The organism is Segatella maculosa OT 289 (assembly GCF_000243015.1).
In the GTDB taxonomy this organism is placed as follows: Bacteria; Bacteroidota; Bacteroidia; order Bacteroidales; family Bacteroidaceae; genus Prevotella; species Prevotella maculosa.
The window spans coordinates 77,294-134,964 of the sequence record NZ_JH594503.1 but is presented as its reverse complement, the minus strand read 5'-3'; the positions used below and the strand labels follow the sequence as shown (position 1 = coordinate 134,964).

General features: G+C 48.8%; 51 protein-coding genes (2 of these 51 running past the window's edge). 15 read left to right on the top strand and 36 right to left on the bottom strand.

Going from position 1 to position 57,671, the window contains the following annotated elements; genetic code table 11:
• A protein-coding gene (locus tag HMPREF9944_RS06580; protein WP_008565328.1) for a RelA/SpoT family protein crosses the window boundary here: on the top strand, nt 1-989 show its end. 1,294 nt of this gene lie to the left of the window's left edge; only the last 989 of its 2,283 coding nucleotides appear in the window; the start codon falls outside the window, past its left edge; it ends in the stop codon at nt 987-989.
• A gap of 502 nt (nt 990-1,491) precedes the next feature.
• Here the strand turns inward: HMPREF9944_RS06580 and dnaA are convergent.
• The 11 genes from dnaA to HMPREF9944_RS06525 form a co-directional block, all read right to left on the bottom strand.
• Nucleotides 1,492-2,898 (bottom strand): chromosomal replication initiator protein DnaA, encoded by a 1,407-nt coding sequence (gene dnaA, locus HMPREF9944_RS06575; protein ID WP_008565327.1) that lies wholly within the window; start codon nt 2,896-2,898, stop codon nt 1,492-1,494.
• A gap of 361 nt (nt 2,899-3,259) precedes the next feature.
• Nucleotides 3,260-4,159 (bottom strand): MlaD family protein, encoded by a 900-nt coding sequence (locus HMPREF9944_RS06570; protein WP_008565326.1) that lies wholly within the window; start codon nt 4,157-4,159, stop codon nt 3,260-3,262.
• Between the two features lie 39 nt (nt 4,160-4,198).
• On the bottom strand, nt 4,199-5,464 hold the full coding sequence (locus HMPREF9944_RS06565) for an N-acetylmuramoyl-L-alanine amidase family protein (protein ID WP_172633984.1): 1,266 nt from the start codon (nt 5,462-5,464) through the stop codon (nt 4,199-4,201).
• Between the two features lie 54 nt (nt 5,465-5,518).
• The gene (gene folB, locus HMPREF9944_RS06560; protein ID WP_008565324.1) at nt 5,519-5,899 is read right to left on the bottom strand and encodes a dihydroneopterin aldolase; all 381 of its coding nucleotides are present in this window, start codon (nt 5,897-5,899) and stop codon (nt 5,519-5,521) included.
• A 24-nt stretch (nt 5,900-5,923) separates the two neighbouring features.
• Nucleotides 5,924-8,509, bottom strand: a complete 2,586-nt coding sequence (locus tag HMPREF9944_RS06555; protein ID WP_008565323.1) for an adenosylcobalamin-dependent ribonucleoside-diphosphate reductase — start codon at nt 8,507-8,509, stop codon at nt 5,924-5,926.
• Nucleotides 8,510-8,847: 338 nt separating this feature from the next.
• Complete coding sequence (locus tag HMPREF9944_RS06550) at nt 8,848-9,501, bottom strand: carbohydrate-binding family 9-like protein (protein WP_008565322.1); 654 nt, start codon at nt 9,499-9,501, stop codon at nt 8,848-8,850.
• 12 nt (nt 9,502-9,513) lie between these two features.
• On the bottom strand, nt 9,514-11,694 hold the full coding sequence (locus HMPREF9944_RS06545; RefSeq protein ID WP_008565321.1) for a GH92 family glycosyl hydrolase: 2,181 nt from the start codon (nt 11,692-11,694) through the stop codon (nt 9,514-9,516).
• A 171-nt stretch (nt 11,695-11,865) separates the two neighbouring features.
• A complete protein-coding gene (locus HMPREF9944_RS06540) occupies nt 11,866-13,548 on the bottom strand; it encodes a sialidase family protein (RefSeq protein WP_044113466.1) in 1,683 nt (560 codons plus the stop codon).
• A gap of 13 nt (nt 13,549-13,561) precedes the next feature.
• A complete protein-coding gene (locus HMPREF9944_RS06535) occupies nt 13,562-14,074 on the bottom strand; it encodes a glycoside hydrolase family 20 zincin-like fold domain-containing protein (RefSeq protein ID WP_008565319.1) in 513 nt (170 codons plus the stop codon).
• A 57-nt stretch (nt 14,075-14,131) separates the two neighbouring features.
• Nucleotides 14,132-16,387, bottom strand: a complete 2,256-nt coding sequence (locus HMPREF9944_RS06530) for a GH92 family glycosyl hydrolase (protein WP_044113465.1) — start codon at nt 16,385-16,387, stop codon at nt 14,132-14,134.
• A 97-nt stretch (nt 16,388-16,484) separates the two neighbouring features.
• Nucleotides 16,485-17,462, bottom strand: coding sequence for a glycoside hydrolase family 130 protein (locus tag HMPREF9944_RS06525; protein ID WP_008565315.1), 978 nt, complete (start codon nt 17,460-17,462; stop codon nt 16,485-16,487).
• 483 nt (nt 17,463-17,945) lie between these two features.
• On the opposite strand from HMPREF9944_RS06525, the gene HMPREF9944_RS06515 reads away from it, so the two are divergent.
• Nucleotides 17,946-19,121 carry a glycosyltransferase family 87 protein gene (locus HMPREF9944_RS06515; protein ID WP_044113499.1) on the top strand — a complete coding sequence of 392 codons (1,176 nt, stop codon included), beginning with the start codon at nt 17,946-17,948 and terminating at the stop codon, nt 19,119-19,121.
• Complete coding sequence (locus HMPREF9944_RS06510) at nt 19,118-20,263, top strand: glycosyltransferase family 4 protein (RefSeq protein WP_008565312.1); 1,146 nt, start codon at nt 19,118-19,120, stop codon at nt 20,261-20,263. Before HMPREF9944_RS06515 ends, HMPREF9944_RS06510 begins: the two co-directional genes overlap by 4 nt.
• A gap of 119 nt (nt 20,264-20,382) precedes the next feature.
• On the opposite strand, the gene HMPREF9944_RS06505 is transcribed toward HMPREF9944_RS06510, so the two are convergent.
• Nucleotides 20,383-20,742, bottom strand: a complete 360-nt coding sequence (locus HMPREF9944_RS06505) for a MarR family transcriptional regulator (protein ID WP_008565311.1) — start codon at nt 20,740-20,742, stop codon at nt 20,383-20,385.
• Nucleotides 20,743-20,755: 13 nt separating this feature from the next.
• On the bottom strand, nt 20,756-21,241 hold the full coding sequence (gene trxA / locus HMPREF9944_RS06500) for a thioredoxin (RefSeq protein WP_008565310.1): 486 nt from the start codon (nt 21,239-21,241) through the stop codon (nt 20,756-20,758).
• 670 nt (nt 21,242-21,911) lie between these two features.
• Here trxA and HMPREF9944_RS06490 point away from each other — a divergent pair.
• Nucleotides 21,912-22,580: an outer membrane beta-barrel protein gene (locus tag HMPREF9944_RS06490; protein WP_008565308.1), complete on the top strand. Its 669-nt coding sequence runs from the start codon at nt 21,912-21,914 to the stop codon at nt 22,578-22,580.
• A 58-nt stretch (nt 22,581-22,638) separates the two neighbouring features.
• Here the strand turns inward: HMPREF9944_RS06490 and HMPREF9944_RS06485 are convergent, their stop codons facing one another.
• From HMPREF9944_RS06485 to HMPREF9944_RS13425, 4 genes are all read right to left on the bottom strand, one after another.
• The gene (locus HMPREF9944_RS06485) at nt 22,639-23,499 is read right to left on the bottom strand and encodes an N-acetylmuramic acid 6-phosphate etherase (RefSeq protein WP_008565307.1); all 861 of its coding nucleotides are present in this window, start codon (nt 23,497-23,499) and stop codon (nt 22,639-22,641) included.
• 80 nt (nt 23,500-23,579) lie between these two features.
• Nucleotides 23,580-24,590: a class II fructose-bisphosphate aldolase gene (locus tag HMPREF9944_RS06480; RefSeq protein ID WP_008565306.1), complete on the bottom strand. Its 1,011-nt coding sequence runs from the start codon at nt 24,588-24,590 to the stop codon at nt 23,580-23,582.
• Between the two features lie 203 nt (nt 24,591-24,793).
• Complete coding sequence (locus tag HMPREF9944_RS06475) at nt 24,794-26,005, bottom strand: MFS transporter (RefSeq protein ID WP_008565305.1); 1,212 nt, start codon at nt 26,003-26,005, stop codon at nt 24,794-24,796.
• 453 nt (nt 26,006-26,458) lie between these two features.
• Nucleotides 26,459-26,593, bottom strand: coding sequence for a hypothetical protein (locus HMPREF9944_RS13425; RefSeq protein WP_280513074.1), 135 nt, complete (start codon nt 26,591-26,593; stop codon nt 26,459-26,461).
• 254 nt (nt 26,594-26,847) lie between these two features.
• Here HMPREF9944_RS13425 and HMPREF9944_RS06470 point away from each other — a divergent pair, with 254 nt between their 5' ends.
• Both HMPREF9944_RS06470 and rpsO read left to right on the top strand, forming a co-directional pair.
• The gene (locus tag HMPREF9944_RS06470) at nt 26,848-29,052 is read left to right on the top strand and encodes an alpha-N-acetylglucosaminidase (RefSeq protein ID WP_320051452.1); all 2,205 of its coding nucleotides are present in this window, start codon (nt 26,848-26,850) and stop codon (nt 29,050-29,052) included.
• A gap of 205 nt (nt 29,053-29,257) precedes the next feature.
• Complete coding sequence (gene rpsO / locus HMPREF9944_RS06465; protein WP_008565298.1) at nt 29,258-29,527, top strand: 30S ribosomal protein S15; 270 nt, start codon at nt 29,258-29,260, stop codon at nt 29,525-29,527.
• Nucleotides 29,528-29,595: 68 nt separating this feature from the next.
• Here the strand turns inward: rpsO and folK are convergent, their stop codons facing one another.
• The 6 genes from folK to HMPREF9944_RS06435 form a co-directional block, all read right to left on the bottom strand.
• On the bottom strand, nt 29,596-30,018 hold the full coding sequence (gene folK / locus HMPREF9944_RS06460) for a 2-amino-4-hydroxy-6-hydroxymethyldihydropteridine diphosphokinase (protein ID WP_172633983.1): 423 nt from the start codon (nt 30,016-30,018) through the stop codon (nt 29,596-29,598).
• A gap of 4 nt (nt 30,019-30,022) precedes the next feature.
• On the bottom strand, nt 30,023-31,189 hold the full coding sequence (locus HMPREF9944_RS06455) for an S-adenosylmethionine:tRNA ribosyltransferase-isomerase (protein ID WP_008565296.1): 1,167 nt from the start codon (nt 31,187-31,189) through the stop codon (nt 30,023-30,025).
• Nucleotides 31,190-31,214: 25 nt separating this feature from the next.
• A complete protein-coding gene (gene truB / locus HMPREF9944_RS06450; protein ID WP_008565295.1) occupies nt 31,215-31,895 on the bottom strand; it encodes a tRNA pseudouridine(55) synthase TruB in 681 nt (226 codons plus the stop codon).
• A complete protein-coding gene (locus tag HMPREF9944_RS06445; protein WP_008565294.1) occupies nt 31,895-32,725 on the bottom strand; it encodes an undecaprenyl-diphosphate phosphatase in 831 nt (276 codons plus the stop codon). Before HMPREF9944_RS06445 ends, truB begins: the two co-directional genes overlap by 1 nt.
• Nucleotides 32,725-32,967: a DUF3098 domain-containing protein gene (locus tag HMPREF9944_RS06440; protein ID WP_008565293.1), complete on the bottom strand. Its 243-nt coding sequence runs from the start codon at nt 32,965-32,967 to the stop codon at nt 32,725-32,727. Before HMPREF9944_RS06440 ends, HMPREF9944_RS06445 begins: the two co-directional genes overlap by 1 nt.
• Before the next feature lie 72 nt (nt 32,968-33,039).
• A complete protein-coding gene (locus tag HMPREF9944_RS06435) occupies nt 33,040-33,918 on the bottom strand; it encodes a cell division protein FtsX (RefSeq protein WP_008565292.1) in 879 nt (292 codons plus the stop codon).
• Nucleotides 33,919-34,068: 150 nt separating this feature from the next.
• Here HMPREF9944_RS06435 and HMPREF9944_RS06430 point away from each other — a divergent pair, with 150 nt between their 5' ends.
• Nucleotides 34,069-34,851 (top strand): radical SAM protein, encoded by a 783-nt coding sequence (locus tag HMPREF9944_RS06430; protein WP_008565291.1) that lies wholly within the window; start codon nt 34,069-34,071, stop codon nt 34,849-34,851.
• Nucleotides 34,852-35,282: 431 nt separating this feature from the next.
• Here the strand turns inward: HMPREF9944_RS06430 and HMPREF9944_RS06425 are convergent, their stop codons facing one another.
• Nucleotides 35,283-35,888, bottom strand: a complete 606-nt coding sequence (locus HMPREF9944_RS06425) for a hypothetical protein (protein ID WP_008565290.1) — start codon at nt 35,886-35,888, stop codon at nt 35,283-35,285.
• Between the two features lie 161 nt (nt 35,889-36,049).
• On the opposite strand from HMPREF9944_RS06425, the gene HMPREF9944_RS06420 reads away from it, so the two are divergent.
• A complete protein-coding gene (locus HMPREF9944_RS06420) occupies nt 36,050-36,823 on the top strand; it encodes a hypothetical protein (protein ID WP_044113461.1) in 774 nt (257 codons plus the stop codon).
• On the opposite strand, the gene HMPREF9944_RS06415 is transcribed toward HMPREF9944_RS06420, so the two are convergent.
• From HMPREF9944_RS06415 to HMPREF9944_RS06405, 3 genes are read right to left on the bottom strand one after another with little or no spacing between them, the layout of a single operon-like run.
• Nucleotides 36,820-38,739, bottom strand: coding sequence for a heavy metal translocating P-type ATPase (locus tag HMPREF9944_RS06415; RefSeq protein WP_008565286.1), 1,920 nt, complete (start codon nt 38,737-38,739; stop codon nt 36,820-36,822). The two genes, HMPREF9944_RS06420 and HMPREF9944_RS06415, sit on opposite strands and share 4 nt — an antisense overlap.
• Before the next feature lie 11 nt (nt 38,740-38,750).
• A complete protein-coding gene (locus HMPREF9944_RS06410) occupies nt 38,751-38,963 on the bottom strand; it encodes a heavy-metal-associated domain-containing protein (protein WP_008565285.1) in 213 nt (70 codons plus the stop codon).
• Nucleotides 38,964-39,013: 50 nt separating this feature from the next.
• A complete protein-coding gene (locus HMPREF9944_RS06405) occupies nt 39,014-39,952 on the bottom strand; it encodes a DUF6261 family protein (protein WP_008565284.1) in 939 nt (312 codons plus the stop codon).
• 365 nt (nt 39,953-40,317) lie between these two features.
• Here HMPREF9944_RS06405 and dacB point away from each other — a divergent pair, with 365 nt between their 5' ends.
• A complete protein-coding gene (gene dacB / locus HMPREF9944_RS06400; RefSeq protein ID WP_044113498.1) occupies nt 40,318-41,580 on the top strand; it encodes a D-alanyl-D-alanine carboxypeptidase/D-alanyl-D-alanine endopeptidase in 1,263 nt (420 codons plus the stop codon).
• A 1-nt stretch (nt 41,581) separates the two neighbouring features.
• Here the strand turns inward: dacB and HMPREF9944_RS06395 are convergent, their stop codons facing one another.
• Both HMPREF9944_RS06395 and HMPREF9944_RS06390 read right to left on the bottom strand, forming a co-directional pair.
• A complete protein-coding gene (locus HMPREF9944_RS06395) occupies nt 41,582-41,977 on the bottom strand; it encodes a hypothetical protein (RefSeq protein ID WP_008565282.1) in 396 nt (131 codons plus the stop codon).
• A gap of 18 nt (nt 41,978-41,995) precedes the next feature.
• Nucleotides 41,996-44,173 (bottom strand): helix-turn-helix domain-containing protein, encoded by a 2,178-nt coding sequence (locus HMPREF9944_RS06390; RefSeq protein WP_008565281.1) that lies wholly within the window; start codon nt 44,171-44,173, stop codon nt 41,996-41,998.
• A gap of 101 nt (nt 44,174-44,274) precedes the next feature.
• Here HMPREF9944_RS06390 and mutY point away from each other — a divergent pair, with 101 nt between their 5' ends.
• On the top strand, nt 44,275-45,303 hold the full coding sequence (mutY, locus tag HMPREF9944_RS06385; protein ID WP_008565280.1) for an A/G-specific adenine glycosylase: 1,029 nt from the start codon (nt 44,275-44,277) through the stop codon (nt 45,301-45,303).
• 195 nt (nt 45,304-45,498) lie between these two features.
• Here mutY and HMPREF9944_RS06380 read toward each other — a convergent pair whose 3' ends face one another.
• From HMPREF9944_RS06380 to HMPREF9944_RS06350, 7 genes are all read right to left on the bottom strand, one after another.
• Nucleotides 45,499-45,891: an HIT family protein gene (locus HMPREF9944_RS06380; protein WP_008565279.1), complete on the bottom strand. Its 393-nt coding sequence runs from the start codon at nt 45,889-45,891 to the stop codon at nt 45,499-45,501.
• A 27-nt stretch (nt 45,892-45,918) separates the two neighbouring features.
• Entirely contained in the window at nt 45,919-46,389 is a 471-nt protein-coding gene (greA, locus tag HMPREF9944_RS06375; protein ID WP_025830321.1) for a transcription elongation factor GreA, read from the bottom strand.
• Between the two features lie 841 nt (nt 46,390-47,230).
• The gene (locus tag HMPREF9944_RS06370; RefSeq protein WP_008565277.1) at nt 47,231-48,199 is read right to left on the bottom strand and encodes a DNA/RNA non-specific endonuclease; all 969 of its coding nucleotides are present in this window, start codon (nt 48,197-48,199) and stop codon (nt 47,231-47,233) included.
• Between the two features lie 93 nt (nt 48,200-48,292).
• Nucleotides 48,293-48,544, bottom strand: coding sequence for a type B 50S ribosomal protein L31 (locus tag HMPREF9944_RS06365; protein ID WP_004374378.1), 252 nt, complete (start codon nt 48,542-48,544; stop codon nt 48,293-48,295).
• Between the two features lie 103 nt (nt 48,545-48,647).
• Nucleotides 48,648-49,961, bottom strand: coding sequence for a DUF6359 domain-containing protein (locus tag HMPREF9944_RS06360; protein WP_008565271.1), 1,314 nt, complete (start codon nt 49,959-49,961; stop codon nt 48,648-48,650).
• Between the two features lie 34 nt (nt 49,962-49,995).
• On the bottom strand, nt 49,996-50,832 hold the full coding sequence (locus HMPREF9944_RS06355) for a DUF5689 domain-containing protein (protein WP_008565270.1): 837 nt from the start codon (nt 50,830-50,832) through the stop codon (nt 49,996-49,998).
• Between the two features lie 19 nt (nt 50,833-50,851).
• A complete protein-coding gene (locus HMPREF9944_RS06350; RefSeq protein WP_008565269.1) occupies nt 50,852-53,383 on the bottom strand; it encodes a TonB-dependent receptor in 2,532 nt (843 codons plus the stop codon).
• Between the two features lie 190 nt (nt 53,384-53,573).
• Between HMPREF9944_RS06350 and HMPREF9944_RS06345 the strand changes: the two genes are divergently transcribed.
• The 5 genes from HMPREF9944_RS06345 to HMPREF9944_RS06320 all read left to right on the top strand — a co-directional run.
• The gene (locus HMPREF9944_RS06345; protein WP_044113497.1) at nt 53,574-54,635 is read left to right on the top strand and encodes an endonuclease/exonuclease/phosphatase family protein; all 1,062 of its coding nucleotides are present in this window, start codon (nt 53,574-53,576) and stop codon (nt 54,633-54,635) included.
• Nucleotides 54,636-54,654: 19 nt separating this feature from the next.
• Nucleotides 54,655-55,239: a uracil-DNA glycosylase family protein gene (locus HMPREF9944_RS06340; protein ID WP_008565266.1), complete on the top strand. Its 585-nt coding sequence runs from the start codon at nt 54,655-54,657 to the stop codon at nt 55,237-55,239.
• A 60-nt stretch (nt 55,240-55,299) separates the two neighbouring features.
• Nucleotides 55,300-55,938: a uridine kinase gene (gene udk, locus HMPREF9944_RS06335; RefSeq protein ID WP_044113459.1), complete on the top strand. Its 639-nt coding sequence runs from the start codon at nt 55,300-55,302 to the stop codon at nt 55,936-55,938.
• A gap of 772 nt (nt 55,939-56,710) precedes the next feature.
• Nucleotides 56,711-57,472 (top strand): polysaccharide biosynthesis/export family protein, encoded by a 762-nt coding sequence (locus HMPREF9944_RS06325; RefSeq protein WP_008565262.1) that lies wholly within the window; start codon nt 56,711-56,713, stop codon nt 57,470-57,472.
• 10 nt (nt 57,473-57,482) lie between these two features.
• Nucleotides 57,483-57,671: the start of a GumC family protein gene (locus HMPREF9944_RS06320; RefSeq protein ID WP_008565261.1), read on the top strand. The gene runs 1,392 nt beyond the window's last position; 189 of the gene's 1,581 nt are visible here — the first part of the coding sequence; it begins with the start codon at nt 57,483-57,485; its stop codon lies beyond the right edge, outside the window.

Here is a 57,671-nt window from a genome sequence, read left to right as displayed (position 1 = left end):
CCCTCGACTTTGCCTTTCAAATCCACACGTTTCTCGGCAGTCATTGTATCGGGGCGAAAGTCAACCACAAGCTCGTTCCGCTGAGCCACAAGCTGAGCAGCGGCGACCAAGTAGAGATATTGACCAGCAAGGCACAGCATGTTCAGCCCTCATGGATTAACTTTGTGTCCACGGCAAAGGCGCGGGCGAAGATCCAAGCCATTCTCCGTCGCGACGATCGTGAGCTGCAAAAGGCCGGAGAAGAGCTGCTCACGGCATGGCTCAAGCACAATATGATGGAGATGTCTTCATCGGTTCTCGACAAACTTTGCGACATTCATCACGTTCAGAAACATGAGAATCTCTTTCAATCCATTGGTGACAGGACCATCATTCTCGGCGACAATGACCTTGATGCACTGCTTGGCAAGCACCAGAAAGAGGCGACATCGTCGGGGTGGCGACGCTATGTTCCTTTCCTCCACGACAAGAAATCCAGCCCTTCTGAAGCGGACAAGACCGCCGGCCAAACGCTCTTCACGGCTGAAAAAAACTTCAACAAGCGGCAACCTGTCGTCATCGGCGAGGAAACCATCGGTGCCTACATCTTCCCCGGCTGCTGTCATCCTATTCCGGGTGACGACATTCTGGGCTACATCGACAATCAGAACCACATCGAAATCCATAAACGTGCCTGTCCGGTTGCAAGTCGTTTGAAGTCGAGCTACGGCAACCGGATTCTCGATGCCAAATGGAACATGCACAAACAGCTATTCTTTGACGCGATAATCGAAATCAAGGGAATCGACAGAAAAGGCATGCTCCACGACCTTGCCGACGTGATTTCCGACAAGATGAACATCAATATCCACCGCATAACCATCACCAGTGACGAAGGAATTTTTTATGGAAACATCGAAGTTCGCGTGCACGACCGCGACGAAGTGCGGGCCATCATGGACAATCTCAAGGTGATTGACGACCTGAAAGAGGTGCAACAGATTATATAAAAGGGGAGGCCTCCCCGGTCCCTTTCAAAGAAGGAGAGCTCGAAATCGTGAGAAAACAGTGGGACGGAAAGCATGTGAGAAAGAAAATATTCTTCATCGTGGGGCGATGGATGGAAAATGAAAAGAAACGTTCTTCGCCCCGGGAGGAAGAAAGGAAGAAGCAACAAATAAACCTTTCTTCCATGGGTGAAGTTAATGAAACTTAAAATAACGATTTTCTTCCACGGAAGACGAAGGAAAAATTAACAGAAAACTCTTTCTTCCATGGAAGAAATTAATAAACTATAAAGAAATAGTTGTCTTCCATGGAAGAAAATACTTTTCTTAACAATTAACTCCTTTCCTCCATGGATGACGAAAGAAAAAATCAGTGAATGGACCTTTCGCGCGTGGGAGAGAAGTTAAAAGGACCGACAGAGCGACCGTCTTCCACGGGTGAAAACATTTCTTTGATAATTCATCAATTGATACCAACTAAGTTTCTTTGACCGGCAATGACACATCAAGCTTTTAACTTGAAGGAAACCTCTATAGAATCTATCTCGTCTTTGAAAGCCGTATCCACTTTCAGCCGATTTTCTATTTGAGAACAACTGTGAATCACTGTCGAGTGATCGCGGTTACCGACAAGTCTTCCTATTCGGGCTGCAGGCATCTTTGTATATTTCTGAGCAAGATACATTGACACTTGACGGGCTATCACAAGGTCACGCTTGCGGCTTTTGCTGTTCACGGCTGTGACAGTGACATTGAAATGATTGCAAACAGTATCGAGGATATCATCAACTGTCAGTGGATGATTATCCATCTTCACAGCACGTTTTACGACCCTTTCGGCCAAATGCATGTCGATATCACTGTTGTAGACAACGCTGTAAGCCAATAATGAGTTGACAACCCCCTCCAAATCACGCACGCTTCCGTTCGCCGTGGAGGAGATGAAGCGAACAACTTCGTCGGGTATGTGCAACCCATCGCGTTGTATTTTGCTCTTAAGGATGTCGGTACATAATTTCACGTCCGGTTTTTCCAACTCGGCTATGAGCCCACAAGCGAAACGCGTTAGCAGGCGTTCGTTCATTCCTTGCAGGTCAACCGGCGGACGGTCGCTAGCAAGGATAATTCGTTTCCCGTTTCGGAAGAGGTGATTGAAAATATGAAAGAATGTGTCTTGTGTCTTCGTCGCATTTATCCATTCTTGGATATCATCGACGATCAGCATGTCAATCGTCTGATAGAATCTGATAAAATCATTGATTGCCCCATGAAAATTAGCATCGACAAACTGTGTTTGGAAGAGACGGGCACTGATATACAGCACTCTTTTCTCCGGATATAGCTGTTTGCACCTGACGCCGATTGCATTGATGAGATGCGTCTTCCCGCAACCTGACGGACCGTAGATAAACATGGGGTTGAATTGCGGCTGCGAGGGATGCTCCGCTACAGAAAGTCCCAAGCTGCGAGCCAGCTTATTGCTCGTTCCCTCAATATAATTTCTGAATGTAAGATGCGAATCCAACTGCGCATCAATTTCAAATGACCGATCAATATCCATCGGTGATGGAGAATGGTTGGCACCATTACGTGCCTTTCGTGGTCCAATGTCGCCGGGGTCGGCCTCGATGTCTTGCGTCAGCTTGTGCTCCTTGTCTGTCACGACGCGGTAAGTGAGTTGAACGCCCTCACCAAAAGTACGATAAAGCACCTGTTTGAGTAAGCCCAAAAAGTTCTCCTCCAAATACTCATACACAAATGGACTGGGTACTTGAACCAAAATCGTCTTCTTTGCTTTGTCAAAATGCTCAAAGGCAATAGGTTTGAACCATGTATTAAATTGCTGTGGCGTCACGTTCTGCTTAATGAGCGCAAGCGCATCGCCCCAACAGTTGTTAGGACTTATTTTCATTTACTTTTCGTATGTATAATTGTTATATGTCTTTCGACTTTCTGCAATTTCGCAACTGCAAATTTAATAAAAGAAAGTCAAACTTACAAATCGTTGTTTCCTGTTTTTTTCAATAGAAAACGTAACTTGTTTATATAACCTTATTTACCTCGAAAGAACCTTATTTATAAACTTCTACACTTGTATAATTGTAATATTCTGACTCAAAGAATATTAAGAGGTTTGTAAAGATAATTTAGGAAAATCTGTGAAACGTAGGTCTTTCAGCTTAAGAATATCTAAGTTAAACGGCTTTTGGATATTACCAAAAGCCGTGAAACATGAGAGATATAATTTAGATGATATTTAATTAGTGCAAAAGCTACTTATCTTTTTTTCCGAAGACCGAGAAATGGACATAGCGTTTAGGATGTTCACGCACATTTATCAGCAAAGAGTCTGCATTACGCATGGTTTTATTCATGTTGTTATATAACGTTGGGTCGTGCAACAGCATGCCCAAAGTTCCTTCTCGGCTATTAAGTTGCCTTGTAAAGTCCTTGAGATGGGCTATTGTTTGGTCCACTTGCGCCATTGTATTTGCCACATCAACCTGTGCAAGATTGCTTGTAAGCTTGTTGGTATTTGTCAGAACACCGTCTGCCTTATGGAGCAGATTGGGGATGTCTTTGTTGAGCCCACCCATCAAAACGTTCAATTGTTGCGATGTTGTATGAAGATTGTCGGTGATGCCCTCTATATGATGTAGCGAGTTCGCCAAGGCGGGGTCCGCCAACAATCCATTCACACTTGCCAATATACTGTCGAGCTTTGGCAACATCTTTTCAATCGTAGGGACAAGTTTCGAGACCTGTCCGAGCATTCCGCCATTCTTCTCTCCTACAATGGTCTCACCGGGATTCACACGCTCGCGTGGATTGTTGGCAAGAAGCAGGTTCAGCTTTACGTTCCCCATCAAGTCGCTTTCAATCTCAGCAGAACTACCTTTCGGAATGCGGAGGTTATTGTCGACATCTATCTGAACAAGAATTTCCTTGCCATGCTTATAGTCGTATTGTATGCTCTTCACCACACCCACCTTATAGCCGTCGGCATAAATCGGATTGGAGGAAGAAAGCCCGCTGATGTCCTTGAACGACACATAATAAATATTGTCGCTGGAGAATAGCGACATTCCCTTGAGAAAATTGAGTCCGAAAAACAGCACGAGAATGCCCACAATGGCAACAAGTGCAATCTTGATTTCCTTTGTAATCTTCATATTCTAATCTTATCTTTCTGTCCGTTTAATTTGAAATACCTATCTGTTGGCTTTAAATTCCTTGATGGCTGCATTAATGTCCATCTTGTTTCCATTCTTGAAAGCAACGATAAAGGCATCCGGGAATTTATCGAGAATCTGCTTGCGTAGCCGATATATCTCGTTATAATTGGTTGATGCACCATAAGTGTATTTGTTGTTTGCCCCCTCACGATAGGAATCTACTCCCATGAGTCCCTTAAATCGCACGTCATCGGCTTTCAAGATACTTGAGCTTACCAATAGCTGTATCTTAAACACGGGCTTTTCTGCCTCTGCCTTGTCAGCCACTTGAGGACTCGCTACCGGTCGGTCCGGTTCTGTTTTTCGAGTCGTGGCATTTGTTTCCGGCGACTTTTGTTCCACCTTTTTACGTGGCTTGCGACTTGCAGGAGCCTCCGGAGCGATATTCTTATAATCAAGTGGCACAACTTGTGGTATCACTGGGGCTTCCTTTATCGGTTTATAAGGAACGTTGATGTCGTTATCGTAGTGCTGACGGTATTTCATAAAGGCCTCGAAAATGCCCTGCACATACAATTGAACAGAGGCATCATCGTTCAGAAAGTCCTCTTCGTCAGGTGTGGAAATAAAGCCTAACTCCAACAAACAGCCCGGCATTGATGTCAAACGAAGAACAGCAAGGTTGTTCTGGTGGGAGCCTGCGTTGATTCGTCCCGTGGAAGCACAGACATATTGTTGCAACAAACGGGAGAGTTCTACGCTTTTCTCTCTGTTCTTGTCAGCAATAAACTCATACATGATGTTGCTCTCTGCCGAATTGGTATCAAAACCCTTGTAAACGGTCTTGTAATCCTTCTCTAAGAACATCACGGAATTTTCGCGCTTTGCAACGTCAAGATTGGCCTTGATACCCTTGTCGCCAGAATGCTCGCCACGTCCTAATGTCCAACTCTGAAAGCCACGGACCGACTTGGAACCCGTGACGGCATTGATATGAAACGACATAAAGAGGTCGGCCCCGGCTTTGTTGGCAATGTCCGCACGCCCAGCCAAGGTTACAAAAACATCGGTCTTGCGTGTATAAATCACGCGGACATCGGGGCAATTAGCCTCAATATAGCGGCCAAATGCAAGCGCATATTTCAAAGTGAGGTCTTTCTCGTGCGAGTAAGCACCGGGAGCTCCATGGTCTCCACCGCCGTGCCCGGCATCGATGACAAGTGTAAAACGACGGTTTGCGGCTACAATGGTAACAGCAAACAGCAACATTGTCATCAGGAAGAATACTCTCTTTCTACTCATACACAAGCATATTGCAGGCAAAATTAGTGAAAAAAGCTCGAAAACCCAACGCTATTATTCTGTTTTATCATTTATTAAATGAAGCTTAACTCCTGCACCTTCGCAGTCGGCACCCATGGGGGGATTGCACTTTTCTACCTTTATTTCAACTTCGTTTATGGCTTTGAACGTCCGAAAAAGGCGGTCGGCGATACGATAGGCAACCCGTTCTATGAGTTGACTCGGCACGTCCATCTCTTCTTTTAAGGCTGTATAGACAGTCGCATAATTCAATGTGTCGTCCACATTGTCAGAACCTACCGCTGTCTCCAAAGGAAAATCGATTTTTAAATCCACCCGATAATCATTACCGGTTAAACGTTCCTGCGGCATCACACCATGGAAGGCATGAAACCGCAGGCCGTTAAGAAAGATGCAACTGTTTTTGATTTTCATTGCATAAGCATTATAAAGATGGTTTTAACCGCACCGACTGGCACCACAGCTGGTACAGATGAGACAGCCTTCTTGATAGATGAGCGTCTCATGTCCGCAGACCGGGCACTTCTGCCCCTTGGCTTTTGTGCCGTCGACAATATATTTTTTCAACGCACGCTCCACGCCGTTCTTCCACGTATTGATGCTTTCGTCTTTCAATTGAAGCGAACTAACGAGCTTCATCACGTGGTCTATCGGCATGCGGTAGCGCAGAACGCCCGATATCAGCTTGGCATAATTCCAATATTCCGGGTTGAATTTCTCGCTCAGTCCTTCGACGGTGGTTTTGTAACCCCGCTTGTTCTCAAACTGGAAGTCATAGCGATGCGAGCCATCTTCAAGGGTCGACTTGATGATTTTGCCTTTCGTGATGTTCTTCGGCAACACTATTCCCTCTTCATCATCCTGCAAACCAGTGAAGATTTCGTAGGGATAACCATTGAGCAGGCCCACGAATGCCACCCATTTCTCCTTGTTGTTCTGGAACCGAACAACGTCGCATTCCAACTCTTTCGGGCGAACTTCCGTCACTTCGGGCTGTTTGCAAAGCGGTTCTTTCGGTTCATCTTCCTGCACTTCTGCCCCTTCTGCATGGCTTCCTTTCTTCTTGTCTTTCTTCGATACGGATATCATCACGCCCGCACGGCTGCCGTCTCGATAAATGGTACAGCCCTTGCAACCACTCTTCCACGCCTCAACATAGAGCCGATTCACCAAGGCTTCGTCCACATCGTTGGGCAGATTGACCGTCACGGAGATGCTATGGTCCACCCATTTCTGAATGGCTCCCTGCATTTTCACCTTCATCAGCCAGTCCACATCATTGGCCGTAGCTTTATAATAAGGTGACTTAGCCACGAGTGCGTCAATCTCTTCCTGCGTATAACGCTTCTCCGTGTCATACCCGTTCGCCTGCATCCACTGCAAGAACCTGCGGTGATAGACGATATACTCCTCGAAACTGTCGCCCACTTCGTCCACAAAGTCCACGTGAACATCGGTATCATTGGGGTTCACCTTGCGGCGACGCTTATACACAGGCATGAAGACCGGCTCGATACCGCTGGTGGTTTGGGTCATCAGAGAGGTTGTTCCGGTCGGCGCAATGGTCAGACAAGCGATGTTGCGACGGCCATATTGCTGCATATCGGCAAAGAGTTCGGGGTCGGCTTCCTTTATCCTTTGAACGAAAGGATTGCCGGCCTCGCGCTTGGCATCATAGATTTCGAACGCTCCACGCTCCTTAGCCATCATCACAGATGAGCGATAGGCATTCAGTGCCAAGGTCTTATGGACAGACACCGAGAAGTCGGTTGCCTCCTGAGTTCCATAACGAAGGCCCAAAGCGGCCAGCATATCACCCTCTGCAGTGATGCCTACTCCGGTGCGACGGCCCATACCACTCTTGCGTTTTATCTTCTCCCAAAGGTGGTATTCGGCTTCTTTCACCTCCTTGTTCTCAGGATCCACTTGGATTTTCTCCATGATCAAGTCAATCTTTTCCATCTCCAAATCAACGATATCGTCCATGATTCGTTGAGCAAAACGAACGTGCTTCTCGAACTTCTCGAAGTTGAAATGGGCCTCTTTCGTGAAGGGTTGCTCCACATAACTAAAAAGATTGATACTCAATAAACGGCAGGAATCATAGGGACACAATGGAATTTCGCCACAAGGATTGGTGCTTACGGTGCGGAAACCAAGGTCGGCATAGCAGTCGGGAATGCTTTCTCTGAGGATTGTATCCCAGAAAAGGACACCCGGTTCAGCACTCTTCCACGCGTTATGCACGATTTTTTCCCACAGTTTCCGGGCTGAAATCTCTTTCGTTACCTTGGGTTCTGCGGCATCAATCGGCCACTGTTGCACGTAATTCTTATCCGAAATGGCAGCCTTCATAAACGCATCATCGAGCTTCACCGACACGTTTGCGCCTGTCACTTTGCCCTCTTCCATCTTGGCATCAATGAAAGCTTCGCTGTCAGGATGCTTGATACTGACCGACAACATCAATGCCCCACGGCGACCATCCTGTGCCACTTCGCGCGTAGAATTACTGTAGCGCTCCATGAAAGGCACCAATCCTGTCGAGGTCAATGCCGAATTATTCACCGGACTTCCCTTGGGACGAATGTGGCTTAAGTCGTGTCCTACACCACCACGACGCTTCATCAGCTGCACTTGTTCCTCGTCAATGCGCATGATGGCACCGTAACTATCGGCCTCACCTTCAAGACCTATCACGAAACAATTGCTCAAACTGGCCACCTGTTGGCTGTTTCCGATACCCGTCATCGGGCTTCCTGCCGGCACGATATAGCGGAAATGGTCCAGCAAATCAAATATTTCTTGCGCCGACATCGGGTTCTTATACTTCTGTTCTATGCGTGCAAGCTCGTTAGCAATACGCCAATGCATAGCTTCGGGAGATTGTTCATAGATGTTACCGAAGCTATCTTTCATTGCATACTTGTTGACCCAGACGCGAGCGGCCAGTTCGTCACCGCCGAAATACTTCAAAGAGGCTTGGAATGCCTCCTCAAAAGAATAGGTTTTATTGTCTTCCATCTGCTTTTAAAACATGATTTTCAAGTTGCAAATTTAAGGTTTTATTTTCATAAAAGGAAATCATTCGAGAGATATTTCATCATATGAATTTCTCTTTTTGGAAACTTTTTGTTTTATTATTGAATGAAAGTTTCTTGAAAACAATAACTTTAAACCTGATAATTAAACTGAAGTTGCTGTTTAATAAAGTTGAGAGAGCGATGTAGGGACGCACGTTTCGTGCGTCCGCTCAAGGTGGATTGAAGGTACATATACCCATTCTCCCGCGCAATAGCGGCTATTTCGGCCCGTAATGCGGGCGAAGTTGCAAGCTCGTCTTCGTTTCCCAATGTCAACGGCTACAAGAAAGCAAGCTGACCAAAGAAGTCGGGACGATGAAAGTCGGGAGATGGCACGTCAATAGGGTTCCATGAGAGGAAGTGGGGACGTGAGGTCTTATCGCCACATTTATAAAAATTGGCACGCATCTGTAGTCCTGACAAGTCAACGATATGATGACGGAAGAACGAAGACACTGGGACTACCAACGAAAGTTCCCATGCCTGCGCCCCATTCTTCGTGTCGAAAGGCGTTCTTCCGAGTGAGGCCCAGCGGTCAATCCGGCCAAGTAGCGCGACAGGTGCGGGCGTTCTGTCCTCCCGGCTCTGTCCATTGCAGAGCAAAACCGTACCGATACAGTTGGCTTCAAGGTTGTAATAGCCCCCTTCAGCATCGGGACTCACAAAGAATTCGCAGCAAGAATCCTCCCACACGGGGCCGAGATCATTGCCCGAAACAGCACGCACGCTATCCTCTTCAACCCGATAATGAATCATGATGGCATCGCCTTTGTGGGCTATGGCAAATTCAACATGCGGACAATAAGGGTAGTCTGCCTCCCAATCCACGGTGTCAATCTTGTGATATTCAACCTTTTCTGTCTTGAAAAGTGCAGGAACTTCAGCAGCTTTCACCTGCTGGCAATCTAAGCGTTTTACTTCTAAATGTTTCATATATTGTTTATTTTAGGGTCTGTCTGCCGGTTTTATACCGAATGTCGAGGGCTTATTGCCCATCATGAACTCCAATTTTCCACCACGAATGATGTCTTTGAAGTCGATATAACAGCGGGTATAGGGTTTTCCATTCAGCTTAACACTTTGGATATACATGTTTTCTTTGCTGTTGTTATGCGCAATAATGCGGAACGTTTTACCATTTCCAACGTTCATGGATACCTCATTAAAGAGCGGCGAACCAAAGACATAACGGCCTCCGGCAGGCTCAACTTGATAGAAACCCAAGGAAGAAAGAATGTACCAAGCAGACATTTGACCGACATCTTCATTGCCGCTTAGGCCGTCAACGCTGTCATGATACATCGTCTTGAGCACCTCGCGAACACGCAAAGCGGTCTTCCAAGGCTGGCCGGCATAGTCATATAGATAGATAATATGGTGGCCGGGCTCGTTGCCATGCGCGTATTGTCCAATCAAACCCGATATATCCGGAGAGGCATCTTTACCCATATCGCCCTGCACAATGAAGAGCGAATCGAGCTTGTTCGTAAAAGGTTTGTCGCCACCGAAAGCGGAAATGAGACCGTGGACATCGTGGGGAACGAGCCAAATATACTGCCATGCTGTTCCTTCTGTGTAGTCGTCGGCACGGTGAATCACTTTGAAAGGGTCGAAAGGTTCGCGGAAACGGCCCTTAGAATCAATGCCGCGCATGAACTTTGTCTGCTTGTCAAAATAGTAATCACGGTAAGATTGGCTGCGTTTCAGGAAGTATTTATAATCTTTCTCGGCCTTTAACGCCTTGGCTAACCGAGCAATACAGCCGTCGGCCAAGGCATATTCCAAGCCTTTGGCCACGGTTTCGTTGGTCGGTTCAAGGTCATAAGGCAGGTAACCATACTTCTTGAGCAAGTCCAAACCACGGTCGCCGAAGAGCTGTGTCTTCTTTGCTGCCTCCAAAACTGCATGCTTATCCACATCAAAACCCTTCAAAGCGATGTCTATAAGCACTGGAATTCCGGGATTACCCACCATGCAATCGGTTTCGTTTCCCTCTAAGAACCACACGGGAAGTCGCCCTTGTTGTTGTGCAATATGGAGCATTGTCTGTGCGATGTCACGCTGTTTTTCGGGGTGAATAAGCGTCATTAGCGGGTGCGCGGCACGGTAAGTATCCCACAAAGAAAACGTGGTATAGGGTGTAAAGTCGCCGTGATAGGTCTTCCCGTCGGCCCCTCTATACTCGCCATTCACGTCATTAAACACCGAAGGAGCAGTCATCGTGTGATACAAACCGGTATAGAATATGCGCTTATCGCTGGCATTATCGGTTTGAATATCAATCTTTCCAAGCTCCTTGTTCCATGCCTTTTGCGCGTCGGCTACAACGGTATTGAAGGCCCAATCGGGCGATTCTTGCTGCAAATTCTTGCGGGCATTGTCGATACTCACACTTGAAATGCCCACCTTGACCATGAGCGGTTGACCTGTTGGTTCAAAGGAAAACACGCTCAAGGTGTCGCCTTCTGTGGTCTGATGTGTGATGGATTGCGAGAATTCGGCCACGAAATATACGCGTTGGTCCTTGGCCCATCCCGTCGAAAAGCGTGAACCTACGACGGTATTCCGCCCCTCTTGCCTCATCGAGCAGGCTGTCATCTTGTCCCAACCGATGCCTTGTGAGAGGTCAATCACCACTTGTTCCTGTTTCACATCGGCCGGAAACGTGTAGCGATGAAAGGCAGTTCGCAGCGTAGCCGTAAGCTCAACGCGCACCCCATTGGCCAAGGTTACGGCATAATATCCCGGTGTTGCGTATTCTGCTTTGTGTGAGAACTTCACCTCACGTTCGTTGTTTTGCGTCACAGGGAGCAGGGCGATGTCGCCCAAGTCGCCGATACCTGTGCCGCTAAGGTGCATCTGTCCGAAGCCAATAATAATGGAATCGCTGTAATGATAGCCCGAACACCAATCCCAACCTTGCTTCTTCTGCGTCGGTCCGGCTTGGATATGACCGAATGGAACGTTGGCTCCGAGGAACACATGTCCGTGTCCTCCCGTGCCCACAAAGGGGTTTACGTATTGCGTATAGTCTTGCTTTGCGGGCTGAGTTGCTGCTTGTAAGCCTACAATGCCGGCGAGTGGGAGCATCAATCCCAATAATTTATGCTTCATACTGAATATCATTTAGTTACTGATTTCAATTTGTTTATTTTTGTTCTCTCCTACAATTGTTTTGCAAAATGAGCCATATTACCGTGCAAAATGGGTGAGATTAGCGTGTAAAATGGGTCATATTACCGCGCAATTTGGGCCATATTGCAAAACCGTTTAAGTCATATGGTTTTACTCAATGATTTATTCCGTCAGACACCCGGACCAATTTCGCTGAACCGCCTTGCGGTCATCATCTTTCATTTTGCCCGTAACAAAATCTTTGAGTGGTATGGCTTGGAACGTCATCTGTGCCACACTGCTCTCATAAAGAATGCCAACGGTTTCGCGATCTATCATCGTAAGGCAGCTATACCCCCAGCCATTGCCATCATCAAGCAGCACTTGATGCGCGCTTTCCCATGTCTTTCCGTCGTCAAGACTCAATTTAATGGTGATGTTTTTGCGCTCTTTCGGGTCGTTGGGATTGGCAAACAGCAGGATATTCCTGCCCAGAACGTTGTCTTTTGCGGCCACGCTGATGAGGCTTCCCATGCAGATGGGCTCTTGCAAGGTCTTGATATTAGAGGAATGTTCCTGCCATGTCTTTCCCCAATCGCGCGTGGTATATACCGCTCTTCCACCGCCACTTTGGTTCCGCATGTTGAGCATCAACTCTCCATTAGGCAGCTCTGCCACCTGTGCTTCAGTGGTATTGGCACACGCCGGCGCTGAAATGGCCCACGTTTTTCCATGGTCTTTGCTGTACATGATACCCGCATGGGGCACGCGTTCCTTGTCAACAAACTGCATGGCAAACACCAATGTGCCGTTTTCGCAGGTGATTCCGCGGCCCGGTCCTTGGAAGAAGAAGTGCCATTCTGGGTGCTTTAGCTGTGCAGTCAGGTTGATCGGGGCCGACCATGTACGCCCATCATCGGTGCTTTTTGCCATCACCAACTGTGCTGTTTGAGCCTTATTGATACCCGATTGTGAGCTGAACCATGCCCTTTGGTTACCCATTCCGTGTGCCCAAATGGCTACAATCCAAATGGTGTTGTTGGCATTATCCACCAGAATAGCAGGGTCACCGACACCGTTTTGAGCTGCAGGAAGACCGCCGTTCTCGCCAAATGCCAACGGCAAACGCATGGGTTCCCATGTCTTTCCCTTGTCAGTGCTGCGGCTAAGTCCCACATCTATGTGCTCTTGAAGGTCCACACTGTTGTTGTAACGCACGTCATAGACACCGAGAAGTGTGCCTTTATTCGTCGTCACGAGGCCCGGAATGCGATATGCAGCAACGCCATCATCGCCCGCATGTCGCACACCTATGCCCATTCTTCGCCCTATATTGGGAGCCGAATGGACAAGCGTTAGCGCTTTTCCATCAGCAATGGCCTTTGAAAGTACAGCTTTCAACCTTGTTGTTATGGGTGCATCGGGTTGCATTTCGACGCTTATCCAGAAGTAATTCACGCCGGGAAACAGTTGCTGTTTGGCTTGTAATGTGACGTGATGTGCCATAGGTTTGCATTCATTTCTTAGCACAACATACGACGGAATGGCCCGTAATGTCTTGCCGGGTGTGAAGTTCGTGAGATAATCCACAGGCGCAAAGCGTTGCTTTTTGACGTCTTGTCGGGCCTCGGTGCCGCCATAATAGAGGCGAAGGGCCTTCACTTGATGGAGCGGAAGGGCCTTGTCAAGGTCGAGTTCCACGTTGTCTAACGTTTTTGTTTCTGTGGCATTGAGTCGCATGAGCAGCAAGATGTTGTCGTGACGCTCTATGAGAATGGGCACTTGTGGCTGCTTAATAAATAAGGTGTCGGCTGCTTTTGCATGAAAACTGCTAATAAAAAGCAACGCCATGATTATCTTTTTCATACGCAATTTGTTTTCAGTTAACGACGATTTCGTCGGTAAAGAGCCAATTATCTGGCCCATGAAGCTGTGCTTTGACGTGCATATAGGGCAGTGTTCCATTCACTTCGAGTTGCTGAAGCGTTTGTAAAGCATGGAAAAGTCCCATGGGTGTGAGCGCTTCTATCCTTATCCCATGGTCGGAAATGCTAAGATCATAACCTTGAAGATGCACACTATCGGCCGCTATTTGGGCTTGTTGGGCTGTTCCGGTGCATATCAACTGCAAGAAACAACCACTATCTTTGTGTACAGAACGTTTCTTTTTAGCATTTAATTCTTGGCTTATTGACTGCGGAATGTGATCTTTCAATAGGGCTATCTCTTTTTTATTGAGATTAGACATGATACCTTCCAGCTGACTTAAAGCCAACGTTCCCTTACCTTTGACTATACTTTGGGGCTCCGGAATGATGTTTTGTGCGCGCGTTCCCATGCTGAAACACGCGGTCAATAAGATGGTTATGCCTGCTTTTACCAATGATTTCATTGCGTCACTTCGCACGATGTGAGACTCCTTTTTGTGGTTATGCCATGACAGTCGCTATTATTTTAAGGTGAATTTCAGCGTACCTGCCTTCACCAAGTCATTGTGGCTGATGCGATATTGATGCCAAGGTTTGCCGCCAACTTCCATCTTTTCGATGCAAACGGCATTCGGGTTGCTGCGCTGCGTCTCAATAACAAGCTTGTCTTTGCCCCATTGTTTTTCATCGAGATGAAGGATAATCTTGTCGAAGACAGGCGAGGTGAGCGTGTAAGCCGGCTCACCCGGACAATCAGGATAGAAGCCCATCATACTGAATATGGCCCAAGCTGACATCGTACCTGTGTCATCATTGCCGGGAAGTCCCTCGGGACTGTTCTTGAAATAGGTTTGAAGCAACTGGTGAGTGAGCTCTTGTGTGCGCCATTCCTCGCCCTTAAAGTAGGAGAAAAGGAATGGATAAGCGATATTGGGTTCGTTGGTTGGGTCGTAATTCCCTTTGTCAAATACCGACTGAAGCTGCTCGATGAAGCGCTTTTTTCCGCCCATCAACTTGGCTAAACCATAGATATCGTGGGGCACATAGAATGTATAATTCCACGCATTGCCCTCATGAAAGCCCGGAGAAGGCTCCCAGTTGGCGCCCTGAAGCGGGTTGAACGGGCTATAAAACTTGCCGTTTGGCAGAATGGGACGCAGCATATTGAACTCCTTACTGAAGTAATGACGGTAGCCCATTGACCGGTTATAGAACAGCTTTGCATCGGCTTTGTGTCCCAAAGCATTGGCCAAGCGCGACAAAGCATTGTCGGCAATGTAATATTCCAACGCATGCGACACCGAATTATCAAACGAATCGCGCAGCGAAATATAGCCTTTTTCCACATATTCATTGTTATCGGGGCGCAGTGGGTTGCTCTTTTCGTCTGTCATCGCACCCTTTTTCATGGCTGTGTAGGCCTTGTTGATGTCGTAACCACGCAGTCCTTTCAACCAACAATCAACGATAACGGGGATCGAAGGGTCTCCTTCCATCGTGTAAGTCTCACGTCCAAAGAGCTCCCATTTGGGCAACCAACCGCACTCATCATACATACTTAGCATGCTTTTTACCATGTCTCGCTGGCGATTGGGATAGACAAGGGTCATGAATTGATGCAGGTTACGATAGGTATCCCACAGCGAGAACACCGTATAGCGGTTGCCCTCGCGTTGCTTTAGCACCCTGTTGCTCTCCATAGCCGGGTAATCTCCGTTCACATCTTGCAGGATATTGGGGTGTATCAACGTGTGGTATAGTGCGGTATAAAAGATAGTTTGCTGATCTTTTGTGCCTCCTTCAATCTCTATACGCTTGAGGTCGGCGTTCCATTTCTCGCGTGCTTCCTGTGCAATAGCATCGAAATCCTTGCCCTGTTGTTCAGCATTTAGGTTCTCACGTGCATTGGCTATGCTGACAAACGACACGCCCATCTGCACTTCTATCACCTCATTTTCGGCGGTATTGAAGTTCATATACACGCCGATATCATCGCCTGCCATCTCCTTTTGATAGGCCGTATAGAGCTTATATTGCCCTCTATCGGGGAACCACTCTGCTTGTTTGCCCCATCGTTCGCGCTGTTTTTTCCAGTAACCTGCACTTTCTGGCACTTTATTTACACGCATAACGAAATAGATAGGGAACACAGCTTGCGCATAATAACAAAAGGCTCCTTGCAGTTTCATGCCCTCGTATTCGGTCGGACTCACCTGTTTTACCATGGCACCTGACTCTTTTGTGAGGCCTTCTCCAAGGTTTAACAACAGATGGCTTTCCCCTTTTGGGAACGTAAAACGCTCACATGCCGTGCGAAGCGTAGCCGTTACCTCGGTCTTTATACCGTGTTTTACGAGGAAATTGCTGTAATATCCCGGACGAGCCACCTCGTTTTTGTAGTGGCTACCGTATGCTTTATAGTCCACATTTAGCTGTCCTGTGGTGGGCATCAACAGCAAAGAGCCGACGTCGGGACAGCCAACACCACTGAGATTCACATGAGAATAGCCCGTAAAAAACACGTTATGAAATTCGTAGGGCGTTGACCACCAGCGCGTGTCTTTGTCACATTTGTTTTCATCGGAGCCCATGACGTTGAACGGAACGACCGACATGAGGCCGTTAGGACAGATGGCTCCGGGGTTAGTTGTACCCAAATTGGAAGTACCAATGAAGGTATTTACCAAGTCTACAGGCTCTATTTTAGGTGCACAAACGGCTTGTAGCGTTCCTAAATGGCCCGCCATGCACAAGAAAATCATGAAATACTTCTTCATCATGAAAAAGATTAAAAGCAGAAAAGGTTTATTGTTTAGTCAAATAGCATACATATTGCGCGATAATACAGGATAGATTGCCCCGCAAAACAAGGGCTTACGCCAAGATGTTGTTCTGTTTAATGAAGTCAACAATCTCGCGAATGTAACCAAAGGACAATCCAACCACGGTGTCGGCTGCCCCATAATACACGGCAACTCGGTCGCCATCATGAAGCGCTGCACATGGGAACACCACGTTAGGCACGTCACCTTGCAACTCATAAGGGGCATTCGGAGCCAAGAGATAGGGCTGTGTACGATAGAGAACTCGGTCAGGTTGCGCCCTATCTAAGATGGCTGCACCCATCGAATAACGGTAACCATTGCACGTTGTTATCACACCATGATAGAACAAAAGCCAGCCTTCGTCGACCAAGAAAGGCACAGGTCCGGCTCCAATCTTGGTGCATTGCCATGCACTTTCAGGGAAAGGGGTTGGCGACATCACGCATCTATGCTCGCCCCAATACTTCATATCGGGACTAAAACTAAGGTAAATGTCACCGAACGGCGTGTGACCATTGTCGCTGGGGCGGCTCAAAAGGGCATACTTGCCATTGATTTTTTCGGGAAAAAGCACCCCGTTTCGGTTGAAAGGAAGGAAGGCATTCTCGCACTGATAAAAGGTTTTGAAGTCGAAAGTGTAGCCAATACCGATCGTAGGTCCGTGATATCCGTTGCACCAAGTAATCCAATAGCGGTCTTCAATCCATGTAACGCGTGGGTCATATTTATATTCCGACGCTATCATCTGCGTGTTCCCAGCCTCGAAGACAATAGGCTTTTCATTGATTTCCCAATGAATACCGTCATCGCTGAAGCCTGCGAAGATGTTCATTTGCACGGCTTTGTTGTCGCAACGGAACACACCTGCGAAGCCGTTTTCATAGGGAACGACGGCACTATTGAAGATACTATTCGACGTAGGAATGTCATATCGATTGATAATAGGGTTATGGCTGTAACGCCACATCACGTCTTTACAACCCTGAGGGCGGTCTTCCCAAGGCAGAACATCCTTTAAGTTTTTCATTATAAAAATGTTTTTACGTTTTTAGTCCTGTAAATTTCTGCATGTAATATGTAAAACAAAGATAGTTCTTTTCTTGGATAAAACACTAAATTTATTAAACATTAAGCCGAAAAGACACTTCTTAACTCTTGCAAATAAGCGCCGGAAAGCAGCCCATTGCAATGAAACCAAACCATTGTTCAGGCTTACTTATAGCACATGAAAAGCAAAGTTACGGGCTTTTCCCCCTACCAAATAGTTGCAGGGCTATAAAATAATCGGGCAAAGCGATGGATTTTATCGAACTTTATTACTACTTTTGTCACGTAGTTCTCAGGGATTTTATGGCCGATTCCGTTGCCTTGGCCGAAGTGTTGCGGCTTTTTTGTGGAACGTTCCCGTTTCGAAAGGCCGCACACGGTAAGCCATTTGCATTTAAAATCATTGGGAAAATATCTATGAAACGGTTTGACAAATAAAGCATTCAAAGTATCCTATTCTATAATGAAAGAAAAAATCAAAGCATTTTTGGGCCATCCGATGCTCTCCAACCGCTACGTGTTGTTGGGACTGTGGCTGTTGTTGGCCCTCGCGGGCTTGTTGAAATACCATCGATCCGACAACAACTTCCTTATATTTCGGGGCGTTTTCTGGCACACGGTGAACGGAACTTCACTCTATGAAGCCTATCCTTCCGAGTATTGGGACGTGAACCATTACGGTCCGGTCTTCTCTTTGGTCATCGCACCCTTTGCACTTTTGCCCGAATGGGCAGGTATGTTGCTGTGGTTGATGGGCTTGACAGTGTGGCTGTATGCCGCTGTTTACCGATCGGGATTACCGAGACAGCGTCAGGTTTTCATCTATTGGTTCTGCAGTATGGCCCTTCTCACGGCCTTGTTCATGCAACAATTCAACATCGCCATAGCCGCAATCATTCTCTCTTCGTTCTATCTTATCGAGAAAGAACACGACGGTTGGGCCGCTTTTTTCATTGTATTAGGCACTTTTGTCAAGCTCTATGGTATCGTCGGACTGGCTTTTTTCTTCTTTTCAAAGCACAAAGTACGACTGATAATGTGGCTCGCTGTGTGGTCGGTCGTGCTCTTTTGCGCCCCGATGGTCATCAGTTCGCCTGATTATATCATCGGTCAATACCGGGAATGGATAGACTGTTTGATCGGAAAAAACACCGAGAATATCAATTCCTTTGCCCAAAACATCTCGTTGCTTGGGCTTGTTCGGCGCACAACGGGCTGCATGACCTACTCCGACCTTTGGCTCATCGTGCCCGGAATGTTACTCTTTGCGTTGCCTTATCTGCGCCGTTCGCAGTATAAGAACCTTGCTTTCCGAGAGACCATCCTTGCTTCTGTGTTGCTGTTCGTGATACTTTTCAGCACAGGAAGCGAGTCGAGCGGTTACATCATAGCCTTGTTGGGGGCCTGCATCTGGTACATGGCCGTGCCATGGCAGCGAGGTCGTTGGGCAATAGCACTGATGGTGTTCGTGTTTATCCTGTCGGGAATGGGCAACAGTGACCTTATTCCGAAGGCCATACGCCATGATTATATCCAGACATACGCCCTCCGTGCACTGCCCGTGAGCCTGCTTTGGTTCTGGCTTTGCTATGAAATGTGCACGAAGGACTATGCTCCAACAATAAAGAAACAGCCATGAAGCAGAAGATGATCGGCTATGATGCCAAGCGCATCGTGAGAAATGCAACGGGATTGGGCAGCTATGGACGCACGCTCATCAACGATTTGGCCCCGCTGATGCCCGACACGGAGCTGCGACTCTATGCACCCGACGCCGGGCGTGACGAACTTCGCGAGCAGATTCTGCTGAGAGAGAACGTCAGTTTCAGCCACCCACGGCTGCATTGCCGCCTTCAACGCGACCTGTGGCGCATGCATGGCGTGGTGAACAACCTGAAACGCGATGGCGTCCGCATCTATCATGGTTTGTCGGGTGAGCTTCCTTGCGGACTTTCCAAGGCCGGAATACCGGGCGTGGTGACCGTGCACGACCTCATATTCCTGCGACATCCCGAGTTTTATCCGCCCATCGACGTGTTCTTCTACAAGTGGAAATTCCGCCAAATGCTGCGTGAAGCCACGCGAATCATCGCTATCAGTGCGTGCACACGACGCGACATTTTAGCTTATAGTGACTTTCCTGAAGACCGTATAGACGTTGTTTATCAGAGTTGCGGCACGCGTTTCTGTCGGTCGGTCAGCCCAGAGAGCCTCGAAGAAGCCCGTCGGAAGTATCGCCTTCCCGCGCATTATATCCTCAATGTGGGGACGGTTGAAGCACGGAAAAACATTCTTTTGGGCATTCGTGCGCTGTCACAGCTTCCCGAGGAACTTCATCTTGTCGTCGTGGGAAGGCAGACGAGCTATCAGAAACAGCTCGATGCGGCTATCAAAGAACTTGGTTTGGCACAGCGTATCCACTTCCTACAGGGTGTTCCCAACGCCCTTTTGCCAGCCATTTACCGTCAGGCAGAGGCCTTTGTTTACCCATCTCGTTACGAAGGTTTCGGCATTCCAATCATCGAAGCCATACAAAGTGGCCTGCCGGTTGTGGCTGCCAAGGGCAGTTGCTTGGAGGAAGCGGGCGGTCCGGACTGCCTTTATGTGAAACCGGATGACGTGCGTGGCATGGCAGGAGCACTCCTTGTGGCCATGAATACGCAAAAAACAGAACGAGTAAGACGCAGCCAAGACTACGTCAAACGCTTTGAAAATCACGACGTGGCCGCCCAGGTTATTTCCGTTTATGGGTGGGTTGATCCGGTATTTCGGGTTAGGTGAAGCCGATAGAAGTAGAAACAGGTTGCATGCAGCCAACAAGTTGCATCTCGGTTCCGTTGTTTACCTTTGTCTTATGCGCCGGTTGCGTTGTTGGAGCCAATAATTCAGCCTTCTGATTTCTACTTTGCTGTCAGGCTTTGCAGTGTTTCGGGCAACTGAAGTGAGTCGCATGTGAAGTGAGAAAGCAGTTCCTTGCCAGCTTTAGTGATGGAAAAACGCATGCAACGTTTGTCGTCCTTGCACGTCTTTCGCTTGATGAGGCTTTTCTTTTCCAATGAGGCAATCACCTTGGAAGCGTTGGATGGCGTGAGATTCATCTCTTCTGCAATCTCTCCGGAGCTGATGTTCTCGCGCTCAGAAACGACACATAGCAGCATTGCCTCATTGATATTGAGTTGCAGCTGCCTTTGAAGCAGAGCCTCAAAGGCAGCGATGTTACGGTAAATGTCTCTGATTTTACAAATACATTCCCTGTTCATTGCGGTCGTTTTTTTATTTCAACAATGCCTTTTTGATGGCATCTTCCAGCTGTTGATGGTTCATTGCACCCGTCTGCATGGTTGGTTTTCCCTCCTTGGGAACAAAGAGTAACGACGGAATACTACGTATGCCGAACAGTGCGGCCAGCTCTTGTTGCTGGTCAACATCGACCTTATAGAAATCAATCTTACCGCTATATGTGCCTGCAAGCTCCTCCAAAACGGGGGCAGTTGCCTTACATGGACCGCACCAAGTGGCGTAAAAATCAATTACTGCGGGCCGTTCTCCGGCAAAAACCCAGTCATTTGGATGCTTCTCATAATCCATTACTTTGTGCTTAAAAGCCTCGGCTGTCAATTCTTCTACTTTCATTTTCTTCTCCTTTTGATGGTTTGTATACTGTTGTTTCACTTCTGCGGGCTTGCCGCTTTTGTTTTGTGAGCAGGCACTTAGGCCGATGATGGCAATTGATGCCGCTAAAACGAGTTTTCTTTTCATGCTTTCTTATTTGGGAATAGTGTTCATTTTATTTTTATTTCCATTGGAAAACATTGCAAAGATATACGTTATTTTCCAAACAAACAAATTTCCATTGGAAAATAAACACAGTTTAACTAAATCGCTTAATGGCTGTAGTTGTCACCTTATTATATAGGGATTGTGCGCTTGAATGGGTGAACATGTTGATTGTTGCACGGCATGTAGGGACGCACGGTTCGTGCGTCCGCCCAAACAATCGTGTATGTGCGCGTTCAATTCCACTTGAGTGGACGCACGAGCCGTGCGTCCCTACATTTTCAGTTCGGCCATATCGGTTTTTAAAATGAGCCATATTGTGCGGTAATATGGGCCATATTACGCGGTGAAATGGGTGAGATTACCGCGCAATATGGCTGTAATTGGAACACAAGGTGTAAGTCGTTGATAATCAATGTGGCTGATGCTCGAAAGTGTTTGAGTGCATGTAGGGACGCACGGTTCGTGCGTCCGCTCAAACAATCATGCATGGGCGCGTTCAATTCCACTTGGGTGGACGCACGAAGTGTGCGTCTCTACATCTCCAAGCAAGGGAACGATGGGCAAAAAAAAGAGGGAAGTGTGGAGGAATATCCGACTTTTTTCGTATTTTTGTGGCTGTATCTGTGCAACAACCTCAAAAAATAAGAACATGAAAAAGATTATTTTTGTTTTAGCTACGTTATGTTTTGCCTTGCAAATGCAGGCGCAATCGTTCAAGCATGAGCTGAAATTGAGTTTCGGATTTGGCGACGAACGGCATTTAAACAGCGTGAAAAACGACTACGTAAAGCAGTTCAAACTCGAGGAAGATGCGTCTGCTTTCGGGCTGTTCTTAGGCATAAACTATGCTTTTAACATGGAATATCTCTATCATTTCAGTCCGAAATGGGCCGTAGGAGCAGACGTCAGCTACACCGAAGCCGCTGCAAAGGGGGCGCATCTTCCATGGGATGAGCAGTTGGGAAACAATCCCTATCTACTCCTTTACGGCGGGGTTTTCTTTTCAATCTTCCCGAATGACGAACTGAATCTGTCGAGCAAGGCTTGGACATTCATGCCCGAAGCAAAATATACTTGGCTCGACAACGGCCATTTCGCACTCTATTCAAAGGGTGGTCTCGGTCTTCGTTACTACCGATTGCAGTCTGAAAGCAGCCACTTCCCTAACATAAAGGAAGAGAAAATCAAGGTCGCTTATCAGCTTTCTCCTGTGGGAATAGAGATTGGAGGCAATCATGTGCGCTTCACTTCAGAGCTGGGTTACGGGCAACAAGGCATTCTTAACATGGGAATTGTCGTGTATTTCGGGAGGAAGTGAAGCCTCCCCCGGCCCCTCCAAAGGAGGGGAGACTCAGCAACATGGGGCAAATGGGCTTCTATAACAACGCTTTCAGTTCGTTCTCCCCTCCTTTGGAGGGGCCGAGGGAGGCTCTCCCTTCCTCTGCGGCCTTGATACTGCCGCTTTTCTTCAGCTTTTCTACCACACTTTGATAGTCATTCTCATCGGGATGACGCTCCATATAGATGCGTGCAGCGCGGTCTATGAGCTTGGCATTCATCAGTTTCACGTTCACCATCTTGTTGCCTTCGACCCTTCCAAGGCGTATCATGAGCGTCGTACTGACCATGTCGAGAATCAGTTTCTGCGAGGTTCCGCCCTTCATACGGGTGCTTCCGGTGACGAATTCTGGTCCCGTTACGACCTCGACCACATGGTCTGACACCGCAGCAATGGGACTATCGGGGTTGTTGACCACGCAGGCTGTAGCGATATTCCGCGCACGACAGGCCTTGAGCGTGGCCAGAACGAAAGGCGTTGTGCCGCTGGCCGAGAAGCCGAGTACGATGTCTTGCTCCGTGATGTGGCAGGAAACGAGTTGCTGCCAACCGTCGGTGAGGTCGTCTTCGCGCGACTCCCGCGTCTGTGTAAGCGCACCGATACCGCCCGGAAAGACTGCTCTTATCTGGCTTCCGTCTGTTCCATAGGTGTTTTGCACCTCTATTGTGTCGAGCGTTGCCAGCCGTCCTCCCGTGCCGCAACCGCAATAAAACAACCGACCACCGGCCTGCAAGCGTTGCAGTATGGCTGCAATGAGTACGTTGATTTGCGGCAATGCGCGGTCGATTGCTGTGGGCACACTCTTGTTTTCCTGATTGATAGCAGCCGTAAGTTGTTCTATTGACATCGTTTCCAGATGGTCATAGTGAGATGGTTGTTCTGTGATTCGCTTCTCCATAAGGCATAGTTATGAAAAAAGGTGGGAACATTGCTGCTCCCACCTTTATTATATTAGTCGGCCCGGAAGCCGTTTCTTGCTTACAACTGAGCCAATTTGTTGTCGGAACCGAGCACGTCGGTGATCTTCTCCTTGTACATTTCGGTCATGTAATCGCGTGCAACTTTGCCGTATTGACGCGGATCGAAGTAGTCAGGATGGTTGGCCAAGGTCTCGCGAACGCCTGCCGTATAGGCCAAACGAGAGTCAGAATCGATGTTAATCTTACATACGGCACTCTTCGAAGCCTTGCGCAATTGCTCTTCAGGAATGCCCACTGCGTCGGGCAATTTGCCTCCATATCGGTTGATAATGTCCACATATTTCTGCGGAACGGAGGAAGAACCGTGGAGCACAATGGGGAATCCGGGGAGCTTCTTCTCAATCTCTGCCAACACATCGAAAGCCAAAGGAGGAGGTACTAAGCGTCCTGTCTTCGGGTCGCGTGTGCACTGTTCGGGCTTGAACTTGTAGGCACCGTGAGACGTACCGATGGAGATAGCGAGACTGTCGCAGCCGGAACGCTTTGAAAAGTCAATCACTTCTTCGGGCTTGGTGTAGTGAGATTCCTCCGAAGCAACCTCATCTTCCACGCCGGCAAGCACGCCAAGCTCGGCCTCAACGGTCACATCAAACTTGTGTGCATACTCAACACACTTCTTTGTTAGCGCGATATTCTCTTCGTAAGGCTTGGAAGAAGCATCGATCATCACTGAAGAAAAGCCCATGTCTACGCAGTCTTTGACGAGCTCAAAGGTGTCTCCGTGGTCCAAATGGAGCACGATTTCGGGGTGTTTGCAGCCCAATTCCTTAGCATATGCAACCGCTCCTTCTGCCATATAACGCAGCAATGTGGGGTTTGCATAGTTGCGGGCACCTTTCGAAACCTGCAGGATAACAGGAGATTTCAACTGAGCCGAGGCCGTGATAATAGCCTGAAGCTGTTCCAAATTGTTGAAGTTGAACGCGGGAATTGCATAACCTCCGTTCACTGCTCTCTTGAACATCTCGCGCGTATTGACGAGACCTAGTTCTTTATAACTAACTGCCATAATTAAAATATTATGTTTATAAATAAGTTACCTGAATAGGATTGGCAACCAATCTTATACGTTTGCAAATTTAACATTTTCTTTTGATGGAACCAAATGTTGGCTCCTTTTTTTCTTACAAGCCGAGGTTAAAAACTTTAACACTACATGAAATCAAGACGAATGGCTGCTGTTGCCACACGGAAATGGCAAAGTCGGAAGGCTCAGACCTTCACTTCGCGGTGCTTCCGCGTCAGTTCCGAGGCGAAAAGCAGCACGATGAAGTAGCCGAAGAAAGGGATAAGGAAGGGGATAACAAGGTTGGAACCGTCGGCAATCAGCCCCATCAGCAAGAAACCGCAGCCGCCGATGGGCGTCATCATCAGCAGGGAAGCAGCGCTTTTCTTGAGGTTTCCGAGGCCGTCTAAGGCCAAAGAGAAAATCGTCGGGAACATGATAGCCTCGAAAAGATAGTTGCAACAGATGGCAATCATGGAGACCCTGCCGATGTCGAGCAGCACGCAAACCATGCAACCCACACTCCCCATGGCGCAAACCAGCAGCGTTTTCTCGGCCCGGACACGCCGCATAACCCAGCTGCCCACGAAGCGTCCCACCATGAAAAAGGCCAGGGCGACCGTCAGAACGATGCTGGCCATGTTGTCATTCAGCCAACCTTGGCCCGTAACGAAGTTGATAAAATAGCTGTTGATGGATATCTCTGCGACCTCGTAAGCCAGCAAAGCCAAGAGTCCGAAGACGAACATCGGGTGCCTGCGGAACAGCTTCATGATGCGTGTTCCCTTGATTTTGTCTTCCTCGGTCTCCTCATGTCGAATCTCGGGCAGGCTGACCCGCGAGAAAACCAAGGCGATGATGAGCACCAAGATGCCCAAGACCGTGTAGGGAATCACCGCATGGTTGTCTGCCACATGCCCGCCGAAGAAAAACTGTCCCATGACGAATGTGGCGAAAAGACTGCCCAGACCGTTGAACGACTGCGAGAAGTTGAGCCGGCTGGTTGCCGTTGCTCGCTCGCCCAGCTCGGTCACATAGGGATTGGCGGCGGTCTCTAAGAACACCAGACCGCAGCCGATAACGAACAAGGCGCCCAAGAAAGCGTAGAACGTATTCATGGCCGCACAAGGGATAAACAGCAGCGAGCCGAGCCCGAAAAGCATCAGACCGACCACCACGCCCAGCCGATATCCGTGCCGATTGATGAACCACCCGGCCGGAATCGCCGTCAGAAAGTAACCCAAATACGTGGTCACTTGAATCAACGACGACTCGGTGATGCTGATATCGAGCGTGTTTTGGAAATGCTTGTTCAGCACGTCAAGAATCGCTCTTGCAAAGCCCCAAAGGAAGAAGAGCGACGTGATGAGCACGAAAGGGACGACGTATTGCTTGTTCGTAAGGCCGGGTTTGTTCATCGTTCAATGTAAATCAAATTGCGTTCATGCCTGTCTGCGAGATGGTTTATGGCGCGCTCTGCCAGATGCAGCTCCATAACCTCTCATTTGATGAATCAGGTGCAAATATAAGCCAAATATTGCAGAAAAACGACGATTATGCCGAAAATATTGCGCCGTCCATTGCGTCTCAATCCGTCCGCCGGCGCGTCTGAGCGGCCCCGATGCTGCCCCCGAAAGAGTGCCGGCGCCCGTCTCCCCCGCGTTTCATGGGCTGGAACGGAGCGCCTCAGCGATAAGGAATCGTATTTACTGATGTGGAGTACCAAAGTTACTGCCGCGTGTCACAAGCGTTCCACATACGTGAGACCGTGCGTTCCACATACGTGGAATTGTGTGTTCCATCTACGTGGAACTGTGTGTTCCATCTACGTGGGACTGCGTGTTCCATCTACGTGGGACTGCGTGTTCCATCTACGTGGGACTGCGTGTTCCATCTACGTGGGACTGCGTGTTCCATCTACGTGGAATTGCATGTTCCATCTGCGTGGGACGATGTTTCATATACGTGGAGCCGAGCGTTCCACCTATTGGAACTGTGAGTTCCATATACTGGAACTGTGCGTTCCATGTACTGGAACTGTGTGTTCCAAAGCATGGAACTCTGTTGGAACACTGCGAGTGCTGCGGACGAGGTCGGCATCGGGCGTGTTTCGCTGCGCGTGGTGCCTCGTTTGTGAACGAAGATTAAAAGCGGAGCGACGGAGTTATAAACGGGTCATGCACATGTCTAACCCCTACGCAGAGGCACATGGCGGGCGAGGCCCGTGCGCGTGCCGCGAACCAACGTAATACATGTCGTTATGAAAAGAATGAAGTTCTATTTGCTCGTGTTCGTGCTGTCGTGCCTTGCCGGTCGCGGTTGGGCGAACGGCGGTGAGGCGTGCCATGTGATGCGCGGGCTGGTGAGCCGCATCGCACCCGCATATGCCGACCGCTTCAGGTTCGAGTTGACGGCCGACACGGTCGAGCGTTTCACCGTCCGGAGCGAGGGTCGGCGCATCGTCATCACGGGCCGCAGTGCCATTGCCATGGCCGTTGGGCTGAACCACTACCTGCGTCGGTATTGCCTGACGGAGGTGTCGTGGCGGCGTATAAACCCCATCGTGCTGCCTCGGGAGTTGCCCCGTGTGAGCCGCACGATGACGGGCAGGGCGCGCGTGGCCGAGCGTTTCTTCCTCAACTATTGTACGTTCGGCTACACCATGCCGTGGTGGCGGTGGGCCGACTGGGAGCGGCTGATTGATTGGATGGCACTGAACGGCGTGACGATGCCGTTGGCTATCACGGGCACCGAGGCCGTGTGGCAGCGCGTTTGGCGACGCGAAGGGCTGACCGCCCACCATCTGGCTCGCTTCTTCACGGGGCCGGCCCATCTTCCGTGGCACCGTATGCTCAACATCAACGGTTGGCAAGGCCCGCTGCCGCAGTCGTGGATTGACGGACAGGCCGACCTGCAGCGGCGCATACTGCAGCGTGAGCGGGAGTTTGGCATGCGGCCCGTGCTGCCGGCCTTCAACGGCAGCGTGCCCCTCGACTACAAGCGGCTGCACCCCGAGGCGCGGATAACCGAAGTCGGGCAGTGGGGTGGTTTCGGGCAGGCATATCGCACGTACTTCCTGTCGCCGACCGACCCGCGCTTCGGCAAGCTGCAGAAGTCTTTTCTCGATGAACAGCGCCGCATGTTCGGCACGGACCATCTGTATTGTCTCGACAGCTTCAACGAGGTGCAACCACCTAGTTGGTCGCCCGACACGCTGTGCATGCTGGCCCGTCATATCCACGCGTCGCTCGATAAGGCCGACCCGCAGAGCGTCTGGGTGCAGATGGGGTGGCTCTTCTACAACGACCGGAAGCATTGGACGCCCGACGTAATCCGCGCCTATCTGAGTGGCATTCCGAAAGACCGGGCACTGCTGCTTGACTATTATATCGACCACACGGAGCTGTGGCGACTTACTGAGAGCTTCTACGGCAGGCCGTATATCGCCTGCGTGCTGGGCAACTTCGGCGGCAACACGATGCTGCAGGGCGACGTCGGAAAGGTGTCGTCGCGGCTCGACGCCGCCATCGCGCAGGACGGTAACATGGCCGGGGTGGGGGCGACGATGGAGGGCTTCGGCGTCAATCCCGACTTCTATGCTTTCGTGTTCGACAAAGCGTGGGACTGCGGGACGACCGACCGCGACTGGCTGTGCCGTATGGCCGACCGCCATGTGGGTTTTGCCTCGGCGGCCGGCCGCACGGCGTGGCAGGTGCTCTTCGACCGCATCATGCCGAGCTATGTCAACGAGTCGGGCACCGTGGTGTGCGCCCGTCCGTCGTTCGAGGCCCGCTATCTCAACACCACCTATCCTGCTGAACTGCTCGGCGTGTGGAAGATGTTGCTGGATATCGACTCCGATAAGCGCGAGCACCTATATGATGTCGTGAACGTGGGGCGGCAGGTGCTGGGCGATTTCTTCGCCTTCGAGCGCGACGGACTCCATCGGGCTTATCTCTCGCAGCGCTCGGACTCCGTCGATTACTATGCCCGTCGCATGGACAAGATGCTCGACGATCTCGACCGATTGCTGGCCTGTAGCGAGGAATTCTCTCTGCGGAAATGGATTGAAGATGCACGTGGCTTCGGCGCGACGGCGGCCGAAAAGGACTATTACGAGCGCAATGCCCGCACGCTGATTACTGTGTGGGGCGATAGCAGACAGCTCACCGACTACGCCAACCGCACTTGGGCAGGCCTCGTTTCCTCGTATTACAAGCAGCGTTGGCATATCTTTACGGCCCACGTCAGGCGTGCCGTCAGACTGAAACAGCCGCTTGATGCCAAAGCCTGCGACAAGGAAATCGAAGCTTTCGAACGCCGTTGGATAGAGCCGGAGATAACAAAGATAGTTTTTCCGAAGGCCTGTAAGGCCGTCAGGCAAACGGCCCGTGAGATTTACGACAGCTGGTTCGGCACCGCAAGACAGGCTCCGCTGCCGCGCATGTCACCCCCGTTGGAATGACCCGACGCAGGCTCTTCTTCGTTAAAGAACGTTACAAAGCGGTAAACTTATCGTGCCATGCTTCGGGTTTCAGACTTTTATTGCTACCTTTGCAGCGCATCTTCGGAAACTCCGATGCATTCGATTGTGCAGCTGTTGTGATTAAGGCAGCCCGGCTCTTGAAGGATGTAATGATGCAACTTCATTTAATCAATTCATTTAAGCTATGTATTTAGACAAAGCAAAAAAGCAGGAAATCTTCGGCCAGTACGGTAAGTCGACTACCGACACGGGCTCTGCAGAGAGTCAGATTGCGCTGTTCACGCTCCGCATCAAGCACTTGACAGAGCACGTGAAGACCCATCACAAGGACAACGTCACCACACGTTCGCTGACAAAGCTCGTTGGTAAGCGTCGCGCTTTGCTTGATTATCTCTACGACCGCGACATCAATCGCTATCGTGCCATCATCAAGGCGCTCGGCCTGCGCAAGTAAACCGGTTGGAAGAACAAATAAGAAATCCCGAAACTCGCAAGCGTTTCGGGATTTCTTTTGTCTTGTTCTCACTCCAAAATCTCGCGGAGCGGAATCATTACAAAGTCGCGTTCGTGCATCAGCGGGTGGGGAATGTGCAAATCAGCCTCGTCGATTCGCAGGTCATCATAAAGCAGAATGTCGATGTCGATGATGCGGTCGGCATACCCGTTGACGTCGGATTTCACTGTTCGCCCCATCTTCTTCTCAATCGTTCGCGTGGCTTCAAGCAGTTGGCGAGGCGTCAACCGTGTCTCAATGCACACGCACATGTTGATGAACCGATTGGGCGAGCAGAAGCCCCACGGCTCCGTTTCAATCATTTCCGACTGCCGCTTCACCGTTCCTACAGCCGTTTCAAGCAGTTGGATAGCGTCGCGCATGTTGCGTTTCCGGTTTCCGATGTTCGAGCCCAGCCCCAAATAAACCGTATGTAAAGCCACCGTCAGCAAGCCATCAATCGTCTAAAATCAGCAAGGCGTCGCCATAACAGCCGAACATGTAGCCGTTCTCGGAGGCCAACCGATAGCATTCCATCACGGCATCGTAGCCACCAAAGGCCGCCGTTGCCATGAGAAGAGTCGATAAGGGGTGGTAGAAGTTGGCCACCATTGAGTCGGCCAAGCCGAAATCATAAGGTGGGAAGATGAACTTGTTGGTCCATCCGTCATACTCTTTCAGCATACCATCGGTGCCAACGGCAGTCTCCGTGGCCTTCACCACGCTGACGCCTACGGCCAAGACGTGGTGTCTTTCGCGCTTGGTTTGGTTCACCCGAGCACATGCTTTGGCTGAGATAACCATCTTTTCCGAGTCAATCTTGTGCTTTGTAAGGTCTTCCACTTCGATGGGATTGAAGTTCCCAAGCCCGCAATGCAGCGTGATATAGGCATCGTGAATGCCCCGTATCTCCATGCGTTTCAGCAGTTCTCGGCTGAAATGAAGGCCTGTTGCAGGAGCCGTTACCGCCCCTTCATGCTTGGCAAAAACGGTCTGGAAGTCGGCCAAATCGGTTGCGGTTGCATGCGGTTCCTTGCGATTATCAATCACATAACGAGGCAAAGGAGCCTCTCCCAATGCGAAGAGTTCGCGTTTGAACTCATCGTGGTCGCAGTCGTAAAGGAACCGAAGTGTGCGGCCGCGGCTGGTGGTATTGTCGATAACTTCGGCCACCATCGTTCCCGTTTCGTCGAAGAACAGCTTGTTGCCGATGCGGATTTTGCGGGCAGGCTCCACGAGAACATCCCACAGACGCATCTCCGGGTTCAGCTCTCTGAGCAGGAACACCTCGATTTTTGCATCGGTCTTCTCCTTTGTTCCATAGAGACGAGCCGGGAAAACCTTTGTGTCGTTGAATATGAAGGTGTCACCCTCGTCGAAATAATCAAGGATATTGCGGAAGTCAAGGAACGCTCCTTCAATGGGATTTCCCTCGGCGTCTTTCTTGAACATGTCGATTTTGCCCGACCGTTTGTGCAAGACCATCAACCGACATTCGTCTTGTCGCGTCACCTGAAAGCTGTCCGTGGTGCCGTCTTCGTTCTTGAATGTGCGGGTGAAGCTGTGGGGATAGAGCGCTACTTGTTCCTGTTCCAGATTAAATTTGAACTGTGATAACTTCATATATCTTTATTATTAAGTTTAATTCTTATTCTATCCATTCTCTGATATGTTCGTAGTCGAGACACTTGTCAACGGTGAACTCGCCCACACGCGTGCGACGTAGGGCCGTCAGATAGGCTCCACTATCCAACGCACGGCCCAAATCTCGGGCCAAAGCACGGATATATGTGCCCTTTCCACACACCACCCTGAGGCTCAATAGCATTTTTTCTGCATCGAAATCTGTTACTTCTATCTCATCAATATGGACTTGCTTAGGCTTCAGTTTCACCTCTTCTCCGGCCCGACGCAGCTCATATGCCCGGTCGCCGTTCACTTTCACGGCACTGTAAGTGGGTGGTATCTGCTCGATGTCGCCGATGAATTGTGGCAGCGTTTCGGCTATCAACGCTCGCGAAATGTGTGCTGTCGGGAAGGTTGCATTGACTTCATGCTCCCTGTCATAGCTGGCCGTAGTGGCCCCGAGCTGCAAGGTTGCGGCGTATTCCTTGCTGTTTCCTTGGAATTCCTCAATGCGTTTGGTAGCCTTTCCCGTGCAAAGAACGAGCACTCCCGTGGCCAATGGGTCGAGCGTTCCGGCGTGACCAATCTTCACTTTGCAGCCTAATGTGCGCGAAAGCACATAGCGCACGTGGGCCAATGCACCGAAACTTGATATGCGATAAGGCTTGTCTATCGCGAAAACCTCTCCTGTTTTGAAGTCCATCAGTCTACCATTACAAGCGAATGACCTGTTGCCAAAAGTATCAAAATGACTGTTCCGACAATGATGCGGTACCAACCAAAGGCCCTAAAACCATACTTTGCAAGGAACCCGACGAACCATTTCATGGCCAAGATGGCCACGATAAAGGCGACAATACAGCCCAAAACGAGGGTCTCGATGTGCTGTGTCGTGGCCCAATCTGTGCCTTCTTTGAACATATCCAGCAGGTCGAGAAGTGTCGCACCGGCCATAGTTGGCACCGCAAGAAAGAAGGAAAACTCGGCCGCCCGCTGCCGTGTTAGCTGTTGTTGCATGCCACCCACGATGGTAGCCATGCTGCGACTCATACCCGGAATGACCGAAAGACATTGGAAACAACCTATCTTCAGCGCACGAATCCAATCGACTTTGTTCTCTTCGGTGCCCTTGTTAAAGAGGCGATCGCAGAACAACATGAACACGCCGCCAATGACCAAGGTCGCCGCAACGACCTCAACGCTGTCGAGCAACCGGTCGAGCAATCCGCTTTTCTTGGCTATCAAACCGACGATGACCGCCGGAACAACACCCACTATCAGCAGTCCATAGAACTTCATCTTGTCGAAGAACTCTTGCTTGGTACGCATCTGAAAGAAGCGTTTCCAATAGAGACACACCACCGAAAGAATGGCCCCGAACTGGATAATGAACGTGAAAGCGTGCACGAATGGGTCGCCTTGGGGCACTCCCAACAGGTTTTGGGCAATGATCATGTGGCCCGTTGACGACACAGGGAGGAACTCTGTCAGCCCCTCCACAATCGAAATAATCAGCGTTTGCAGGAAATCCATCAGTCTGTCTCGGTGTAATTGTCCTTCGGTTTACGGATAATGGCATAGACGATTGACACGAATCCGACGAAGCAAATCACCGGAGCGACCTTTATTTTCATCGTGCTGAAGATGCCGGGGTCGAAGTTTTGTTCCGAAGAACCGCCTCCGCTCATGAGGATAAAGCCCAAGATGACGACCGCCATTCCAATGGCCAACAGCATGAAGTTGGTCTTATCGAATGCAAAATTCTTTTTATTCATAACTTGTTTTCGTTTATCTATCGCCCCGTCGTGCGTGGTTTTCGCGACAATTCCACGCATCTTGGGGTCCAATCATATCTTATATAGTTCGCCGGCTTTCATCTTCAGGAACTTATTCACCGAAAGACCGGCACATATCGCCGTGATAATAATGCCGAAGAGAAACACAGACAAGGCCGTAAAAACCATCACTTCGGGTGTCACAACGGTCAATATATCGGGCTCATAGGTGTAGAGTGCGTAGACACAACAGCCCAAAATAACCACTGCAAGCAGTGCGGCTATGATGCCAACACCCACGGCTCGCAACACGAACGGACGCCGAATGAAACCCCAAGATGCGCCGACCAGTTTCATAATGTGAATGGAGAAGCGTCGCGCATAGATGCTCAAACGGACGGTGTTGCTGATGAGTGAGAACGAGACAAAGGTCAGCAAGCCGGCCAAAAACAGCAGGACAAGGCTGATTTTCTGCAGCAACGTATTGACACTATCCATCAAACCCTTTTGATAAGTGATGCTTCCTACCTTGGGATATCGCTGTAATTCCTTTGTAATCCACTGTAAAGAGTCGGTGTTGGCATAGTCACTTTTGAGTCTAATCTCAATGGAAGCCTGAAACGGATTGGCTCCGATAAACTCCGAAGGATCTGTGCCCAAGGCCTGCGTTTGCTCCTTTAATGCCTGCTCTTTGCTGATGAATTCCACATTATTTATATAGGGATAGCGATGCAATCTGCCGCAAAGTTGCCGGGCTTCGGGGTTCGTCATGTCGTCTTGAAGCATCATCGTTACGATGAGATTCTCCCTTACATAGGTCGACATATTCCTTGCCGTGAGCACGGAAAAGACCACCATTCCCAACAAAATCAGCACCAACGACGTGCTGATACACAGCGTAACGCTTTGCAATCCTTGCCGATTGCGCGTATTTTTGCGTTTATTTCCCATTCCGAACAGCGTATATCACAACAAATATCCCACAAAGGTAATGCTTAATTCGCCGTCACACAATAGTTTAACCTCCGTTAACTATTAATTTATTCTAATCATCTTGTAAATGAAAGCATACCGAATTAATTCGCTAACTTTGCCCACTGTATGAGCACTATCATTTATCCTTCGCCCATTTTTGGCCCGGTTCACAGCCGCCGATTGGGCATTTCGCTGGGCATCAACCTCATGCCGGCCGACGGAAAGATGTGTAATTTCGACTGCATCTACTGTGAATGCGGGTTCAACAAAGACCATGTGCCGACCCTGCGACGCCCTTCGCGCGAGGCCGTTGCCACTGCTCTGGAGGCCAAACTGCGTGAGATGCGCACGCGAAATGAGCGACCCGACGTGCTGACCTTTGCCGGAAATGGAGAGCCGACGGCCCATCCTGACTTCCAAAATATCATAGATGACACCGTAAGACTGCGCAACCAATACTGTCCGGAAGCTAAAATCAGTGTGCTAAGCAACAGCACATTCATCTTCAAGGACAGCGTTTTCGAGGCCTTGATGCGCGTGGATAACAACATATTGAAGGTGGATACGGTCGATTCGGACTATATAAATAAGGTAGACAGACCGCAGCAACCGTCGTACGATATCCACAAAATCATCGACCAACTCTGCCGTTTCAACGGCCACGTCATCATTCAATCGATGTTCTTGAAGGGTAGGGCAGAAGACGGAACCGACGTTGATAACACGCACGAACGCTTTGTCGGGCCGTGGTTGGAGGCCATGAAGCGCGTCCAACCGCAGGAGGTGATGATTTATACCATCGACCGTGAGACGCCAGATAAGGCACTTCTCAAGGCCACACCAGCCGAGTTGAACGCCATTCGCGACCGTGTCATCGCCGTAGGAATAGCATGTACGGCGTCGTATTGAGAAGAATAAAAAGCCGCTCTCAGCCCTTTCGGAGGGCGGAAGGCCGGACTTATGTCCCTATATGCGTGTAGACATTCAACTTGTCCACCACGTTCGCCGTATAATCTGCCGCCATTTCACTCCTGTATCCGTATAGACATTCAACTTGTCCACCTGTTTACTTGGCAACGGCCAACTGAAACTTGAGCGGACACACGAATCGTGCGTCCCTACACACACTCAAACACTCTCGAGCTTCAGCCGAATTGATTACCAACGACTTACACCTTGCATTTCAATCTCAGCCATTTTGCGCGGTGAAATGGGTGAGATTGTGGGGTAAAGTCAGCTATATTGCACGGTGAAATGGCTGAAATGAGAAAACGATTGAACGTATGTAGTGATGCACGGCTCGTGCGTCTGCTCACATTTGACAATTCTTTCAGCCCTTTTTATCTTATCAATTGGGGATATACTTGGCTTGGAACGGCGTCCGTGCACGCTCTGCGCGGCCAACTTTTGCTTTTTACATAGTCGTTTCCGGCTTCGCGGTCGGCCATAAACAGGAAACATGCATTGAGATATCCCTCGGTTCCGTCCTTAGCCACCACGTAACAGTAGGCCCGACGCCTGTAACCTGTCACCTTGGAGCCGTCGCGCAAGACGGTATTCAGCCAATCCTTCTGTGGCACGACGGCGTGGATAATCTCCGCTTGTGGGTATTTTTGCATGAAAGCTTCACGCGAGAGGCGCACGAGTTCGGCGTCTTCTTTGGGGTGAAGTTTGGCAAAATGGTCGGTAGTGTACACGGGCATATACTTGATCCCGTCTACTTCTATCAGGTCGGCTTCATGCTTTTTCGATGCAAGTTCATCGAAACCGATTTTCTCTCCGATGTCTTTTCCTGTCTTATCAATCTGCTTTTTGGCGTCTTTCCATAGCTTTGAGACCTTCCCGACCAGCGTTTCCTGTTGGTTGTTCTTGTTGTTCTGTGCGCCGACAGGCAAGGTCATCGCCGGCAAAAACGCTGCCATGAGCACTAAATACTGCTTTTTCATAAACGCTCCTTTTGTTGATATGTGAGCAAATTTAGGCCAAATTGCGAGAACGACAAAATTATTTTATGTTATTTAATGTTCGTCGTTGTTTTTGATTTTGTTATCATAAAAAACACTAACCGGCTGCAAACGTTATGCTTTCCTTTCGTATCTTTGTCGCAATGAAAAGGACAAAGACAATCATTCTCGCACTGGTTTGCACGCTTTTTGCGCAGGCACAGACGCGAATACACGAGGGACCGCTCCACAGTTTCGACGCTCCACGCAAGGGATGGTTGCTTCCCGGCGACACGATTTGCACCGATACGACGAGCTATGTCTATAGCGGCGAGTCCCGGCGCATTGATTATGCAGACCCGGACAGGGAAGTTGCCGTGCCAACCGTGCTTACACCTTATTTATATGACTATGGTTGGGGACTCCATCGTGGCCTGAACGTGTCGATGAATTTGTTGGCCTTTGCCACTTTCGGCCACGATTTGCCGCATCATGGAGGCTTCGGTCAGCGCATCAACGCCACGTATTTGGCCCCGATATCAAAGGATAAGCGGCTTTGGTTGGCAGCCGGTGGCTACGTGCAGAACATCAATTGGGGCAGTGATTCCTATCGTGACGGTGCCATTTACGCCGCTCTTGGCTACCGGTTTAACGACCGTTGGGAGGCTTGGGTGTACGGACAAAAGAGCGTTGTCAATAATTATGGCAACTATTATAACCGCTATGGGCTTTTCGGATATGGCAGTCCGGGTCTTTACGGCATGTATTATCCGATGGCATCCGGCATCGGTATGCCCGGTGCCGACGTCATCGGAGCAGCTATAAAGTACACGGTAAGCCCGTCGTTCAGCCTGCAAATCAACGTAGAAAGCGCATGGTACCGCCGTCAGGGCTTGCGTTATTTCGACCAATACAACTATCCCGTGCCCAAAAATTAGGCTACATACCGCAGCCGAAGACTGTTCAAAACGACGCTGACGCTTGAGAATGCCATGAGCATTCCGGCCCACATGGGTGTGATTTGAAAGTCTATTGCGAAGAGATGCAGCGCACCCGCGGCCAAAGGAATGCAGACAATGTTGTATATAAAAGCCCAAAATAGGTTCTGACCAATCATCTTTACGGTGCGCTGACTCAGCCGGATTGCCTTGGGAATGCACCTTAAATCGTCGCTCATTAAAGTCACTTGGGCCACGTCCATGGCCACATCTGTACCCCTTCCTATCGCGATACTGACGTCTGCCAAAGCCAAGGCTTGCGTGTCATTGATGCCATCTCCGACCATCGCCACAGTCTTTCCGCGTTGCTGAAGCGTGCGAACAAGGTCCTCTTTGTCCTGCGGAAGCACTTTACTCTTATAATGTTCGATACCCGCTTTCTGGGCCCAATAACGGGCAGCTTCTTCCTTATCGCCACTCATCATGTAGACTTCTACGCCGGAATTTTGCAAGGATTGCATTGCTTCGGCAGCGTTCGGCTTGAGCGATTCGCGCGCTTCAAGTGGTAAGTCATCGGCTTTTGTGAAATCGATGTCCTGATTGGGAATGGTTAACGTTCCGGTCTTGTCGATTACCATGGCATCGACTTTGCGCAACCGTTCCAAGGCGGTTGCGTCCTTAATGAGCACTTTTTCCTGCGCGGCTTTACCAATTCCGACCATCAGCGCCGTGGGGGTGGCGAGCCCCATCGCGCAAGGACAGGCAATCACAAGCACTGCGACGGCCGACAGAATAGCCTGAGGCAAAGCGGTATTCCCACCGATTATCCACCACAAAAGAAATGTAGCGAGCGAAATCAATGCGACAATCGGCACAAAAATCAAAGCAGCCTGATCGACAATTCTCTGCACCGGGGCCTTACTCCCTTGGGCCTCTTGCACCATCTGAATAATATGGGCGAGCGCCGTGTCCTCGCCAATCTGTCGCGCCCGCATGCGCAGCTTTCCTTGGCTGGGAATGGTTCCGGCCAGCACGTCGTCGCCTATTTTTTTCTCCGCAGGCGTCGGTTCGCCCGTAATCATGCTCTCGTCTACGTAGGCCGCATCTGCTTTCATAAAACTTTCGGCCGCTACGACCTCGCCGTCAACCGGAATTTTATCGCCAGCCCGAACTTCCAATACGTCGCCACGTTCTATCGTTGAAATAGGCACTTCGACGATCGCCCCGTCCTGTAGGATGCGCGCCGTTTTGGGTTGAAGACCCATCAACTGACGGATAGAGGCTGCCGTCGCATCTTTCGCCTTATCTTCCAACAGTCGGCCGGTCAGCACAAATGTGATAATCATCACACTAGCATCGTAATACGTGTGCCATTCGATGCCGCGACTGCCCCACACGCTATCGCCCCAAAATGTGTTGAAGACGCTGAACAGAAAACTGATGCCCGTAGACAGCGCCACCAGCGTATCCATGCTCGCCATACGATGAATTAGCTGCCGAAAGGCTGTCTGATAGAACACTCGTCCACAGTAAAGAAGCGTGAAGAGCGACAGCAGCAACGACACCTGATTGCCCATGTCGCGGCTGCCGACGACGAGCCATCGCATTGAGATTGCCATTATCAAAGCCGATGACAACCACGAAAGAATCGTTTTTCGACGCAAAAGTATGAATTCTCGTCGCGAAACCTCGTCGGCGCTTCTTCCGCTCTCTATGACGAGGTCGTAGCCGGCGTTGTTAACCTCTTGCTTCATTTTCTCGAGGGAAATCACGGCTGGGTCATAATCAATCTGCGCCGAACGACCCGGCAACGATACGGCTACTGATTGTATGCCTTTTAAACCCTTAAGTCGCTTTTCGACATTGGCTGCACATGCCGCGCACGCCATACCAACGATTGGAACTGTTTTTTTCATCTCGGAAATATTTAGATGATAAGCTCATACCGACCGGAGTTTTCGACGGCTTGCTTGATATCAGTCGTTTTCTGACGATTTTCGTCAAATTCTACCGTCACGCTCTTTGCTTCGAGGTTAGCCTCTGCGCGCGACACACCGTCTAATGCCAAAATGGCCTGTTCGACATTGGCTTTGCAATGCCCACACTTCATTCCGTTAACGCTGAAAGTTTTTGTTGTCATATTTTTATCATTTTTTTATTTAACGTTCATCTGAAATTAGGGATAACACTTTATTTTACTTCTGAAAGTTTCCCGTTTTTATCCACGATTACCCAGACCATGCGCGGTTTGCCGTCGAGACCCGTCTGACCTTTTATGGCGAGCTGATAGTTGCGTTTTGCGCCAGTTCCTTTTGTCTTGCCCGTAAACGATAAGGTTTTTGATGGCAAGTCGAGTGATTCTTCAAGTTGCGCGAAACCGGGCTGCAGCAGCGCAGCGTATCCGGCCGTACGTTTCTTGCGAGCTGTCTGCGACGTTCCTGCGCGATGAGAAAGTGTGAAATGTTTCTTCTCGACAAGTGCGTTATAGTGTTTAATGAGTTCTGCAAGGTTAGGCGTTTCGGGTTCGAGGTCGTCGAGCGAGTCTATTCGGCGCAAAACGTCATTGAGCGCAGCGTCGGTTTCAGCGCGTAGTGCTTTTACATCGAATGTCCCTGTCGGAATAGACGATTTCAGTCGCGAACAATAAAGTTCATCAAACGTTTTATTGGCATTACTAAGTCTGTCGATATATGGTTTTATTTTGAGAAGTTTTACATGCTCAAGTGTTTCAGTTTCAGAAAAATCAGTAACGAGATTTTTAATCATTCCGCTTTTCTTGTCATAGTTGGCTTTTAATAACTTCGGATAGCGCGATATTACTTCTGATAATTTTTCTGCTGCATCTCTATTCGTTTTTACTTCTGAATTTTGGTTCAGTTTTACCGCGAATATTAACGCACGATAAGCATTGCTACGTTCTTTATCAAGTTCTCGGAGTTCTTTAGTTCCCTCTTCTTTACGTGGTAAATTCAATGATAAATCTTCCTTTTCAAATGCTTTTTGAAGAGCCACAAGAACAGCGTCAAGCTTTTCGATTTTTGCTTCTTTACAAATTGTCAATACATGATTAACAAATTGATAATGCTCCATATGTTGGAGTCGATAAGTGTTTTGATTTCTAATTTTCATAGATTTTTTGATTTAGAGATTATTAATTTATTATGATTTTATATTTTCTATAATATTTCATATTTATAAATAATGTTTTTTATCATTTTCCCAAGGATTTTGTTCAGAAACAAATGTTTTTTGCCATTTTCCCAAGGATTTTATTCAAAAATAAATATTTTCTCATATCAATAAATATTTTTATAAAAGACAATAAATCTTTTTTTATTATCAATAGATTTTTTGCAAATATACCTTTTTTTCTTGGAAACGCAAGGAAATCATAGAGAAAATTTAAAAAAAGGAGTAAAAAAAGTGATATAATATGAAAGGATTTGGTATTTTTTTATTATTTTTGTAAGCAAATAGATGTAAGTTATATGGGAATGGGGAAAATCAGATGGTTATTTCTGCTGATGACATTATTTTCATTGCCAACATTCGCGCAAGTAGAAAATGAAGTCATTGATGATGGCGACAACGAAAGCGTTTCGGATTCGGCTATGGTTGATACACTGTTTAACGACAGTATTTCGCTTCCTTGGCCGGAAAATGTGCAATATCGGTTGAGAAACTTACTCAAGAGTGATATGTTCGAGACCTCGCAAGTGGGATTAATGGTGTATGACCTCGATGCAGACAGCGCGCTGTTTGCTTATAATGAGCGGCAACTGATGCGCCCGGCAAGTACGATGAAACTTATTACGGCTGTAACGGCGATTGACAAACTCGGTGGTGATTATCAATTCAAGACAGAACTATGCTATACCGGAAAAATAGAAAACAGGAAACTGACGGGCGACATTTATTGCGTCGGTGGATTTGACCCGCGTTTCAACAGCGATGACCTGAATGCGTTTGTCGAGGGTATTCGAAAGATGGGCGTAGACACGATAGAGGGTCATTTATATGCGGACCGCAGCATGAAAGATGAGAAAGCATATGGCGAGGGGTGGTGCTGGGACGACAAGAACAAGGTTTTGACGCCGTTGCTCATCGGCGGCAAGGATATTTTTATGGGACGCTTTCTGAATGCCTTGGTCGAGCATGGTATTTTTGTGGACGCTTCTATTGACGACAAAAAAAAGCCGAACGGCGCTTACTGTATCGTGGCGCGCTTTCATACTATCGACCAAATTTTGATGCGTATGCTTAAGGAGAGTGATAATCTTTATGCAGAGGCGACGTTCTATCAGATTGCCGCGAGCACGGGGAGCCGACCGGCGACGGCAAGGAATGCGCGCACGGTGATAAGAGGACTTGTTGAGAAAATAGGTCTCGACCCATCAAAATATAAGTTCGCTGATGGCTCTGGGCTGTCGCTCTACAATTATTTGAGCGCGGAATTGGAGGTGAGATTGTTGCGCTATGCGTATAGGAATAAAAATATCCGGAACCATTTGTTGCCTGCGCTTCCGATTGCCGGTGTAGACGGAACGCTGAAGAAGCGCATGCGTGGAAGCTTCACGAATGGCAACGTGACGGCAAAGACTGGAACGCTGACGGGAATTACGAGCCTCGCGGGGTTTTGTCGTGCGGCGAATGGGCACGCGCTTTGCTTCGCTATCATCAATCAGGGCGTCATGCACGGGCGAAATGGGCGCGCTTTTCAAGACCGCGTTTGCACCGTGCTTTGCGCGCCGAACTGAGTCAATTTCTGACTTCCGTGACCGTATTCACGAGGGAATCACCCGACGGTAGGCAAAAAAACGTCACGCGAACGACGCGCCCGTAGTCTGCGCTTCCGCTGACTCTGATGTGTTGGGCCTTGCGGAAGATGGCCGTGTCGCGTTTGCTCGGATAGGACAGAAGCTGCAGTGTGCGCCTCGTGCTACCGTCGCCGATGATGAAGATGTCGATGCTGTCGGTTGTCGGCTGTGTTTTCGAAGTGTCTGACGCTGTTGGCTGCTTGGGTTTCGGAGCCAAAGAGGGGTCGAAGTTGATGGCTGCAACGGTGTCGCCGGGTTTGTCCTCGTGCGCATAGCGGCAGGCGGTAGACGCGAACATCGCTGCAATGCAACAGATGAATATAAAGATTTTTTTCATATTTTTTTTAGAATTGTTTCAAGATGCGGCGGGAGAGTTGCCTTTCTCGGCGAGCACGACTTTGATGTCGCCATAAGTTATAAAATCGGGGCATTTTTCCTTGATGTTCTTCATGTCGGTTGTGTTTTCGAGGCAGTTCAGGGCGTCGGTGACGGTTTCGTAGCGCATTTTTCCGATGACGTCGATGGCTTTCAGCTCGCCTTTTCCGACGAAATGGGCCAGATGGTTTTCGACGGTCGAGATGGTGAGGTTGCGGGCCACGGCGATGTCTCCGGCGGTCTTCCCTTCATCGAACATGCGGCGCGACACCAGTTTCGTGTCTTCGCACTTGGTTTTTGGGGGCGTGGATTCCTTGTGCCTCCGTCGCGCGATGTTGATTTGCGGAAACACTTCGTCGAGGGCATCGAGGAAGGCGATTTGCCGCAGTTTCAGGTAGTGGCCGACCTCGAACCCGCGCTTGAAGACCGCGTCGAGCAGATAGTGCTTGGTGAGGTAGGCCACGCGGAGGTCGTCGAAGGTGGTTTGCAATCGTTCGGCCCCGTTTTTGTTCGCAATCTTGGCTTCGCGCGTCCGGTCGATCAGCGGGCGCAGGTGATTGTTAAGCGTGGCGTTGAAATAACCGGCGCTGCGCTTCACCCTCTCGAGGAATGCGTCGTTCGTCAGTAGATTTTCGTCAGTTTGATTGATGATTGTGAGCCATTTCATGGCTACGCGGTCCACCTGCTCGCAGAGGGCCTTCTGCGTGGCTTTGTGAAGCGCAGTCAGCTTGGGGTAGGGGTGCAGCCACTCGACGGCCGCGCGGCAGAGGCTCTCTTGTGCCCGTAGCACGTCGTTGAACGTGAAGAGCTCCATGAGTTGCTGCTTATGATACGCTTGTTTGTGGTGCTCCAGCATGCTGATGCTTCGTTCGGCTTCGTTTTCTTGTCGCGCGATGTAGTCGGCCACTCGTCGGTCGTTGATGATGGCCTTGTCGTCGATGCGTGACGCAAGTACGAGGCCTTCGAGCGTCTTGCAACGGCTCAGTGCCACGTAAACCTGCCCCGGAGCAAACGACATTTCGGCGTCGATGATGGCGTGTTCAAAAGTCAAGCCTTGGCTCTTATGGATGGTGATGGCCCATGCCAAGCGCAGCGGATATTGCCTGAACATGCCCTGAACCTCGGGCTCGATTTCTTTGGTTTCCTTGTTGATGACGTAGCGCGTGTTCTCCCATTCCTGCGGCGTCACGGTGATATCGAAGTTATCTCCGGGACAATGGACGATGATTTGTTCCTTGTCTATGCGCTTCACCCGACCGATTCTGCCGTTGTAATACTGTCGGAGTGGAGAACTGTCGTTCTTGACAAACATCACTTGCGCGCCCGCTTTGAGCGTCAATATCTCACTCGTGGGATAGCTGTACTCGGGAAATGTGCCTCGGATTTCGGCTTTGAAGTTATATGATGGCGTTGCTAATTGGGCTAACTGGCTGTCGTTGTAGTTGTCGGCCATGGCATTATGCGTGGTCAACCGAATATAATCTTCTTCAGGGCGGAAGTTTGGGTCGTAACGTGCGTTCAATCGTTGCATGTCTTCAGCCGTCGGACGGCCTTCGCGCACGTGGTTCAAGATGTTAAGAAAGGCGTCGTCTTGCTGCCGATACACGTGTTTGAGAGCTATTGTCACGTAAGGTATCTGCGCAAGTGCATGACTTCCGAAGAAATAAGGGGTTGAATAGTGAGGCTTCAGCATGTGTGCATCCTCGTCAGTTACGACGGGAGTGAGTTGCTGAAGGTCGCCTATCATGAGCAATTGTACGCCACCAAAGGGCTTTGTCGGGTTCTTAAAGCGACGCAATACCGAGTCGATTGCATCCAAAAGGTCGCTGCGCACCATACTGATTTCATCGATGATGAGCAGGTCGAGCGTCTTGATGATATTCCGTTTCTCCTTGGATACACCGTATTCTCTCTTGACAATGGTATTTGGAATGTAAGGAGAAAAGGGCAACTGAAAGAAAGAATGAATGGTCACACCATGTGCATTGATGGCCGCAACGCCCGTGGGTGCAACGACAACAAGCCGCTTTTGGCTCTTTTCCACAACGCTTTTGAGGAACGTGGTCTTGCCTGTTCCGGCCTTTCCCGTAAGGAAAATGCTCGTTCCCGTGTGTTCCACAAACTCCCAAGCTTGCTCTAATTCGACATTGGTTTGCATGCGTTTCGCGATTGAATGAATGGAATTCCTTATTCTAAACCAGCAGGTTCTCCTACAAAGGTAAGGATTTTATCTGAGAAAAATCGTAACTTTGCACGAATATGAAGCAAAACAACTCGCTTTTCGCACAGACTTTGTTGGCATGGTTTCGCATGAACGGACGCGATTTGCCGTGGCGACACACGCAAGATCCCTATGCCATTTGGCTTAGTGAAATCATTCTGCAACAAACGCGCATTGCCCAAGGCATGGAATATTGGCTACGTTTCATGCAGAAATGGCCGTGCGTGGACGACCTTGCGGCCGCAACCGAGGACGAAGTGATGCGCATGTGGCAGGGATTGGGCTACTATTCGCGGGCTCGGAACCTGCATACGGCGGCGCAACAAATCGTAGCTTTGGGTCGTTTTCCCGATACTTTAGATGCCATCAGACAGTTGAAAGGAGTCGGAGACTATACGGCTGCGGCCATAGGTAGCTTCGCTTTCGGTATTCCTGCAGCCGCTGTCGACGGCAATTTCTATCGGGTGTTGGCGCGATATTTCGGCATTGACACGCCCATTAACACCACTGAGGGGCGCAAACTCTTTGCTTCATTGGCCGAGGACCACTTGCCTGAGCATGAAGCGGCCGACTATAACCAAGCCATGATGGACTTCGGAGCAACGCAATGTGTGCCGAAAAGTCCGGCGTGCGAGCTGTGTCCGTTGGAAGAAACGTGCGTGGCAAGACGCGAAGACAGCGTAGATCGGCTACCCGTGAAGCTGAAAACGGTGAAGGTGGTGACGCGTCGTCTGTCCCTATATTATATAAGGTGTAACGGAAGGATTGCCATTCACAAGCGCGGGAGCGGTGACATCTGGCAGGGGTTATGGACGGTTCCCGAGGCCGAACACCTTTCTTCCGACCTGAAGGCAACTGCCCTTTTGCTGCAAAAAGACGTGAAACACGTGCTTACTCACCGCATCCTTCTTGCCGATTTCTATCTGATTGAACGGCCAAATCGCCCGTCTTTGCCTCCCGATTTCATCTGGATTAAAGAAGAAGAGATTGAAAATTACGCGATACCGAGGTTGATGGAGAAACTACTACCCACCCCGACCCTCCCAAAGGGAGGGAGTTTGGGATAGCGAAAGCCCTGATGGAACATAATAATAAAAGGTATATAGAAACCTAAAAACGGTGCCTTGCATTGCAAAGCACCGTTTTTAATTTCACAATTCAAGCTGATATTTACCCTTTATCTCTTTCTCTTTTGCAAAATAAAATCGAGAGAGCTCGCCGCAAGCATACACTCCCTCCCTTTGGGAGGGTCGGGGTGGGTATTATTTGAACTCCTTTCTTATCTTCTCCGCAATCTCCTTGAACTCCTCTTCGGTGAGTTTCACATGGTGTTTGAAGTCAACATCGGCCTCACTATTCATCGGAAGCAGATGGATATGCGCATGGTTTACCTCGAGACCCAGCACAATTTGTGCCACTTTCTTGCAGGGAAAGGCCGCCTTAATGGCCCGGGCTACGCGCTTAGCAAACACTTCGAACTCGGCCAAATCAGCGTCTTCCATGTCGAAGATATAGTCTACTTCCTTGCGAGGAACGACCAACGTGTGACCCTTTGTCACAGGATCGATGTCGAGAAACGCATAGAACTTGTCGCTTTCGGCGCATTTATAGCTTGGGATTTCGCCTGCGGCAATCTTTGAAAACAGTGTACTCATATCTCTGATATTAAGGATTTGACGTGATTAAGCCTCGATACTGATTTTGTCAATGCGCAGTTTGATGATGCCACGTGGTATCTCCACCTCGACAATATCGCCTTCCTTATGGTTCAACAATCCCTGTGCAATCGGCGTTTTGATGCTGATTTTGCCCTGTTTCAGATTGGCTTCGTTCTCGCTGACGATGGTATATACCATCTTAGCTTTGGTACTCATGTTGGTCATTTCAACCTTCGACATAATCTGAACAGCGTCGGTACTGAGGCGAGACAGGTCAACTATCTTCGCCTCGGCAATGGAAACCTTCATCTTGTTGATTTTATCTTCAAGATGAGCCTGCGCTTCTTTGGCGGCATCATACTCCGAGTTCTCACTCAAATCGCCCTTGTCACGGGCCTCAGCAATAGCAGCTGACGCCTTTGGACGCTCCACAGACTCGAGTCGTTGCAACTCTGCTACGAGCTTGTCGTAGCCTTCTTGTGACATGTAAGCCATAATGTTATTCGTTTTTCTTGTTAATATTGAATGCTGCAAGAGTATCAAAAAAAATAAGAATCCCGACACCTTAACCCTGTCGGAATTCATATCCTTGCCCTACTCTCTATGTTTTATCTGCTGCAAAGATAGCCATTAATTTTGAATAAAGCAAGTTTTTAAGTATCTTTAGCGTTGAATGTTGGCTTAACCAGCGCTCGTTGGCATGCATACCAGCCTATATTATAATAATTAAAACATTATTTACTTATTTTTCATGGGTGCAATCTCTTGACAAGTATTGAAATCTTGAATAACTTTACACTGTATTTCATAGTATTAGATTTAAGGTTAAAAAAACAAATTGGGACGTAGCAGAGTCTCTTTTTGGGCCTCTTTCAAAAGCAAAATACCGAACGTAGCCCTCCAGAATACCCATTTCGGCGCTCCAGAAAGGGAGGCTCAAACATACAAAAATGGTATCAACAATCAACTTGTTCGCCCGTTTACTCGTTTACTTTCAACTGAAATGTGGGCGGACGCACGGGCCGTGCGTCCCTACATGCCGCGTAACAATCAACTTGTCTACCTATTTACTTGTCCATTGTCAACTGAAACATGAATGGCCGTACGGGCCGTACGTCCCTACATGCATTCAAATTGATAATCAACCACTTACACCTTACGTTTCAATCTCAGCCATTTTACCGCGCAATCTTAGCTATATTGTGCGGTAATCTCAGCCATATTGCGCGGTAAAATGGCTGAGATTACAAAGCGGTTTGAACGAAATTGTTTTCTATGCTGTTAGTTCTCGCTTTCAATCTTGCTAAAAAGGCGATGCTAAAACGGCAGAAATGGCCTAATTAACGGTGGAGGCAGTCTGATTGATGCCCCATGAACGGAAGTAAGACTTGACAGATTGTACGCTTTCGCCCTCCATTTGGTTTTCAACGTCATCGGGAAGGTTGCAAAAGAAGTCGATGCCAGTCTTCTGTTCCAGTTCATCAATGTTGACAACATAGTTGGAAAGGATATATTTACTGCGTTTTTCATTGCGGTGTTCCACCCAAAATCCGAAAGCATGATAGCCGTCATTATTCTTCAACATCACTGCCATGAAGAAGTAACGGGGCACAATGAAGCCGCTCTTTGTGCGCATAAGGATTTGCTTTTCGTCGTCGATTGTGCCGCCTTTGCACACATAAACGGTGCTGCCCTTGCTGAAATGATCGCGCACACACGCCTCCATTTTCAGCCAAATGCCTGCATTGAACGCGTGAACTTGGGGTTGCATGTTCGTCATATAGAACGTTTGTTCGTTGGCATCCTTCGAATATACGCGGTCTTCTGAGGCCACAATATGCCCTCGGTCGAACCATTTCCCGGAATGATCAGGGAAGTAACTACCGCTGAACTCGCCATTTACAGGAGGCTGTTCCTTAGCAGGTATCTTCGGATCGTGCTGAAACGGGTCGCCAAGCCAGTCTCTTTTCTTCCACCCACTGCGCTCCCAAACCTTCTGATGATTGCCGTCTTTGATTTCATAACAGCACCAACGGGACGACCGTTTCTCGTGATCCCACTCCAAAGCATAGGTCATTCCGAAGGCAGAAGTGCTGTGAACAACGACCTCACTCGCCCCTCCTTTCACCTTTGGAAAGCCCAAACGGGTGATTTCTATAGACTGTCCGATGACCGGAACATTGCAGTTGGCGTTGCCGACTACGCTGTTTCCGCCGCCGTCTTCGCCGTCATTGTCGTTTCCGCCACACGAGATGAAAGAGAAAGTGGCCAATGCAAGGCTGAGAAAAACAGAATAATATTTCATAATGCTATGGATTTTAAACCACAAATGCGCTCAAACGCATATGCAACTACGTTTGAACGCATTCCGAAAAGAATATATTCTAAAAAGATATATTTACTTCTTTAGCTTGCCGTAACGGTTCATGAAGCGGTCAACGCGGCCTGCAGTATCAACAAGCTTGCTCTTACCGGTGTAGAACGGGTGTGAGGTACTTGATATTTCAATCTTAACCACGGGGTAAGTCTCGCCTTCAAACTCCACGGTATCGTTGGTTTTAGCCGTAGACTTCGTAAGGAACATATCGCCGTTGGACATATCTTTGAATACGACGGGGCGATAGTTTTCAGGGTGAATACCTTTTTTCATTTCGTTAAATATTATAGTTTATAATTCATTATCTGCGTAACAGGCTGCAAAGTTAATGAAAACTTCGCAGCCTGCCAAATTATTTTAGATGTTTTTATAAGGCTTATTTGGTCTTTCCGTTCAAAGAATAAATATAGTTTTTCTTTGAAGCTGTCTCATAAGTTCCCTTATAATTGGTCAGTTTGCCGCAGATAATGACCTCGTCGCCCACTTTAATTTGCTCGTTACCTTCGACCCATGGCTTGTTTTCCAAATAATAAGTACCGAAGATAATGAAGCTGTTTGGCACCTGACCATCGTCGGAAATCTTGAAAGCTGCAGTTCCGTATTTCTTGGAAAAGACATATTGCACCTCTGAAATCTTGCCTTTGATGTAGACATCTTCCGTGGAAGTCTTTCCAGTTCCCAACTTTTTAGCGGCCTCTGTCGCTGCAGTTGCGTTGTAAGGATCGGTAAGTGTGCCCGTTCCCTTAGCCACAGCAGGAGGAACGGTGCCCGGTTTAATGCCGAGTTCTGTGCTACCAATCTTCGCATATGAAAGATTCTTCAATCCTTTTTGCCCGTAATAGTCTGCAATATCGCCATAAAGAACGACTTCCTGCTTGAGGTTTCCCTTGTGAGCCTTTAGGTTCAGTCCGTCTCTTACCTTTCCTTTTGGCAGCTGAATGGTTAGACAATTTGAAGGATTTGTCTCATCTGCCTTTGCTGCCACGAGGAGATTGGTCTCAACTGTGCAGGTATCAGCATTGAATATGGCCCCGGTCTTTATAGACTTTCCATAAATATAGCCGACAATGTAGCCTTTGACATATCCGGTTGTACCCGTTTTCTGGTCTTGTGCGGCTGAAACATTGTAGGGAGAAGCCTCGGTTCCGTCGCCTTCAGCCTTTGGTTTATCGGGCGTTTCGCCTCCCGCTTTCTTGCCATTGAGCGAATAAAGGTAGCTTGCGCCCTTGCCTTCGGTCTCGGGAGTATTGCCTCTGAAGTTCACAAACGGGCCACAAACGACGACTTCGTCGCCCACTTTGATTTGGTCTTTGGCGTTGAATTTCTCCTTACCTAAGTAACGACTCTGATAAATATAGAGCTTTTCGGTGCCGTCTTTGCTGTCGGCAATGTAGTAAGAAGCGTTGCCATACGTTTTGAGTTCAACATCTTTAACCTCGACAATGATGCCTTTTACGTACATCTCCGGCGTCTTTCCATCGGCTTTCAGCGCTTTGATTTGTTGCAAGGCAGCCGCAACATTGTAAGGTTCTTCAACAGTTCCCTTGCCAGAAGGGTCGCCTTTGATTTCCGGTTTCGGCGTTTCTTTTCCGCCATTCGGGTTCTCGTAGGGTTCTGGAACGTTCGAGCAAGCAGTGAATGTCATGGCTGCAACAGCCATAAGGAATAAGGAATAAATCAGTTTTTTCATTATGTTATTCTTTTTGGATTATGGTTTTGATGGATTATTGTACGAATTCTATATCCTTGTCCGACCGTATGATGACCTGCCACTTGTCGTTATAGCGCGTAAAGATGCCCGTGATGTTCACCTCACTCACAGGTAATTTGTCGGCAGCAAAGTCGGCATAGGTGCTCGTTCGGACGACAATGTTGCTGCTGTTGAGGCCTTTTAGCGCGCGTTCACAGCAGTTGTTGTTGACAACGTCTTTCTTGTTGGCATAGTCTTTCACCCCTCCATCGCTGAAATATACGTTTTTCAGCGTCATCAACTTGCCGCAGTTGGCCGCCAAATAGTCGGCATCAGTCATTTTGTTTTGGTCAAATTCCACAGGAGCCACGGTCTTCATGCGACCGGTATAGGTGAAATGACGGTCCCAACGCATGCGGGCCATGCGGCCTACTGACGTCTGTCCCTTTGCACTTTCATAGAGCGTGCCTATCTGTGGCTGGTATCCATAGTTGCCAATGTAGAGGTCTTTGAGGCTAACGAGTATCTCTGTGCCTACCGGAAGATAGCCATTAATGCCGCCTTCTCCTATACCTATGATGATAGCTCCAGTGCCGTCATCGAGTGATATTTGGCTGAAAAGGTTGCCTTCGATGTCGTTTCCGGTCACAACGGCCTTGATTTGGAGGTCTTCGGTCACTTGTGCATAGCCATAAGCCGCCGAAAGTTGACTTTTATATTTGTCTTTCAGCTGTGCAATCGTGATGACATGGGTCTCCTTGATGGCAGCGTTTCCGCGCGAATGTCCACCGTTCGGTGCGTCCCAATCGCCGTCCATGCAACCTACAAAGAGTGTGCACAGCGCCAATATGATGTATTTGATAGTCTTCATCTTGTTTCTTTGTTTTGGATTAAAATCTATATGCCACCTGTAACATGCCGTTCATGCCATACACATGATACTTTTTCGGGTTCTTAGAGAAGCGATAAGTGCGGTCACTTGTGGTGCCGTCTTCCTTAATTGAATAGTCGCTGCGGCTCTGTTCATAGCCTCCTGTGACGATTTTCTGGTTGTTCAGCAAGTTCGTCACCATGAGATTAATGGCCAAAGCGCCTTTCCTTAGGCGGATACTCTTGCCGATGCTCGCGTCAAGCATAAAGCCCCCTTTACCCTTATCCTGCGGACTGACGATGTAATTGCCGTTGCTGTCGGTCGCACCGATGTTCTTTAAAGAGGTCGCATAGCGGTAGTAAGGCGAGTAACTCAAGTAAATTCGGTCGTAATAATTACCGTTCAAATCGATGAACCAACCCTGCTGATGGAAGCTAAGTCCTATACTTGCCGCGGTAAGAGGGGTGCCGTTCTCTCGCATTCCCTTTACGATGGCCTCATCATCCTTATAGTTTCCTTGTGTTGAATTCAGGTAACGAACGTGCGCATTGCTTGTGTTTTTGGCTTCACTAACGGTGCCCAAGGCCTTTAAATCAAGGTAAGAAGTGAGCTTAAACTTCATACCTAACTCCACACCATAGTAGGCTTTCTTCAGCTTAGTGAGTGCATTATAGGAGAAAGAGTTGATATCATCGAAGTAGAAACAGGTCCATTCGGTGGCATTGGTCACCCGATTATAGTAGCCACTCAGGTTGGCATGCAGCCAAGGAGTGCTGAGTTGATAACTCAATTCGCTGCTGAAAACAAGTTCATTCTTCAGGTTTTGCACGAAATCATTGTTCATTTCGGGAGCCTGAAAAGCCACATTTGCATTGGGACTTTTGGCCTCATAGCCCAGTCCTAAAGACAAAACATTGCCGTGTCCCACGTCAATTGAGCCTGCAAACTTACCGCCACCGGAGAGGAATCTGGCTGTTTTACTCTTGCCATATGAGTTGTTTATGAACAGACCATTACGCATTTTGCCGTCCCTATTCATGGCATCATAGCCTACCTTTGCAGCGATATTGTAGTGGAAAATGCCTCTTGTTTCGGCATAATTACTCCACACATTGGCACGAACAACATTGATATTGTAGTCGTAACCGAACTTATCTCCGTTGCCGACAAGGGCATTCGGGCGGTTAAGGTCGTACTGCACAGCATCTGAATACCTTGAGAACGTGCCTATTGCGTAGTTGTTAACATTGTGAAACGACGTTGCTCCGAGCATATCCTCCATCGTTTGGTAATGGAATCCCTTGTTGCCTGCAATCGTAAAGCCAAGGTTCCATGTGCTTTTGTCCGTCAGGTTCTTGGTCAAGGTAGAGGCCAATGTCAGGTAAAGATTGTTGTTGTGGCGGGCTTGCACGTAGTACATGGCATCTGCACCCTGCTGGTTTGCGCCGCGGTTGGCCTCATACAGGCGGTCCCAATCAACCTGTCGATGCGCCTTACTGCTTGAAAGCCAGTCGTAAGCCATGTTCCAATCGGCCAAAGCTTGGGCCGTTTTGAAACGCGAAATGCCCCCCCATACGTCGTAAAAGTTGCTGGGTAGCACCTTATAATAGTCCGGTTGAGGGTTGTCTGCGTTGTTATAATTGAGTTTAGTACTCTTGTAATTGCTGTACTTTCCCAGCAAGGTTGTCGTCAATTTTGACTGATTATCGATGTCCCAATCCCATGTTAAGAGTGCCGAAGGAGCGTAGTCTGTGACGATACGAGAGTTGCGTTTCTTCCCATTTTGATAGCCCCAATAAGGGTTATATTGGTAATCTTGAGCTATCCAAAAGCTCTCATCGGTCGCCGCTCCCTGCGTTGCTCGCTCCGTAGGGTTGCCCCATGTGGCGAAAGAAAAGCTGTGATTGCCGAGCAGTTTCTGCACACCAAAGAAATAAGACAGGGCATTGTAGAACGTTCCCTCCACGTAACCGCGGTCTGCCCAACGGTAAGTTAGGTTGCCGGTAACAGCCCATCCCTTAGCATTGAAGCCGCTATTGTAAGTGTACATGCCCCGAACTGTATAGTTACGGTTGGCACCTGCGAGGCTAAAACGATGGCCGGTGGCCATGCTTCCACTGCGGAAATTGTAGTTGTTGCTGCCTGCCATGCCCGTCATTCCATAGCTGTTGCCCTCGAACGGAAGCGAGAAATCGACGTTACGTGTCATCTGATTGAGGCCACCGACAGCCGAATAGCTGAACTGTCCACGCTCTATATCGTTCACAGGTGCCCCATTAATGTAGATTTCATTATACTTTTGATTGAGTGCCCGATACCGAAATCGAACGGGAGAGAACAGGAATCCCACCTCACTTGCATAGGCATTGGTGGCCGAATTGAGGATAGTCACGTTCTGAGACATGTTATCATCTTCGCCCAACTGGGCCTCGGTGAAGGTGAAAGCGTTCTCTTCGAGCGACTTACCCTGCTGCTGTGGGTTCACATTCTGGGCAATGGTGGCCGTCGAACAACAGAGAGCTATCACTGTTAATTGGAGATGTTTTTGCATAGATTACCACTTAATAAACATTAATTCTACCTGCAAAGTAACGAAATTTATTCTAAACTGACGACTGTTTTGTGTTGTTTTTTTCATCAAAAGCATACAACTTGAATTATTTTGTTTACTTTTGCAAAGAACAACCCCAGCCCCTTTGAGGGCCATTCAAGGTCAAAGCATCGCCTTACCTATTATATATATGAAGAAAAACTTATTCTTATTGGCAGCACTATCCATTTGTGTTGTGGTCTCGGCTCAGCATGTTAAAACTGCAGAGCAGGGAAAGTTCTCGGTTTATGCAGTGGGTTTCTACAATCAGGAGAACCTATTTGATACCTGTCACGACGCAGGAAAGCGCGATCAGGACTTCCTTCCTGCGGGACAATATCGCTGGGATGGGCTCAAATACAGCCATAAATTGCACAACATGGCACGTGCTCTTGCCGACATGGGTACCGACATTTTGCCCCACACGGGCTGTGCCGTTATCGGCTTGAGTGAGGTAGAAAACCGCACGGTTCTTGAGGCTTTGACGGCCCAACCCGAGCTGAAAGCCCGCAATTATCGGTTCTGTCACATCGAAGGACCCGACAAACGAGGTATCGATTGCGCCTTGCTTTACAATCCAAAGCTGTTTGATTTGGAGAGCGAAAAGCTCGTTCCTTACCGCAACAGTGCCGAACAAGACTCGTCATTTGCCACACGTGGCTTCCTGACTGTCACCGGAAAGATGGCCAAAGAGTCTGTGGCTTTCATCGTTTGTCACCTGCCGAGCCGCTTCAACGGGTCGTCTTATCGCGAATGGGGAGCCCTTCAAGCGAAGGCTGTCAAGGACTCTTTGCTTGCCATCGACCCGAAATTCAAAGTCTTTATCATGGGAGACATGAACGATGACCCCACAGACAAGAGCATGTATGAGGCCCTTTCGGCTAAGGAAACCATTGAAAAAGTGGGGCCAAATGACATGTATAATCCGTGGTATAACGTGTTGAAGCAGGGAACGGGGACGCTGATGTATCGCGGAACATGGAACCTTTTCGACCAAATCCTGCTTTCTCCCAACCTGTTGAACAGGAAAGACGGCAACGATTTCAAGACGTTGAGGTATTGGAAGAGCCGTATTCAACGCATGCCTTACCTTTTTCAGACCGAAGGACAGTATAAAGGAAGTCCCAAACGCACCACGGCCGGCGGCGTATGGCTTGACGGTTTCTCCGATCATCTGCCCGTTTGCGTTTATTTGGCAAAGAAACAAGAGTAACAAATCGCCTTGGAAAGTAATGGAAACAACAGCAAACAACGAGATAGAAACCCACCCCTTCGAACCTTGGTTGCCTAAGAATGCCCGCCTGTTGATGCTGGGTACGTTCCCACCTGCACCCAAACGGTGGTGCATGGAGTGGTATTATCCGAACTTTCAGAACGATATGTGGCGCATTTTCGGACATATCTTCTTCGGCGATAAGATGCACTTTGTGGATCAAGAACATAAGACTTTCAGGCTTGATGCGCTCAAATCGTTCCTCAAAGAGGAAGGCGTTGCCATTTTTGACACGGCACTTCGCATTCGTCGCACCAAGAACACGGCCTCCGATAAAGACCTCGAAATCGTCGAACAAAGCGACATTGACGCTATATTACGGCAGCTTCCGGCATGCAAAAGCGTGTTGGCTGCGGGCCAACTGGCCACAGATGTGTTTACAAAACACTTTGATATCACGCCTCCAAAAATGGGTCAGCACACGGAATTCACCTTTGAAGGTCGCACGCTCCGCCTTTATCGCATGCCAAGCAGCAGCCGTGCCTACCCAATGAGCGTGGAAAAGAAAGCCGAATTCTATCGAAAGATGTTCGAGGAACTGTGATTGGAGCCTCCCCCGGCCCCTCCAAAGGAGGGGAGAACTAACCATAACGCTAAATAATACATGATGAATAGTGACTTAAAGAAGATTACCATCATCGGCATTGCCGGTGGAACTGGGAGTGGAAAGACCACGGTTGTGCGGAAAATCGTAGAGGCCTTGCCCCCGCATTACGTTGCCGTCGTACCGCTCGACTCCTATTATAACGACACATCTCATATGACCGAGGAAGAGCGTCACGCCATTAATTTCGACCATCCCGACGCATTTGACTGGAAACTTCTGCACAAACAGGTCAACGAACTGCGTGAGGGAAGGGCCATAGAGCAGCCCACTTACAGTTATATTCAGTGCAACCGGCTGCCCGAAACCATTCATGTGGAACCCAAACCTGTCATCATTATCGAGGGCATCATGACGCTTTTGAATAAGAAACTGCGTGACTTGATGGACCTAAAGATATTCGTTGACGCCGATCCCGACGAGCGATTGATTCGCAATATCCAGCGCGACACCATCGACAGAGGCCGTACGGTGTCGATGGTTGTGGAGCGTTATCTCGAAGTTCTAAAGCCGATGCACGAGCAATTCATTGAACCCACGAAGCGTTATGCTGATTTGATTATTCCACAAGGCGGAGAGAACATCAAAGGCATCAACATTCTCTGCAACTACATCGAGGGTCTCATGCCAAGCAAATAGGGAAGTGGAAGGATTGTCTTTGTCAAATTAATTCACAATCGATTTGCATTTGCTTGCAAGATTTTGTATATTTGCATAGGGAAAGTAGCGTTGCTGCTTTCCCTTTTTCATGCCATTGAGATTAAAATAGCCCGAACGGCATCGCAATCTGGGTCCTATTGCACGGTAAAATGGGCCATCTTAGCGTGTAATATGAGCCATATTGCGCACCAAAAGCATGGAGATAAGCCGACAATCTCGCTGATTTTACAGTCTGAAATAGCTCGAATGCCTCTGCTATATGGTAAAGACAAAGTTGTCAACACCCAAAAATTGTAAAACTTTCTAACTTTTTTCGTTGTGCAAAATGAGTCTTGTTGGGCAGGCATGTAGGGACGCACGGTCCGTGCGTCCGCTCAAATGACAAACTCAATCCGGCTGTTTTTTGAAACGGACGCACGAGCCGTGCGTCCCTACATGCATTCAAACGGTTCGCTACATCAGGCATATTACACGGTAGTACGGACTGCATCATGCAAAAACGAGAGCAAGAAGAAGTTGTAGGGACGCACGGCTCGTGCGTCCGCTCAAGGCAATTTACACAAAATACGCCTCTTTCCGACTGCCAATCTTGCCCGAACGTGCCCTTCATTCAAGGAAAATGTGTATCTTTGCACGTGGAAATGCCGACGCACAACCGTGGTAAAAGCGCACAAAACCTACAATCAAGGCCGGCTTCGGCAATAAACCGGCGGGAAAAGAGTTATATAAACACAACGTCGTACGAACGATTATGAAGAAACATACCAAATACATTGCGGGCTTGGCAGGCCTGTTATTACTCGTTGCAGCCTGCTCCACGCCTAAAGACATCAACTATCTGCAAGGCCTACAAGGGCCGGAAGGCATCGCCAATACGCCCAAAACGATTACTGTTCAGCAGGGCGATCGCCTCTCGGTCTTCGTGAAAAGCAAGGATAATGTGCTCACCGAACACTTCAATATCTCGTTGCCCAACATGCAGAACGTGCTGACCTACACGGTAGACAGCAAGGGAGAGATTGATTTTCCCATGCTCGGCAAAATCCGTTTGGCCGGACTTACACGCCAAGAAGCTGCAGAACGCATCAAGGAACGGCTGGTTTCGGAGTTCGGAACCAAGGACGTTGTGGTCACACTCGACTTCACTAACCTGCGAATTTCTGTTCTCGGCGAAGTCAACAAGCCCGGAACGGTCAGCATCGACAATGATAAAATCAACATTTTCGAGGCTTTGGGCAAGGCTGGAGACATGACCATCTACGGCAAAAGAGACAGCGTGATGGTGGTCAGGCAGCAGGGCAACGAGGCAAAAACCTACATTTTGAACCTCGCTTCGGCCCAAGCTGTGCAGTCGCCCGTCTACTATCTGCAACAGAACGACATCGTTTACGTGCCGGCCAACAAGACCCGGCAACGCCAATCTACCGTCAATGGCAACACAATTCAGTCTACTTCGTTCTGGATTTCAATCGCTTCGCTCCTTACAACCGTAGCCGTTTTGGTGTTCAAATAAAACCATCAGCATGCAAACATCGACATCTTTGCCCTCAACACTCACGCTGAAAGCCTATATCCACGCTGTTCGTAGCAACCGAAAATGGCTTTTCGGCAGTCTGATAGCCTTCATTTTGCTCGCTACGGCCTACCTTATAATGAAGAATCCTGTCTATGAACGCTCGTCACAAATCATGGTTAAGGAAGACGCAACGCCC

Bases quoted from the DNA above. Each gene is read 5' to 3' on its own strand.
- HMPREF9944_RS06470 (WP_320051452.1), top strand. From the start codon at position 26,848: ATGAAAAGAATGAAGTTCTATTTGCTCGTGTTCGTGCTGTCGTGCCTT.
- HMPREF9944_RS06485 (WP_008565307.1), bottom strand. From the start codon at position 23,499: ATGGAGAAGCGAATCACAGAACAACCATCTCACTATGACCATCTGGAA.
- HMPREF9944_RS06380 (WP_008565279.1), bottom strand. From the start codon at position 45,891: ATGAGTACACTGTTTTCAAAGATTGCCGCAGGCGAAATCCCAAGCTAT.
- HMPREF9944_RS06540 (WP_044113466.1), bottom strand. From the start codon at position 13,548: ATGAAAAAGATAATCATGGCGTTGCTTTTTATTAGCAGTTTTCATGCA.
- HMPREF9944_RS06440 (WP_008565293.1), bottom strand. From the start codon at position 32,967: ATGAATAAAAAGAATTTTGCATTCGATAAGACCAACTTCATGCTGTTG.
- HMPREF9944_RS06425 (WP_008565290.1), bottom strand. From the start codon at position 35,888: ATGAAAAAGCAGTATTTAGTGCTCATGGCAGCGTTTTTGCCGGCGATG.
- HMPREF9944_RS06325 (WP_008565262.1), top strand. From the start codon at position 56,711: ATGAAGAAACATACCAAATACATTGCGGGCTTGGCAGGCCTGTTATTA.
- HMPREF9944_RS06350 (WP_008565269.1), bottom strand. From the start codon at position 53,383: ATGCAAAAACATCTCCAATTAACAGTGATAGCTCTCTGTTGTTCGACG.
- dacB (WP_044113498.1), top strand. From the start codon at position 40,318: ATGGGGAAAATCAGATGGTTATTTCTGCTGATGACATTATTTTCATTG.
- trxA (WP_008565310.1), bottom strand. From the start codon at position 21,241: ATGAAAAGAAAACTCGTTTTAGCGGCATCAATTGCCATCATCGGCCTA.
- HMPREF9944_RS06360 (WP_008565271.1), bottom strand. From the start codon at position 49,961: ATGAAAAAACTGATTTATTCCTTATTCCTTATGGCTGTTGCAGCCATG.
- greA (WP_025830321.1), bottom strand. From the start codon at position 46,389: ATGGCTTACATGTCACAAGAAGGCTACGACAAGCTCGTAGCAGAGTTG.
- HMPREF9944_RS06395 (WP_008565282.1), bottom strand. From the start codon at position 41,977: ATGAAAAAAATCTTTATATTCATCTGTTGCATTGCAGCGATGTTCGCG.
- folB (WP_008565324.1), bottom strand. From the start codon at position 5,899: ATGAAAATCAAAAACAGTTGCATCTTTCTTAACGGCCTGCGGTTTCAT.
- HMPREF9944_RS06510 (WP_008565312.1), top strand. From the start codon at position 19,118: ATGAAGCAGAAGATGATCGGCTATGATGCCAAGCGCATCGTGAGAAAT.
- HMPREF9944_RS06570 (WP_008565326.1), bottom strand. From the start codon at position 4,159: ATGAAGATTACAAAGGAAATCAAGATTGCACTTGTTGCCATTGTGGGC.
- dnaA (WP_008565327.1), bottom strand. From the start codon at position 2,898: ATGAAAATAAGTCCTAACAACTGTTGGGGCGATGCGCTTGCGCTCATT.
- HMPREF9944_RS06480 (WP_008565306.1), bottom strand. From the start codon at position 24,590: ATGGCAGTTAGTTATAAAGAACTAGGTCTCGTCAATACGCGCGAGATG.
- HMPREF9944_RS06365 (WP_004374378.1), bottom strand. From the start codon at position 48,544: ATGAAAAAAGGTATTCACCCTGAAAACTATCGCCCCGTCGTATTCAAA.
- HMPREF9944_RS06555 (WP_008565323.1), bottom strand. From the start codon at position 8,509: ATGGAAGACAATAAAACCTATTCTTTTGAGGAGGCATTCCAAGCCTCT.
- HMPREF9944_RS06530 (WP_044113465.1), bottom strand. From the start codon at position 16,387: ATGAAGAAGTATTTCATGATTTTCTTGTGCATGGCGGGCCATTTAGGA.
- HMPREF9944_RS06340 (WP_008565266.1), top strand. From the start codon at position 54,655: ATGGAAACAACAGCAAACAACGAGATAGAAACCCACCCCTTCGAACCT.
- HMPREF9944_RS06545 (WP_008565321.1), bottom strand. From the start codon at position 11,694: ATGATATTCAGTATGAAGCATAAATTATTGGGATTGATGCTCCCACTC.
- HMPREF9944_RS13425 (WP_280513074.1), bottom strand. From the start codon at position 26,593: ATGGAACTCACAGTTCCAATAGGTGGAACGCTCGGCTCCACGTATATG.
- HMPREF9944_RS06565 (WP_172633984.1), bottom strand. From the start codon at position 5,464: ATGAGTAGAAAGAGAGTATTCTTCCTGATGACAATGTTGCTGTTTGCT.
- HMPREF9944_RS06345 (WP_044113497.1), top strand. From the start codon at position 53,574: ATGAAGAAAAACTTATTCTTATTGGCAGCACTATCCATTTGTGTTGTG.
- HMPREF9944_RS06490 (WP_008565308.1), top strand. From the start codon at position 21,912: ATGAAAAAGATTATTTTTGTTTTAGCTACGTTATGTTTTGCCTTGCAA.
- truB (WP_008565295.1), bottom strand. From the start codon at position 31,895: ATGGACTTCAAAACAGGAGAGGTTTTCGCGATAGACAAGCCTTATCGC.
- HMPREF9944_RS06390 (WP_008565281.1), bottom strand. From the start codon at position 44,173: ATGCAAACCAATGTCGAATTAGAGCAAGCTTGGGAGTTTGTGGAACAC.
- HMPREF9944_RS06525 (WP_008565315.1), bottom strand. From the start codon at position 17,462: ATGAAAAACTTAAAGGATGTTCTGCCTTGGGAAGACCGCCCTCAGGGT.
- HMPREF9944_RS06355 (WP_008565270.1), bottom strand. From the start codon at position 50,832: ATGAAGACTATCAAATACATCATATTGGCGCTGTGCACACTCTTTGTA.
- HMPREF9944_RS06515 (WP_044113499.1), top strand. From the start codon at position 17,946: ATGAAAGAAAAAATCAAAGCATTTTTGGGCCATCCGATGCTCTCCAAC.
- rpsO (WP_008565298.1), top strand. From the start codon at position 29,258: ATGTATTTAGACAAAGCAAAAAAGCAGGAAATCTTCGGCCAGTACGGT.
- HMPREF9944_RS06550 (WP_008565322.1), bottom strand. From the start codon at position 9,501: ATGAAACATTTAGAAGTAAAACGCTTAGATTGCCAGCAGGTGAAAGCT.
- HMPREF9944_RS06455 (WP_008565296.1), bottom strand. From the start codon at position 31,189: ATGAAGTTATCACAGTTCAAATTTAATCTGGAACAGGAACAAGTAGCG.
- mutY (WP_008565280.1), top strand. From the start codon at position 44,275: ATGAAGCAAAACAACTCGCTTTTCGCACAGACTTTGTTGGCATGGTTT.
- HMPREF9944_RS06415 (WP_008565286.1), bottom strand. From the start codon at position 38,739: ATGAAAAAAACAGTTCCAATCGTTGGTATGGCGTGCGCGGCATGTGCA.
- HMPREF9944_RS06370 (WP_008565277.1), bottom strand. From the start codon at position 48,199: ATGAAATATTATTCTGTTTTTCTCAGCCTTGCATTGGCCACTTTCTCT.
- HMPREF9944_RS06410 (WP_008565285.1), bottom strand. From the start codon at position 38,963: ATGACAACAAAAACTTTCAGCGTTAACGGAATGAAGTGTGGGCATTGC.
- HMPREF9944_RS06405 (WP_008565284.1), bottom strand. From the start codon at position 39,952: ATGAAAATTAGAAATCAAAACACTTATCGACTCCAACATATGGAGCAT.
- HMPREF9944_RS06475 (WP_008565305.1), bottom strand. From the start codon at position 26,005: ATGAACAAACCCGGCCTTACGAACAAGCAATACGTCGTCCCTTTCGTG.
- HMPREF9944_RS06435 (WP_008565292.1), bottom strand. From the start codon at position 33,918: ATGGGAAATAAACGCAAAAATACGCGCAATCGGCAAGGATTGCAAAGC.
- HMPREF9944_RS06445 (WP_008565294.1), bottom strand. From the start codon at position 32,725: ATGGATTTCCTGCAAACGCTGATTATTTCGATTGTGGAGGGGCTGACA.
- HMPREF9944_RS06430 (WP_008565291.1), top strand. From the start codon at position 34,069: ATGAGCACTATCATTTATCCTTCGCCCATTTTTGGCCCGGTTCACAGC.
- udk (WP_044113459.1), top strand. From the start codon at position 55,300: ATGATGAATAGTGACTTAAAGAAGATTACCATCATCGGCATTGCCGGT.
- HMPREF9944_RS06420 (WP_044113461.1), top strand. From the start codon at position 36,050: ATGAAAAGGACAAAGACAATCATTCTCGCACTGGTTTGCACGCTTTTT.
- HMPREF9944_RS06505 (WP_008565311.1), bottom strand. From the start codon at position 20,742: ATGAACAGGGAATGTATTTGTAAAATCAGAGACATTTACCGTAACATC.
- HMPREF9944_RS06535 (WP_008565319.1), bottom strand. From the start codon at position 14,074: ATGAAATCATTGGTAAAAGCAGGCATAACCATCTTATTGACCGCGTGT.